This window comes from Streptomyces sp. 1-11, assembly GCF_007176755.1.
GTDB lineage: Bacteria > Actinomycetota > Actinomycetes > Streptomycetales > Streptomycetaceae > Streptomyces.
In genome coordinates this window covers 112,167-169,837 of record NZ_BJTV01000011.1, presented here as the reverse complement: position 1 = coordinate 169,837, position 57,671 = coordinate 112,167, and the positions used below count along the sequence as shown (strand labels likewise).

At 72.3% G+C, this 57,671-nt stretch carries 50 protein-coding genes and 1 tRNA gene (1 of these 51 only partly in view); 37 read left to right on the top strand and 14 right to left on the bottom strand.

The window, feature by feature from the left end; genetic code table 11:
* Positions 1–93 precede the first annotated feature (93 nt).
* From TNCT1_RS23610 to TNCT1_RS23600, 3 genes are read left to right on the top strand one after another with little or no spacing between them, the layout of a single operon-like run.
* The gene (locus tag TNCT1_RS23610; protein ID WP_143635432.1) at positions 94–405 is read left to right on the top strand and encodes a dsRBD fold-containing protein; all 312 of its coding nucleotides are present in this window, start codon (positions 94–96) and stop codon (positions 403–405) included.
* Positions 406–416: 11 nt separating this feature from the next.
* Complete coding sequence (locus TNCT1_RS23605) at positions 417–1,721, top strand: phosphoribosyltransferase family protein (protein WP_143635430.1); 1,305 nt, start codon at positions 417–419, stop codon at positions 1,719–1,721.
* Positions 1,722–1,730: 9 nt separating this feature from the next.
* Complete coding sequence (locus tag TNCT1_RS23600; protein WP_143635427.1) at positions 1,731–2,861, top strand: CapA family protein; 1,131 nt, start codon at positions 1,731–1,733, stop codon at positions 2,859–2,861.
* Positions 2,862–2,920: 59 nt separating this feature from the next.
* Here TNCT1_RS23600 and TNCT1_RS23595 read toward each other — a convergent pair.
* Positions 2,921–3,008: transfer RNA gene (locus TNCT1_RS23595), tRNA-Leu, on the bottom strand.
* 199 nt (positions 3,009–3,207) lie between these two features.
* On the opposite strand from TNCT1_RS23595, the gene TNCT1_RS23590 reads away from it, so the two are divergent.
* The 3 genes from TNCT1_RS23590 (at position 3,208) to TNCT1_RS23580 (ending at position 5,857) form a co-directional block, all read left to right on the top strand.
* Positions 3,208–4,533, top strand: coding sequence for a M20/M25/M40 family metallo-hydrolase (locus TNCT1_RS23590; protein ID WP_143635424.1), 1,326 nt, complete (start codon positions 3,208–3,210; stop codon positions 4,531–4,533).
* Between the two features lie 146 nt (positions 4,534–4,679).
* Complete coding sequence (gene chpH / locus TNCT1_RS23585; protein WP_143635421.1) at positions 4,680–4,913, top strand: chaplin ChpH; 234 nt, start codon at positions 4,680–4,682, stop codon at positions 4,911–4,913.
* A gap of 143 nt (positions 4,914–5,056) precedes the next feature.
* Entirely contained in the window at positions 5,057–5,857 is an 801-nt protein-coding gene (locus TNCT1_RS23580) for a chaplin (protein ID WP_143635419.1), read from the top strand.
* Between the two features lie 87 nt (positions 5,858–5,944).
* On the opposite strand, the gene TNCT1_RS23575 is transcribed toward TNCT1_RS23580, so the two are convergent.
* The gene (locus TNCT1_RS23575) at positions 5,945–6,133 is read right to left on the bottom strand and encodes a DUF5703 family protein (RefSeq protein WP_046732800.1); all 189 of its coding nucleotides are present in this window, start codon (positions 6,131–6,133) and stop codon (positions 5,945–5,947) included.
* A 47-nt stretch (positions 6,134–6,180) separates the two neighbouring features.
* Between TNCT1_RS23575 and TNCT1_RS23570 the strand changes: the two genes are divergently transcribed.
* Positions 6,181–6,918 carry a hypothetical protein gene (locus tag TNCT1_RS23570; protein ID WP_143635417.1) on the top strand — a complete coding sequence of 246 codons (738 nt, stop codon included), beginning with the start codon at positions 6,181–6,183 and terminating at the stop codon, positions 6,916–6,918.
* Positions 6,919–6,996: 78 nt separating this feature from the next.
* On the opposite strand, the gene TNCT1_RS23565 is transcribed toward TNCT1_RS23570, so the two are convergent.
* The gene (locus tag TNCT1_RS23565; RefSeq protein WP_174266419.1) at positions 6,997–9,327 is read right to left on the bottom strand and encodes a helix-hairpin-helix domain-containing protein; all 2,331 of its coding nucleotides are present in this window, start codon (positions 9,325–9,327) and stop codon (positions 6,997–6,999) included.
* On the bottom strand, positions 9,324–10,304 hold the full coding sequence (locus tag TNCT1_RS23560) for an aldo/keto reductase (RefSeq protein WP_143635414.1): 981 nt from the start codon (positions 10,302–10,304) through the stop codon (positions 9,324–9,326). Before TNCT1_RS23560 ends, TNCT1_RS23565 begins: the two co-directional genes overlap by 4 nt.
* A 197-nt stretch (positions 10,305–10,501) precedes the next feature.
* Here TNCT1_RS23560 and TNCT1_RS23555 point away from each other — a divergent pair, with 197 nt between their 5' ends.
* Positions 10,502–11,557, top strand: coding sequence for an LLM class F420-dependent oxidoreductase (locus tag TNCT1_RS23555; RefSeq protein ID WP_143635411.1), 1,056 nt, complete (start codon positions 10,502–10,504; stop codon positions 11,555–11,557).
* Positions 11,558–11,680: 123 nt separating this feature from the next.
* Here TNCT1_RS23555 and TNCT1_RS23550 read toward each other — a convergent pair whose 3' ends face one another.
* Positions 11,681–12,679, bottom strand: a complete 999-nt coding sequence (locus TNCT1_RS23550) for a magnesium and cobalt transport protein CorA (protein ID WP_174266418.1) — start codon at positions 12,677–12,679, stop codon at positions 11,681–11,683.
* 62 nt (positions 12,680–12,741) lie between these two features.
* Between TNCT1_RS23550 and TNCT1_RS23545 the strand changes: the two genes are divergently transcribed.
* The 4 genes from TNCT1_RS23545 (at position 12,742) to mshC (ending at position 16,230) form a co-directional block, all read left to right on the top strand.
* Positions 12,742–13,428: a histidine phosphatase family protein gene (locus TNCT1_RS23545; RefSeq protein WP_143635407.1), complete on the top strand. Its 687-nt coding sequence runs from the start codon at positions 12,742–12,744 to the stop codon at positions 13,426–13,428.
* Positions 13,429–13,519: 91 nt separating this feature from the next.
* The gene (locus TNCT1_RS23540; RefSeq protein WP_143635404.1) at positions 13,520–14,110 is read left to right on the top strand and encodes a DUF3090 domain-containing protein; all 591 of its coding nucleotides are present in this window, start codon (positions 13,520–13,522) and stop codon (positions 14,108–14,110) included.
* Positions 14,074–14,907, top strand: a complete 834-nt coding sequence (locus TNCT1_RS23535; protein WP_143635402.1) for an SCO1664 family protein — start codon at positions 14,074–14,076, stop codon at positions 14,905–14,907. Before TNCT1_RS23540 ends, TNCT1_RS23535 begins: the two co-directional genes overlap by 37 nt.
* Before the next feature lie 93 nt (positions 14,908–15,000).
* Positions 15,001–16,230, top strand: coding sequence for a cysteine--1-D-myo-inosityl 2-amino-2-deoxy-alpha-D-glucopyranoside ligase (mshC, locus tag TNCT1_RS23530; RefSeq protein WP_143635399.1), 1,230 nt, complete (start codon positions 15,001–15,003; stop codon positions 16,228–16,230).
* A 74-nt stretch (positions 16,231–16,304) separates the two neighbouring features.
* On the opposite strand, the gene TNCT1_RS23525 is transcribed toward mshC, so the two are convergent.
* The 5 genes from TNCT1_RS23525 to TNCT1_RS23505 all read right to left on the bottom strand — a co-directional run bounded on the left by TNCT1_RS23525 (position 16,305) and on the right by TNCT1_RS23505 (position 22,883).
* Positions 16,305–17,318 (bottom strand): PAC2 family protein, encoded by a 1,014-nt coding sequence (locus TNCT1_RS23525; RefSeq protein ID WP_143635396.1) that lies wholly within the window; start codon positions 17,316–17,318, stop codon positions 16,305–16,307.
* A 350-nt stretch (positions 17,319–17,668) separates the two neighbouring features.
* Positions 17,669–19,285 (bottom strand): glycerol-3-phosphate dehydrogenase/oxidase, encoded by a 1,617-nt coding sequence (locus TNCT1_RS23520; protein ID WP_143635394.1) that lies wholly within the window; start codon positions 19,283–19,285, stop codon positions 17,669–17,671.
* Between the two features lie 40 nt (positions 19,286–19,325).
* Positions 19,326–20,864 carry a glycerol kinase GlpK gene (glpK, locus tag TNCT1_RS23515; RefSeq protein ID WP_143635392.1) on the bottom strand — a complete coding sequence of 513 codons (1,539 nt, stop codon included), beginning with the start codon at positions 20,862–20,864 and terminating at the stop codon, positions 19,326–19,328.
* Between the two features lie 68 nt (positions 20,865–20,932).
* Positions 20,933–21,727 (bottom strand): MIP/aquaporin family protein, encoded by a 795-nt coding sequence (locus tag TNCT1_RS23510; protein WP_143635390.1) that lies wholly within the window; start codon positions 21,725–21,727, stop codon positions 20,933–20,935.
* A 391-nt stretch (positions 21,728–22,118) separates the two neighbouring features.
* On the bottom strand, positions 22,119–22,883 hold the full coding sequence (locus TNCT1_RS23505) for an IclR family transcriptional regulator (RefSeq protein ID WP_143635388.1): 765 nt from the start codon (positions 22,881–22,883) through the stop codon (positions 22,119–22,121).
* A 294-nt stretch (positions 22,884–23,177) separates the two neighbouring features.
* Here TNCT1_RS23505 and metH point away from each other — a divergent pair, with 294 nt between their 5' ends.
* The 3 genes from metH to TNCT1_RS23490 all read left to right on the top strand — a co-directional run bounded on the left by metH (position 23,178) and on the right by TNCT1_RS23490 (position 29,590).
* Positions 23,178–26,693, top strand: a complete 3,516-nt coding sequence (gene metH / locus TNCT1_RS23500) for a methionine synthase (protein WP_143635386.1) — start codon at positions 23,178–23,180, stop codon at positions 26,691–26,693.
* A 120-nt stretch (positions 26,694–26,813) separates the two neighbouring features.
* The gene (locus TNCT1_RS23495; RefSeq protein ID WP_143635384.1) at positions 26,814–27,515 is read left to right on the top strand and encodes an HAD family phosphatase; all 702 of its coding nucleotides are present in this window, start codon (positions 26,814–26,816) and stop codon (positions 27,513–27,515) included.
* 470 nt (positions 27,516–27,985) lie between these two features.
* Complete coding sequence (locus TNCT1_RS23490) at positions 27,986–29,590, top strand: ABC transporter substrate-binding protein (protein WP_143635382.1); 1,605 nt, start codon at positions 27,986–27,988, stop codon at positions 29,588–29,590.
* 90 nt (positions 29,591–29,680) lie between these two features.
* Here the strand turns inward: TNCT1_RS23490 and TNCT1_RS23485 are convergent, their stop codons facing one another.
* Positions 29,681–30,352 carry a response regulator transcription factor gene (locus tag TNCT1_RS23485; protein WP_143635380.1) on the bottom strand — a complete coding sequence of 224 codons (672 nt, stop codon included), beginning with the start codon at positions 30,350–30,352 and terminating at the stop codon, positions 29,681–29,683.
* A gap of 83 nt (positions 30,353–30,435) precedes the next feature.
* Entirely contained in the window at positions 30,436–31,422 is a 987-nt protein-coding gene (locus TNCT1_RS23480) for a PD-(D/E)XK nuclease family protein (RefSeq protein WP_143635378.1), read from the bottom strand.
* 549 nt (positions 31,423–31,971) lie between these two features.
* Here TNCT1_RS23480 and TNCT1_RS23470 point away from each other — a divergent pair.
* The 3 genes from TNCT1_RS23470 (at position 31,972) to TNCT1_RS23460 (ending at position 35,435) form a co-directional block, all read left to right on the top strand.
* Positions 31,972–33,657, top strand: a complete 1,686-nt coding sequence (locus TNCT1_RS23470) for a site-2 protease family protein (RefSeq protein ID WP_373920501.1) — start codon at positions 31,972–31,974, stop codon at positions 33,655–33,657.
* A 53-nt stretch (positions 33,658–33,710) separates the two neighbouring features.
* Positions 33,711–34,613: a tRNA (adenine-N1)-methyltransferase gene (locus TNCT1_RS23465; protein WP_143635374.1), complete on the top strand. Its 903-nt coding sequence runs from the start codon at positions 33,711–33,713 to the stop codon at positions 34,611–34,613.
* A gap of 240 nt (positions 34,614–34,853) precedes the next feature.
* Positions 34,854–35,435: a hypothetical protein gene (locus tag TNCT1_RS23460; RefSeq protein ID WP_143635372.1), complete on the top strand. Its 582-nt coding sequence runs from the start codon at positions 34,854–34,856 to the stop codon at positions 35,433–35,435.
* Between the two features lie 114 nt (positions 35,436–35,549).
* Here the strand turns inward: TNCT1_RS23460 and TNCT1_RS23455 are convergent, their stop codons facing one another.
* Positions 35,550–35,852 carry a ferredoxin gene (locus tag TNCT1_RS23455; RefSeq protein WP_143635370.1) on the bottom strand — a complete coding sequence of 101 codons (303 nt, stop codon included), beginning with the start codon at positions 35,850–35,852 and terminating at the stop codon, positions 35,550–35,552.
* 516 nt (positions 35,853–36,368) lie between these two features.
* Here TNCT1_RS23455 and arc point away from each other — a divergent pair.
* The 8 genes from arc (at position 36,369) to TNCT1_RS23410 (ending at position 47,632) form a co-directional block, all read left to right on the top strand.
* Positions 36,369–38,135: a proteasome ATPase gene (gene arc, locus TNCT1_RS23445; protein ID WP_143635368.1), complete on the top strand. Its 1,767-nt coding sequence runs from the start codon at positions 36,369–36,371 to the stop codon at positions 38,133–38,135.
* Positions 38,136–38,367: 232 nt separating this feature from the next.
* Positions 38,368–39,879: a depupylase/deamidase Dop gene (gene dop, locus TNCT1_RS23440; RefSeq protein ID WP_360666340.1), complete on the top strand. Its 1,512-nt coding sequence runs from the start codon at positions 38,368–38,370 to the stop codon at positions 39,877–39,879.
* Positions 39,880–40,078: 199 nt separating this feature from the next.
* Positions 40,079–40,297, top strand: coding sequence for a ubiquitin-like protein Pup (locus TNCT1_RS23435; protein WP_058079921.1), 219 nt, complete (start codon positions 40,079–40,081; stop codon positions 40,295–40,297).
* Positions 40,298–40,420: 123 nt separating this feature from the next.
* Complete coding sequence (locus TNCT1_RS23430; RefSeq protein ID WP_143635366.1) at positions 40,421–40,933, top strand: endonuclease VII domain-containing protein; 513 nt, start codon at positions 40,421–40,423, stop codon at positions 40,931–40,933.
* The gene (prcB, locus tag TNCT1_RS23425) at positions 40,885–41,730 is read left to right on the top strand and encodes a proteasome subunit beta (RefSeq protein ID WP_143635363.1); all 846 of its coding nucleotides are present in this window, start codon (positions 40,885–40,887) and stop codon (positions 41,728–41,730) included. The genes TNCT1_RS23430 and prcB overlap by 49 nt, the downstream gene beginning before the upstream one ends.
* Positions 41,731–41,790: 60 nt before the next feature.
* Complete coding sequence (gene prcA / locus TNCT1_RS23420; RefSeq protein ID WP_143635361.1) at positions 41,791–42,534, top strand: proteasome subunit alpha; 744 nt, start codon at positions 41,791–41,793, stop codon at positions 42,532–42,534.
* A gap of 238 nt (positions 42,535–42,772) precedes the next feature.
* Positions 42,773–43,321 carry a hypothetical protein gene (locus TNCT1_RS36405; RefSeq protein ID WP_235902851.1) on the top strand — a complete coding sequence of 183 codons (549 nt, stop codon included), beginning with the start codon at positions 42,773–42,775 and terminating at the stop codon, positions 43,319–43,321.
* Between the two features lie 9 nt (positions 43,322–43,330).
* The gene (locus tag TNCT1_RS23410; protein ID WP_143635359.1) at positions 43,331–47,632 is read left to right on the top strand and encodes a cation-translocating P-type ATPase; all 4,302 of its coding nucleotides are present in this window, start codon (positions 43,331–43,333) and stop codon (positions 47,630–47,632) included.
* Positions 47,633–47,659: 27 nt separating this feature from the next.
* On the opposite strand, the gene TNCT1_RS23405 is transcribed toward TNCT1_RS23410, so the two are convergent.
* Positions 47,660–48,676, bottom strand: a complete 1,017-nt coding sequence (locus tag TNCT1_RS23405; protein WP_143635357.1) for a LacI family DNA-binding transcriptional regulator — start codon at positions 48,674–48,676, stop codon at positions 47,660–47,662.
* Between the two features lie 141 nt (positions 48,677–48,817).
* On the opposite strand from TNCT1_RS23405, the gene TNCT1_RS23400 reads away from it, so the two are divergent.
* The 11 genes from TNCT1_RS23400 to TNCT1_RS23350 form a co-directional block, all read left to right on the top strand.
* Positions 48,818–50,077 (top strand): MFS transporter, encoded by a 1,260-nt coding sequence (locus tag TNCT1_RS23400; protein ID WP_143635355.1) that lies wholly within the window; start codon positions 48,818–48,820, stop codon positions 50,075–50,077.
* Positions 50,078–50,086: 9 nt separating this feature from the next.
* The gene (pafA, locus tag TNCT1_RS23395; protein ID WP_073899688.1) at positions 50,087–51,448 is read left to right on the top strand and encodes a Pup--protein ligase; all 1,362 of its coding nucleotides are present in this window, start codon (positions 50,087–50,089) and stop codon (positions 51,446–51,448) included.
* 144 nt (positions 51,449–51,592) lie between these two features.
* The gene (locus tag TNCT1_RS23390) at positions 51,593–52,612 is read left to right on the top strand and encodes an FKBP-type peptidyl-prolyl cis-trans isomerase (protein WP_143635353.1); all 1,020 of its coding nucleotides are present in this window, start codon (positions 51,593–51,595) and stop codon (positions 52,610–52,612) included.
* A gap of 94 nt (positions 52,613–52,706) precedes the next feature.
* Positions 52,707–53,087: an FKBP-type peptidyl-prolyl cis-trans isomerase gene (locus TNCT1_RS23385; protein WP_143635351.1), complete on the top strand. Its 381-nt coding sequence runs from the start codon at positions 52,707–52,709 to the stop codon at positions 53,085–53,087.
* Between the two features lie 162 nt (positions 53,088–53,249).
* Entirely contained in the window at positions 53,250–54,227 is a 978-nt protein-coding gene (locus TNCT1_RS23380) for a YafY family protein (protein ID WP_143635349.1), read from the top strand.
* Positions 54,228–54,246: 19 nt separating this feature from the next.
* The gene (locus TNCT1_RS23375) at positions 54,247–55,290 is read left to right on the top strand and encodes a YafY family protein (RefSeq protein WP_143635347.1); all 1,044 of its coding nucleotides are present in this window, start codon (positions 54,247–54,249) and stop codon (positions 55,288–55,290) included.
* Between the two features lie 62 nt (positions 55,291–55,352).
* Positions 55,353–55,613: a hypothetical protein gene (locus TNCT1_RS23370; RefSeq protein ID WP_143635679.1), complete on the top strand. Its 261-nt coding sequence runs from the start codon at positions 55,353–55,355 to the stop codon at positions 55,611–55,613.
* Between the two features lie 20 nt (positions 55,614–55,633).
* Positions 55,634–55,828, top strand: a complete 195-nt coding sequence (locus tag TNCT1_RS23365) for a hypothetical protein (RefSeq protein ID WP_143635345.1) — start codon at positions 55,634–55,636, stop codon at positions 55,826–55,828.
* Positions 55,829–56,057: 229 nt separating this feature from the next.
* Entirely contained in the window at positions 56,058–56,345 is a 288-nt protein-coding gene (gene tatA / locus TNCT1_RS23360) for a Sec-independent protein translocase subunit TatA (RefSeq protein WP_143635343.1), read from the top strand.
* 48 nt (positions 56,346–56,393) lie between these two features.
* A complete protein-coding gene (gene tatC / locus TNCT1_RS23355) occupies positions 56,394–57,338 on the top strand; it encodes a twin-arginine translocase subunit TatC (RefSeq protein WP_174266416.1) in 945 nt (314 codons plus the stop codon).
* Between the two features lie 128 nt (positions 57,339–57,466).
* Positions 57,467–57,671, top strand: the beginning of a protein-coding gene (locus tag TNCT1_RS23350) for an RNA helicase (protein WP_143635341.1). Its footprint extends 2,648 nt past the window's final position; the window shows 205 of its 2,853 coding nt (coding positions 1–205); the start codon lies at positions 57,467–57,469; its stop codon lies beyond the right edge, outside the window.

The following is a 57,671-nucleotide window of genomic DNA, read 5'->3' as shown; positions in this document are numbered from 1 at the left end:
GTGCGGCGCACGCCCGGCCGGTGCACAGTGGAAGGGGCGACGCGCGCCGGCGCGCCCCGTTCGGCCTCGCAGCGCAGTGAGGAGAGGCGGACGATGACCCGACCCCTGAGCAGCCGTCCTCCGTCCGTCAAGGAATGGCGGCTGAACCTGTACCTGTCCGAACACGACCCGGACACCACCGCCCGGATCGTCCTGGACACCGGAGACAACGTCCTGGAGAGCCACGCCGAGGCCCGCCGCAACCCGTACGACACGGCGGTGCCCGACATCGGCGACGAACTCGCCGCCGGACGCGCGCTGATCGCCATGGGCCGGCTGCTGGTGCGAGCGGCCACCGGCGACATGAAGGAGATGGGCGCGATGGACCGGGAGACCCCGGCGCCGCTCTGGCTGTCCCGCGAATGAGGGAGCCCACCGTGCTCTTCACCGACCGCACCGAGGCGGGACGGCGGCTGGGCGCCCGCCTCGAATACCTCAGAGGCCAGGACGTCGTGGTGCTGGCCCTGCCCCGGGGCGGCGTCCCGGTCGGCGCGCAGGTCGCCGAGGCCCTCGACGCACCGCTGGACGTCTGCATGGTCCGCAAACTGGGCGTGCCAACCCAGCCCGAACTGGGCATGGGCGCGATCGGCGAGGACGGCGTCCGCGTCGTCAACCAGGAGGTGCTGCACGCCGGCGGGGTCTCCCCGGACGAACTGGACCAGGTCGAGACGCACGAGCGCGCCGTCCTGGCCCAGCGGGCCGCCCGCTACCGCGGCGACCGCCGGCCCGCCGGCGTCGCCGGCCGCACCGTGGTGGTCGTCGACGACGGCGTCGCCACCGGCTCCACCGCGCGGGTCGCCTGCCGGATCGCCCGGGCCCGCGGCGCCGCCCGCATCGTCCTCGCGGTCCCCGTCGCACCCCAGGACTTCCCGCACCGGCTCGCCGGGGACGCCGACGACCTGGTCTGTCTCGCCACCCCGGCGCACTTCTACGCGATCGGCCAGTTCTACGGCGACTTCACCCAGGTCCCCGACGACGAGGTCACCGCCTGGCTGCGGCAGGCGGCCCACCATCACGAGCGCTTCGCCGGCCCCGGACCCGAGGACCGGGAGGCGGAGATCGCCGCCGGAGCCGTCCGGCTGCGCGGACGACTCACCCTGCCCGCGGGCGCCACGGGCGTCGTCGCGTTCGCCCACGGCAGCGGCAGCGGCCGGCACAGCCCCCGCAACCGGTTCGTCGCCGGCGGACTGAACCGGGCCGGACTCGGCACCCTGCTCTTCGACCTGCTCACCGAGGACGAGGAGGGGGACCGGGCCAACGTCTTCGACATCGGACTGCTGGCCGCCCGGCTCCACGACGTCACCCGGTGGCTGCGCGAGGAACCCGACACCGAAGGACTCGCGGTGGGCTACTTCGGCGCCAGCACCGGCGCGGCCGCCGCCCTGTGGGCCGCCGCCGAACCGTCGGCACGCCCCGCCGCCGTCGTCTCCCGCGGCGGCCGCCCCGACCTCGCCGGGCCCCGGCTGCCCGAGGTGACCGCGCCCACCCTGCTCATCGTGGGCGGCGCCGACCGGGAGGTGCTGCGGCTCAACCGGGCGGCACAGGCCGCGCTGACCTGCGAGAGCCGGCTCGAGGTCGTGCCCGGCGCCACCCATCTCTTCGAGGAGCCCGGCACGCTGGAGAGGGTGACCGAACTGGCCCGCGACTGGTTCACCGACCACATGGCGCCCGCGCGCGTCTAGGCCGCGATGATGCGCGAGGGCACCGTCACCCTGTTCCTCGCCGGAGACGTCATGCTCGGCCGGGGCGTCGACCAGATCCTCCCGCACCCCGGCGACCCCGCCCTGCGCGAGGACTACGTGCGCGACGCCCGGGACTACGTGGCCCTCGCCGAGTCCGCCAACGGCCCGATACCCCGCCCGGTCGACCCGGCCTGGCCCTGGGGCGAGGCACTGCCCTGCCTGGACCGGGCCGCGCCCGACGTGCGGGTGGTCAATCTGGAGACCGCCGTCACCCAGGACGGAGACTTCGCCCCCGGCAAGGCCGTCCACTACCGGATGAACCCGGCCAACCTGCCCTGCCTCAGCGCGATCCGCCCCGACGTCTGCGCACTCGCCAACAACCATGTGCTCGACTTCGGGCCGCCCGGCCTGGCGGAGACACTGGACAGCCTGGCCGGCGCCGGACTGCGCACCGCCGGAGCGGGCACCGACGCGGTCGCCGCCTGGCGGCCCGCCGCAGTGCCCCTCCGGACCGGCGGACGCCTCCTCGTCTTCTCCTTCGGGATGCCCTCCAGCGGCATACCGCACGACTGGGCCGCCACCGCCGACCGCTCCGGAGTCGCCCTGATCCCCGCGCCGACCCCGGCCGGCGCGGCCGCCTTCGCCGACTGCCTGCGGCAGCTCCGGCGGCCCGCCGACCTCGTCCTCGTCTCCGTCCACTGGGGCCCCAACTGGGGATACGGCGTCCCCGCCGGCGAGGTCCGCTTCGCGCACGCCCTGATCGACGCCGGAGTGGACGTCGTCCACGGCCACTCCTCCCACCACCCCCGCGCCCTGGAGCTCTACCGGGGCCGGCTCGTCCTGTACGGCTGCGGCGACCTCGTCGACGACTACGAGGGCATCAGCGGCTACGAGAACTACCGGGACGACCTGCGCCTGCTCTACCTGGTGACCCTGGAGACGGACACCGGCCGGCTGTCCCGCCTGCGGATGGTGCCCCTGCGGGCCCGCCGGATGCGCCTGGAACCCGCCCCGGCCGAGGACACCGCCTGGCTGCGGGGCGTGCTCGACAAGTGCGGCCGCGATCTCGGCACCCGCGTCGAGCGGAGCGGCGACGGCACCCTCACCGCACGGCCCCTGCGCGCCACCGCGCCCCGCTGAGGCCCGCCCGGTTCCCGGACCGGGACACACGAAAGGCCCCTGCCGAGCAGGGGCCTCACTGGTGTCCGAGGGGGGACTTGAACCCCCACGCCCGATAAAGGGCACTAGCACCTCAAGCTAGCGCGTCTGCCATTCCGCCACCCGGACAAGGTGTCTGTCGTGCGGGGATTTCCCCGCGGCGACGAAGGAAACACTACCAGGCTTTCCGGGGTGGCCGATCACACCCCGTCCCCCCGGCCCGCCCGGCGTGAACGGCGCGTGACGGGCCGGGCCCGGTCTTGGGCGCGGGGCGGGACCGGGGAGAGGATGGACGGGACCACCAGCATGGACAGTGGGAGGAATCAGCGTGAGCGAGACGGACACGACCAGGGGCGTCACCGGCGAGGACGAGGTCGTGGACCTCTGCCGCGAGCTGATCCGGTTCGACACCAGCAACTACGGCGACCACTCCGGGCCCGGCGAGCGGGCGGCCGCCGAGTACGTGGCCGAGAAGCTCGCCGAGGTCGGGCTGGAGCCGGAGATCTTCGAGTCCCACCCCGGCCGCGCCTCCACCGTGGCCCGCATCGAGGGCGAGGACCCCTCCCGGCCCGCGCTGCTCATCCACGGCCACCTCGACGTCGTGCCGGCCAACGCCCAGGACTGGACCCACGACCCGTTCTCCGGCGAGGTCGCCGACGGGTGCGTGTGGGGGCGCGGGGCCGTCGACATGAAGGACATGGACGCGATGACCCTCGCGGTCGTGCGCGACCGGCTCCGGAGCGGCCGCCGGCCCCCGCGCGACATCGTGGTCGCCTTCCTCGCCGACGAGGAGGCGGGCGGCACGTACGGCGCGCGCCACCTGGTCGACCACCACCCCGGCCTGTTCGAGGGCGTGGCCGAGGCGATCAGCGAGGTGGGCGGCTTCTCGTTCACGGTGAACGACCAGCGGCGGCTCTACCTGATCCAGACGGCCGAGAAGGGCATGCACTGGATGAAGCTGACCGTGGCCGGCACCGCCGGGCACGGGTCGATGATCCACCGGGACAACGCCATCACCGAGCTGTCCGAGGCGGTCGCCCGGGTCGGCCGGCACCGGTTCCCGGTCCGGGTCACCAAGACCACCCGGGCCTTCCTGGACGAGCTGGGCGACGCGCTCGGCACCGAGCTGGACCCGGAGGACATGGAGGCCACCCTCGCCAAGCTCGGCGGCATCGCCAAGCTCATCGGCGCGACCCTCAGCAACACCGCCAACCCCACCCAGCTCGGCGCCGGCTACAAGGTCAACGTCATCCCCGGCGAGGCCACCGCGCACATCGACGGACGGTTCCTGCCGGGGTACGAGGAGGAGTTCCTCGGCGACCTCGACCGGCTCCTCGGCCCGAACGTCCGCCGCGAGGACGTGCACTCCGACAAGGCGGTCGAGACCACCTTCGACGGCGCGCTGGTCGAGGCCATGCAGTCCGCGCTGCTCGCCGAGGACCCGACCGCCAAGGCGATCCCCTACATGCTCTCCGGCGGCACCGACGCCAAGTCCTTCGACGACCTCGGCATCCGCGGCTTCGGCTTCGCGCCGCTGAAGCTGCCGCCGGAGCTGGACTTCGCCGGCATGTTCCACGGCGTCGACGAGCGGGTTCCGGTGGACGGCCTGAAGTTCGGGGTGCGGGTGCTCGACCGCTTCATCGACGCGTCGTGACGTCCTGAGCCGAGGTATTCGGGCGACTGTGCGAGATCGACTGAGAAGAGTGAATGCGACGATAAGCTCGTAGCCCCATTAATTCCCCCTCGTTACAGGTGATGTGATTCCGCACCTTGGAATCGCATTGCCTACTAGGAGGAATAATGATCAAGAAGGTCGTCGCTGCCGCGGCCGCCACCGGTGGTCTGGTTCTCGCGGGGGCGGGCCTCGCCGTCGCCGACTCGGGTGCCCAGGGTGCCGCCGCGCACTCGCCGGGCGTCGTTTCCGGCAACGTCATCCAGGTGCCCGTGCATGTTCCGGTGAACGTCTGCGGCGACACGGTCGACGTGATCGGGCTCCTGAACCCCACCTTCGGCAACGCCTGCGTCAACGACTGACGCCGGCTCCTCGAGGGGCGTCTTTTACGAACCGTCGGCCCCGGAACGCGCGTCACGCGCTCCGGGGCCGACCGGTCTTCCTCCGCGCTTTTCCCATGGCGCGGACGGTTCACAGACATACGAAGGCAGGGGGGAATTCCGTCATGCGACAAAGCACCCGCAAGGGTCTGATGACCATGGCCGCGGCCACCGGTGTGATCGCCGCCGCGAGCGGCTACGCGCACGCCGACGCCGGCGCGGCCGGCTCCGCCACCGGGTCGCCCGGTGTGCTGTCCGGCAACACCGTGCAGGCTCCGGTGCACGTCCCGGTGAACGTCTGCGGCAACACCGTGAACGTCGTCGGGCTCCTCGATCCCGCCGCGGGCAACGCCTGCGCGAACCACGGCGGCAGCGGCTCGGGCGGTCACGGCGGCTCCCACGCGAGCGGCCGCACCCACGGCTCGCCCGGCGTCGGCTCCGGCAACACCGTCCAGGTACCGGTCGACGTCCCGGTGAACGTGTGCGGCAACAGCGTGGACGTCGTGGGCGCCGGCAACGCCGCCCAGGGCAACGACTGCGCCAACGGCGGCGCGCACCACGGGCACCACGGGCATCATGGGCACCACAACCCGCCCGGCACCCCCGGGCACCCGTGCGAGCCGGGCCACCCCGGCCATCCCGGTGAGCCGGGCCACCCCGGCACGCCCCGCACCCCGGGCCACCCGGGTAAGCCCGGGACTCCCGGCCACCCGGGTAAGCCCGCCACGCCGCCCGCCGACAGCGGCCGGACTCCGCACGGCTCAACCCAGGTCAGGGCGCAGGGCGGCGACTCGGCGCGGTCCGTGGGCGGCGGTCAGCTCGCCCACACGGGAAGCGAGGTGCCGCTCGGGCTCGCCCTGCCGGCCGGCGCGGGCGCGCTGCTCGCCGGCGCCGTGCTGTACCGCAAGGCCCGGGCCTCCGCCTAGGCGGCCGGCGTCGCAGTCCGGCCCCGGGAACCGGAGCGGGCCCCGCCGTCCATGGCGGGGCCCGCTCCGTCGTTCACGGGTCCCGCCTCACCACGTGGCCCGCACCTGGCGGATGATCCGTCGGCGCAACCGCACCCTGCGGCTGCCGTCGCGCATCAGGCTCAGTCGGTCCAACTCCCAGTGTCCGTACTCGGCATGGTCCGTCAGCAGACGCGTCGCCTCCTTGCGGGACACCCCGCGAGGCACGTACACGTCGACAAATTCGTATTCCGGCATCGCATCTATTGTGCGGGCTGGTGCCCGGTACGGATAGCGTCTGCACTATGTCTGATGCTGCGCAGCCCACCGCTGCCGAGGTACGCGCCGCCGTCGAGGCGGTCAAGACCGCGCTCGACCGTCACCTGGCTGCGGTAGAACGCCGGACAGGGGAGGACGACCAGGCCGTCTACGAGGCCTTCAACGAGCTGGCCGCGGCCGCCGAGACGTACGACGAACTGCTCTACGACCGCTACGACGAGGTGACCCCCTTCGAGATCCCCGGTGCGGAGGACTCACTGCCGCCCTACGCCGGCCCCGGGGAACCGAGCGCCGTCAGCGTGCTGATCCGCCGCGACTACTCCGTGGCGGAGCCCCAGCGGCTGCTGGCCCAGGCCCAGCGGGTCGAGGCGGCGGAGTACGAGGGCGTCGAGGGCCTGAACGACGACGCCGCCACCGTCCCCCGGGCGCTCGGCGTCCTCTTCGGCGAGTTCGAACCGGACGAGATCGCCTCCCGGCACAAGGAGTTCGGCCTGGAGGAGGGCGACTCCACGCTCTGGGTCACCGCCGCCGACGAGCCGGCCGAACCCGGTGAGTGGCTGGAGGCCCCGTTCGACGAGGTCGATCCGGAGCGGGTGCTGTGCCGGTTCGACGTCAGCGCGGTGTTCGACGAGGACGAGGACGCGGACCACGAGGACGACGGGATCGACGAGGACGCCCTCGACGAACTGGACGCGGACGACGAACTGGACGGCGACGACGAGCTGGACGGCGACGATCTGGAGCCGCTGGACGCCGAGCGGTGACCCGCCCGGCGGTGCCGCAGGGCCCACGGCCCGCACGGCACCGCCGGCTTCCGCCGGGCGCCCGCCGCGCCCGGCGGGTCAGCCCGCCGCCGGGACCTGGGAGCGCAGCAGCGTCTGCAGACGGGTCGTGCGGGGCTTGGCGGGGACCTCCGCGACGGCCCTCGGCAGCGCCTGCTCCACACCGTGCACCACCGACAGATGGCGCTCGGCCCGGCTGAAGGCCGTGTACACCCACGGTCTGGTGAGCATCTGCGCGGCGTCCCCGGGCAGCACCGCCACCGCGGCCGGCCAGCGGCCGCCTACCGCCTGGTGGGCGGTCAGCGCCCAGCCGTGCCGCACCGACTGCTCCACCCGCTCCCGGGGCACGACGACGGTCTCGCCCGCGCACTCCAGACGCAGCCCGCCGGCATCCGCGCCCACCACCCGGCCCGGCACCGTACGGCCCGGGGCGGGGGAGTAGGCGACCCGGTCGCCGGGGTCGAAGCCGCCGAAACGGCCCGGACCGGGGTTGAGGCGTTCCTTCAGCGCGGTGTTCAGCACCCGGGTGCCGGCGGCGCCGCCGTGGCCCGGGGTGATCACCACCGTCTCCTCGGACGGCACCCCGATCGCCCGCGGCACCGAGTCGGCGACCAGTTGCACCGTCCGGTGCACGGCCTCGCCCGCGTCGCGCACCGGAACGATGACGACCTCCTTGCCCGGCGCCGCCACCTGGTTCAGCTCGCCGGCCCCGACGCCCGAGACCAGCTCGCCCAGCGGGCCCGGGTCGGGCACGCGGGAGGCGACCTGCGGGCAGGCGCGGGCGGCCAGCAGATCGGCGAAGACCCGGCCGGGCCCCGCCGACCACAGCACCGCGGGGTCGCCGCTGAGCACCAGCCTGGCCCCGTCGGGCAGCGACTCCACCAGCATCGCGCCGCTCTCCACGTCGAGTTGCGGCGCGTCCAGCACGATCAGGAGATCCAGGTCGAGCGCGCCCTCCGCGTCCCGGCCGGGCCCCTCGGCCCCGGAGAGCACACCGGCGACCGTGCCGACGGCCGGGGCGCCTTCCGGACCGCCGAGCAGGGCGGCCAGGCGCCGGCGGCCGCCCGGGGTGTGGCAGATGGCGAAGGCCCGCAGCCCCGCGGCCCGGGCCGCGCCGAGCAACGCGGCCGGTTCGGCGCGGGCCGCCTCGCCGCCGGTGTGCAGCACCAGGGCGTGCCCGCCGACCGCACGGGCCAGCTCGGCCGCCGCGCCGGACGCCGCCTCGGCGACGACCGCCTGCCAGGGCCCGGCGGCCTCCTTGGGCAGCGAGTTGACCAGCCGGGCCAGGCCGTCGGCGAGGCTCTCCTCGGCGAGCGCGTACCGCTCCAGACCGGCGAGGACCCGGACCGGGCGCTCCTCCTCCTCGCCGTCCTCCTCCTGCGGGCCCGGGGCGCCCGGCTCCTCAAGGGCGTCCTGGAAGACCAGCGCCTCCGCCTCGGCGACCGTGCTCTGCACCGCCGCGTCCGGGTCCGGCACGCCGCGCTGCGCCAGGGCCGCGGTGAGCGCCGGCAGTTCCAGCGCGGTGTGCCCGGCCAGCGCCGCCTGCTCCAGCAGCCACACGGTCACCGCGCGGCCCCGCCGCTCGTCGTCCGGACGGCACTCCGCGCCCAGCAGCGCCCGCGCGAACCCGTCGGCCTGCTCCGGGCGCACCCCGCCGATCCGCAGCAACTGCCAGGGGTCCTCGCGCAGCACGTCGTCGGCGCCCTCGCCGAGTCCCGCGGCCACCTGGGCGGCCAGGGCCTCGGGCGCCCCGCCCTCGGCGAGCACCCGCCGCACCGCCTCGACGGTCCCGGGCGCGGGAGCGGGGGCGGCGGGCGCCGCGGCCGGGACGGGCTGCGGCCGCCGCACCGGCTCGGGAGCGGGCCGGCGCGGAGCCGGCGCGGGCTCGGCGAAGACCGTGGCGGCCGGCTGCGCGCCGCCTTCCACGGCCCGGACCGCGGCGAGCAGGTCGGCCGCCTTGCCGCTCAGCTTGGTGCCGCTGGCGATGGGCGCCGTCCGCTCGGCCTTGCGCCGCTCGATCCGCTCCCGCTCCACCCGCTGCGCGGCCAGCTCGGCCGCCGCCTCGGACAACTCGGACGCACTCGCGTCCCCGGCGGGCTGGGCACTCGCGTCTCCGGCGGGCTCCGCCTCCGCGTCCCCGGCGGGCTGGGCACTCGCGTCTCCGGCGGGCTCGGCACTCGCGTCCGGCGTGGGCTCGGCGCCCGTGCCCCTGTCGGGCTCGGCCCCCATGCCCCCGGTGATATCCGCCCCCACGCCCCCGGCGGGCTCCGGGTCTGTCGGGCCGTCGTCGGCCGCCGTGCCCCGTTCCGGGGTTCGCGTCGTGTCCGGGCTCTCCGGGGTGTCCGGGTCCTTCGGCCCGGTGCCCTCCGTGGTCTCCGGCTCCGTGCTCACAGCGTGCTCCAGTCGTGATCGGGATAGCGGTGCACGGGCGCCGACACATCGTCCAGCGCCCGGCAGATCTCGTCAGGAAGACTAAGCGCCTCCACTGACAGTGCCGCCGTGAGCTGCTGGGCGTTGCGCGCGCCGACCACCGGCGCGGCCACCCCGGGCCGGTCCCGGACCCAGGCGAGCGCCACCTGGAGCGGCGTCACCGCGAGCCCGTCCGCGGCCGTCGTCACGGCGTCCACGATGTGGGAGGCGGCGTCGTCGAGGTACGGCTCGACGAACGGCGCGAGATGCTCGGAGGCGCCGCGCGAGTCCGCCGGGGTGGTGTGCCGGTACTTCCCGGTGAGCACACCGCGGCCCAGCGGTGAGGAGGGCAGCAGGCCGATGCCCAGGTCGAGCGCGGCGGGCAGCACCTCGCGCTCGGCGCCGCGCTGGAGCAGCGAGTACTCGAGCTGCGTGCCGGCCAGCCGGGTCCGGCCCGGCGCCGCGAGCTGCCAGGTGGCCGCCTTGGCGAGCTGCCAGCCGCAGAAGTTGGCGACGCCCACGTACCGCGCCCGGCCGCTGCTCACCGCCAGGTCCAGGGCCTGGAGGGTCTCCTCCAGCGGGGTGCCGGGATCGTAGACGTGGATCTGCCACAGGTCGACGTGGTCGGTGCCGAGGCGGGCCAGGGAGGCGTCGAGGGCGGCGAGCAGATGGCCGCGGGAGCCGTCGACGCGGCGGTCCGGGTCGGCGACGCTGCCCGCCTTGGTGGAGATCACCAGGTCCCGGCGCGGCACCAGGCCGTCCATGAGCCGCCCGAGCAGGTACTCAGCCTCACCGTCGGCGTACACGTCCGCGGTGTCGACGAGGGTGCCGCCCGCCTCCCAGAACGTCTTCAGCATGTCCGCGGCGTCGTGCTCGTCGGTGTCCCGGCCCCAGGTGAGGGTGCCGAGCCCGATCCGGGACACGCGCAGGCCGGTACGGCCGAGATGCCTCTGCTCCATGAGCGCGAGATTACTGGCCGGAACTGGCCCCGTGGGTGCCTGTGGACAACCGGATCCGCCCCGGCGGGCGCCCGGATTCCCGGGCCGCCGCGCGGCTCGGGCCCGCGGCGCGCGGCGGGCGGGGGCTGTGCGCGGACGGCCCCGGCTCGCTAAGGTCGCAGCCAACGGACGTTACTCATGGGTAAGGGGATTCGGCCATGCAGCTCGGGATCAACCTCGGCTACTGGGGTGCCGGGATGGACGCGGACAATCTGGCCGTCGCGCAGGAGGCCGAGCGGCTGGGCTACGCCGTGTGCTGGGCCGCCGAGGCGTACGGCTCGGACGCGGCCACGGTGCTCAGCTGGGTCGCCGCCCAGACCGAGCGCATCGACGTCGGCTCGGCGATCTTCCAGATCCCGGCCCGGCAGCCCGCCATGACCGCGATGACCGCGGCGACCCTGGACTCGCTGTCCGAGGGCCGCTTCCGGCTCGGCCTCGGCGTCTCCGGACCGCAGGTCTCCGAGGGCTGGTACGGCGTCAGGTTCGACAAGCCGCTCTCCCGTACGCGCGAGTACGTGGAGATCGTGCGCAGGGCGATGACCCGCGAACGGCTCTCGTTCGAGGGCGAGCACTGGACGCTGCCGCTGCCCGGCGGCCCGGGCAAGCCGATCAAGCTGACCGTGCACCCGCAGCGCGAGCACATCCCGCTGTACATCGCCGCCATCGGCCCGAAGAACCTGGAGCAGACCGGCGAGATCGCCGACGGCGCCCTGCTGATCTTCCCGTCCGCCGACCACCTCGAGGACACCACGATCACGCACCTGCGCGCCGGACGGGAGAAGGCCGGCAAGACCCTCGACGGGTTCGACATCTGCCCGACCCTGCCGCTGGCCGTCGGCGACGACAAGGACGTGTCCCGGCTCGCCGACACCTTCCGGCCCTACACCGCGCTGTACGTCGGCGGCATGGGCAGTGCGAAGCAGAACTTCTACAACCGGCTCGCCCAGCGCATGGGATACGAGCAGGAGGCCGCCGAGATCCAGGAGAAGTACCTGTCCGGCGACAAGCAGGGCGCCGCGGCCGCGGTCCCGCAGGACCTGATCGACAAGACGACGCTGCTGGGCTCGGTGGACCGCATCGCCGACCGGATGAAGGCCTACGCCGCCGCCGGCGTCACCACCCTCTCGCTGGCCCCCGCCGGCTTCACGCTCGACGAGCGGATCGCCTCCCTGCGGGCCGGCAGCGAGGCACTGGAGCGCGCCGGGCTCGGCTAGGGCCTGTAGCGGGGGTGTTCAGCGGCCGTGGTGGGGGCTCGGGGGTCCTCCCCGCCACGGCCGTCACGCGGAACAACGCGCCGGACGCCCGCTGGTTACGACCCCCGGCGCCCCTTCTTCCGCTCACAGCCAGCCGCGCCGCTTGAACTGCCGGTACAGCAGCAGCTCCAGCACGGCCATCAACGCGATCACCGCCGGGTACGACCACAGCCAGTGCAGCTCGGGCATGTGGTCGAAGTTCATCCCGTACACGCCCGCGATCATCGTCGGCACCGCCGCCATCGCCGCCCAGGCGGAGATCTTCCGCATGTCGTCGTTCTGCCGCACGCTCGTCTGCGCCAGGTGCGCCGAGAGGATGTCCGACACCAGCCGGTCCAGGCCCTCCACGGACTCGTTCACGCGCGTGAGGTGGTCGCTCACGTCCCGGAAGAAGGGCCGCGCCTTGTCGTCCACGAACGGCACCCCGCCACCGCCGAGCGGCCCGGTGCCGGCCAGCCGGGTCAGCGGCACCGCGAGCGGCCCGGTCGCCCGGCGGAACTCGAGGACCTGCCGCTTGAACGCGTAGATCCGCGACGCGGTGTGCCGCGAACCGCCGCTCACCGGCTCGAAGACCTCCGCCTCCAGTTCCTCCAGGTCGGTCTGCAGCTCCGTCGCCACCTCCAGGTAGTGGTCGACGACGGCGTCGGAGATCGCGTACAGCACCGAGGTGGGGCCCTTGCCGAGTATCTCCGGCTCGTCCTCCAGCCGGTGCCGCACGGCCGCCAGCGGCGCCCCCACGCCGTGCCGGACCGTCACCACGAAGCCGTCGCCGACGAACACCATGACCTCCCCGGCCGAGACGGTGTCGCCCTTCGGCTCGTACACCACCGGCTTGAGGACCATGAAGAGCGAGTCGTCGTACACCTCGAGCTTGGGCCGCTGATGGGCCTTGAGGGCGTCCTCCACCGCCAGCGGGTGCAGCCCGAACTCCCGGGTGACCAGGTCGAACTCCCGTTCCGACGGCTCGTGCAGCCCGATCCACACGAAACCGCCCGCCGCCCGCGCCTCGTCCAGCGCGTCGGAAAGGTCCTCGGGGCCCTCGGTGCGGTGCCCGTGCCGGTACACCGCGCAGTCCACGATCACGGAGCGCACTCTCCCTTCGCCCGTTCACCGGTGCATGTACTGATGCGCTTACCCTGGGCCGCATGCCCACGCTGATCCTCGTCAGGCACGGACGGTCAACCGCGAACACCTCGGGTGTGCTCGCCGGCTGGACGCCGGGCGTCGCCCTCGACGAGCGCGGCGCCGCCCAGGCCGCCGCGCTTCCCGGACGGCTGGCGGGACTGCCGCTCGCCGAGGTCGTCGCGAGCCCCCTGCAACGATGCCAGGAAACCGTACAGCCCCTGCTCGACGCCCGGCCCGGGCTGCGCGCCCACACCGAGGAACGCATCGGGGAGTGCCACTACGGCGACTGGTCCGGCCGCAAGCTCGCCGAGCTGAAGGACGAGCCGCTGATGGAGGTCGTCCAGGCGCACCCGTCCGCCGCCGCCTTCCCGGGCGGCGAGTCCATGCGGGCCATGCAGACCCGCGCCGCCGAGGCCGTGCGCGAGTGGAACGCGCGCGTGGAGCGCGACCACGGCGCCGACGCCGTCTACCTCATGTGCTCGCACGGCGACATCATCAAGTCGCTCGTCGCCGACGCCCTCGGACTCCATCTCGACCTCTTCCAGCGGATCTCCGTCGAACCGTGTTCCGTCACCGCGATCCGCTACACCCGCCTCAGACCGTTCCTCGTCCGGCTCGGCGACACCGGGGACTTCGCCTCGCTCGCCCCGCGCGAGGAACCCGGAGAGGGCGACGCACCGGTCGGTGGCGGTGCGGGCGCACCGTGATCGTCGCCCGCAGTAGGGTGAAGCGGTCCATCCCGTAGAACCCGCCACGGCCCGCACCACAGCAGCCCCCGATCGCACATGGAGACAGGACGTGTCCCGTCAGGTGTTCCTCTTCGACCCGCCGGACCGCTTCGTCGCGGGCACGGTGGGGATGCCCGGACGCCGTACGTTCTTCCTCCAGGCCACCGCAGGCCCCCGGGTGACCAGCGTGGCCCTGGAGAAGACCCAGGTCGCCGCGCTCGCCGAGCGCATGGACGAACTGCTGGACGAGGTCGTACGGCGCAGCGGCGGCAGCGCCGCCGTGCCCGCGGTGGCGCCCACCGAGATCACCGACACCGGCCCGCTGGACACCCCCGTGGAGGAGGAGTTCCGGGTCGGCACCATGGCCCTGGCCTGGGACGGCGAGGAACAGCGCATGATCGTCGAGGCGCAGGCCCTGGTGGAGCTGGACGCCGACACCGAGGAGGATCTCGCCGAGGCCGAGGAGCGGCTGCTCCAGGACGAGGAGAACGGGCCCCCGATGCTGCGGGTCCGGCTGACCGGCGCGCAGGCCAGGGCCTTCGCCAAGCGCGCCCTCGACGTCGTCAACGCCGGGCGGCCGCCGTGCCCGCTGTGCAGCCTCCCGCTCGACCCGGAAGGACACGTATGTCCGCGCCAGAACGGATACCGCCGCGGGGCGTGACGGCCGCTGACGAAGGCGCCGCCGAGCTGCTCGCGCGCGGAGAGCTGTCCGTACGCGGACGCATCCGCGAGGCGTCCAACGCGGCGCTGTTCTGCACGGTCGCGCTCGACGGCCGCGAGGCCGCCTGCGTGTACAAGCCGGTGGCCGGGGAGCGCCCGCTGTGGGACTTCCCCGACGGCACCCTGGCAGGCCGCGAGGTGGCCGCCTACGAGGTCTCCGAGGCCACCGGCTGGGGCCTGGTCCCGCCGACCGTGCTGCGCGACGGCCCCTACGGCGAGGGCATGTGCCAGCTCTGGATCGAGGCCGTCGCCGACGCGGAACTGCTCGCCCTGGTGGACGCCGAGGAACCGGAACCCGGCTGGAAGGCGATCGGCCTCGCCGACGTCGGCGAGGGCCGTACCGCGCTGCTCGTCCACGCCGACGACCAGCGGCTGCGCCGCATGGCCGTGCTCGACGCCGTGATCAACAACGCCGACCGCAAGGGCGGCCACCTGCTGCCCACCGGGGCCGGCCGGCTCTACGGCATCGACCACGGCGTGACCTTCAACACCGAGGACAAGCTGCGCACCCTGCTGTGGGGCTGGGCCGGGGAACCGCTCACGGCCGAGGCCGTGGCGGTGCTCGGGGAACTGCGCGGGTCGCTCGCCGCCGGCGGCGAACTGGCCGCGCGGCTGGCCCCGCTGATCACCCCGGCCGAGATCGACGCGACGCGCGCGCGGGTCGACGCGCTGCTCGGCACCGGCCTCCACCCGGAGCCCGGCGGGGAGTGGCCGGCGATCCCCTGGCCGCCCGTGTGAGCACATCACGGCGCGAACCGCAAGGACGCACAACCGGCCATCCGGTCCGATCCCGTTCGTATCCGCAGCTCGCCGCCGGTTAGGCTCATGTACATGCATGCCTGGCCCGCTTCCGAGGTCCCCGCCCTGCCTGGTCAGGGCCGCGACCTGAGGATCCACGACACCGCGACCGGCGGCCTCGTCACCCTCGACCCCGGTCCCGTCGCCCGTATCTACGTCTGCGGCATCACGCCGTACGACGCGACCCACATGGGTCACGCGGCGACCTACAACGCGTTCGACCTCGTGCAGCGCGTGTGGCTCGACACCAAGCGGCAGGTCCACTACGTCCAGAACGTCACCGACGTCGACGATCCGCTGCTGGAGCGCGCGGACCGGGACGGCGTCGACTGGGTCGCCCTCGCCGAGAAGGAGACGGCCCTCTTCCGCGAGGACATGACCGCCCTGCGGATGCTCCCGCCGAAGCACTACATAGGCGCCGTCGAGGCCATACCCGGCATCGTGCCGCTCGTGGAGCGGCTGCGGGAACTCGGCGCGGCCTACGAACTCGACGGCGACATCTACTTCTCCGTCGAGTCCGACCCGCACTTCGGGCAGGTCTCGAACCTGGACGCGGCCGCCATGCGGCTGCTGTCCGCCGAGCGCGGCGGCGACCCGGACCGGCCGGGCAAGAAGAACCCGCTGGACCCGATGCTGTGGTTGGCCGCCCGCGACGGCGAGCCGAGCTGGGACGGCGGCACCCTCGGCCGCGGCCGCCCGGGCTGGCACATCGAGTGCGTCGCCATCGCCCTCGACCACCTCGGCATGGGCTTCGACGTCCAGGGCGGCGGCTCCGACCTGGCCTTCCCGCACCACGAGATGGGCGCCTCGCACGCCCAGGTGCTCACCGGCGAGTTCCCCATGGCCCAGGCGTACGTGCACGCCGGGATGGTCGCCCTGCACGGCGAGAAGATGTCCAAGTCCAAGGGCAACCTGGTCTTCGTCTCCCGGCTGCGCCGCGACGGCGTCGACCCGGCCGCCGTCCGGCTGGCCCTGCTCGCCCACCACTACCGCTCCGACTGGGAGTGGACCGACCAGGTGCTGCGGGACGCGGTGGACCGGCTCGGCCGCTGGCGGGCCGCCGTCTCCCGGCCCGACGGCCCGTCCGCCGACGCGCTCGTCGAGGAGATCCGCGAGGCCCTCGCCGCCGACCTCGACGCGCCCGCCGCGCTCGCCGCGGTCGACCGCTGGACCGAACTCCAGCAGCAGGAGGGCGGCACCGACACCGGCGCCCCCGGCCTGGTCACCCGGGCCGTGGACGCGCTGCTCGGCGTGGCCCTGTGACCTACCCGCCCGGGCCGGGCGCGGACCCGGCCTGACGGCGAAGGGGCGGTACGCGAGTCGCGTACCGCCCCTTCTCAGTCCTCGGAGCCGCCTTCGTCGTCGGCCTCGGCGCCGTCGGGAGTGTCCGTGTCCGGCTTGGCCGGCTTCGGCGGCCGGGCCCGCCCGCCCGGCGTGTCCCGGGGCGTGTCGCGGCGGAACGAGCCGCCCTCGCCGCCGTCCGCCGTGGCGTGCCCTCCCGCCGCAGGGCCGACGTCCCGGCGCCGCAGGTACCGCTCGAACTCGCGGGCGATCGCCTCGCCGGACGCCTCCGGCAGCTCGGCGGTGTCCCGGGCCTCCTCCAGCGTCTGCACGTACTCGGCGACCTCGCTGTCCTCGGCGGCGAGCTGGTCCACGCCCACCTGCCAGGCGCGCGCGTCCTCCGGCAGCTCGCCCTGCGGGATCCGCAGGTCCAGCAGGTCCTCCAGCCGGTTGAGCAGGGCCAGCGTGGCCTTGGGGTTGGGCGGCTGGGACACGTAGTGCGGCACCGCCGCCCACAGCGACACCGCCGGCACGCCCGCGTGCGTGCACGCCTCCTGCAGGACGCCGACGATGCCCGTCGGGCCCTCGTACTTGGTCTCCTCCAGGTCCATGCGGCGGGCCAGGTCGGGGTCCGAGGTGACCCCGCTGACCGGCACCGGCCGCGTGTGCGGGGTGTCGCCGAGCAGGGCGCCCAGGACGACCACCAGCTCCACGCCCAGCTCGTGCGCGAAGCCGAGCAGCTCGTTGCAGAACGACCGCCAGCGCATGGACGGTTCGATGCCCCGGACCAGCACCAGGTCGCGCGGCTTGTCCCCGCCGACCCGCACCACCGACAGCCGGGTCGTCGGCCATGTGATCTTGCGCACCCCGCCGTCCATGAACACCGTGGGGCGGTTCACCTGGAAGTCGTAGTAGTCCTCGGCGTCCAGCGCCGCGAACACCTCGCCCTTCCACTCGCGTTCCAGGTGCGCGACCGCCGTGGAGGCGGCGTCACCGGCATCGTTCCAGCCCTCGAACGCGGCCACCATGACTGGGTCGATCAGCTCGGGAACCCCCTCCAGCTCGATCACCCAGTGCCTCCTTCCGACGTGCTCTCGCCTGACCACCCAACCTTACGGCGTCCGGCGGGAGCGCCCGCGACCCCCTTGACCGGGGGCTGCCCGGATCACTGCCCCGTTCGCCACGCCGGAACACCCGGCGGAGCGGGCCGCGCCGACCGCCCCCGGCCGGGCCGCGGCGGCCCGCCCAGGCAGGCGGGAGGGGCGGCCGGGCAGGCGGGAGGGGCGGCCGGGCAGGCGGGAGGGGCGGCCCCACGGTTGTGGAGCCGCCCCTCCCGCCCCCGCGGCCCCGGTGCGGCGGGGCCCGGACCGGCAGCGGCGGCCGGCCCTGGTCAGGGGAGGGGGCCGGCCGCCGCCCGGGCCTACTTCTTGTCGAGCACGTCCTGGACCCTGGCGCGGACCTCGTCCGTGGCGAGGCCGCGGATGGTCAGCGTGGTGCGGCGGCGCAGCACGTCGTCCGGCGTCTCGGCCCACTCGTGGTCCCGGGCCCAGACGACCTGCGCCCAGATCTCCGGGGCGTCCGGGTGGACGCGCTCGGCCAGCTCCGGGTGCTCGTTGGCCAGCCGGGCGATGTCGAAGGCCAGGGAGCCGTAGTGGGTCGACAGGTGCCTGGCGGTGTCGGCGGCCATGCGCGGGCCGGGTGCCGGGTTGTCCACCAGCAGGCGGTGGGCGACCGCGCGCGGGTTGGCCACGCCGGGCAGCGGCAGCTTCTTCGGCAGCGAGGAGATCGGCTCGAAGTCGTCGCCGAGCGGGTGGCCCGGCAGCTGCTCCAGCTTCTGCATCACCGTGCGGCCGATGTGGCGGAACGTCGTCCACTTGCCGCCCGCGACGGACAGCATGCCGCCCCTGCCCTCGGTCACCACGGTCTCGCGCTTGGCCTTGGCGGTGTCGCCGGGCCCGCCCGGCAGCACCCGCAGACCGGCGAAGGAGTAGGTCATCAGGTCGCGCTGGAGCTGCTGGTCCCGGACGGAGAACGCGGCCTCGTCCAGGATCTGGGCTATGTCCTTCTCGGTGACCGAGACGTCCGCCGGGTCGCCCTCGTACTCCTCGTCGGTGGTGCCCAGCAGCAGCATGTCCTCCCAGGGGAGGGCGAAGGTGATGCGGTACTTGTCGATCGGGGTGGCCAGCGCCGCCTTCCAGGGGGCGGTGCGCTTGAGCACCAGGTGCGCGCCCTTGGAGAGGCGGATCGAGGGCGCCGCGTTCGCGTCCTCCATCCGGCGCAGGTGGTCGACCCAGGGGCCGGTCGCGTTGAGCACCAGCCGGGCGTTGACCCCGAACTCGGTGCCCGACATCCGGTCCCTGAGGTCCGCGCCGGTGACCCGGCCCCGGGTGAAGCGCAGGCCGGTGACCTCGGCGTGGTTGAGCACGACCGCGCCCGCCTCGACGGCCGCGCGGACCGTCATCAGCGCCATGCGCGCGTCGTTCATCTGGTCGTCGCCGTACACGGCCACGGCCTTGAGGTTGTCGGTGCGCAGCTCGGGCACGTCCTGCGCGGCCCGGGCGGGGGAGAGCAGGTGGCCGACGCCGTCGCCGAACGCGGAGAGCGCGGAGTAGGCGAAGACGCCCGCGCCGAGCTTCGCCGCGCCGTGCGGGCCGCCCTTGTACACGGGGAGGTAGAACGTGAGCGGGTTCGCCAGGTGGGGGGCCACCTGGCGGGAGACCGCGCGGCGCTCGAAGTGGTTCTCCGCCACCAGCTTCACCGCGCCGGTCTGCAGGTAGCGCAGACCGCCGTGGAGCAGCTTGGAGGAGGCGGAGGACGTGGCACCGGCGAAGTCGCCGGCGTCGACCAGAGCCACCCTGAGCCCGGACTGCGCGGCGTGCCAGGCGGTGGAGATGCCCAGGATGCCGCCGCCGATCACAAGAAGGTCGTACGACGCCTTGGCGAGTTGCTCCCTGGTCTCGGCGCGGCTCGGGTTGGAGCCGGAGGCCGGGTGCGTTCCCAGGGCAGGCACGGACTGCAGGGTGGACTGACTGGTCATGTCGGGTACTTACTCCTCGTCAGAGCTGTCGGGGGTCAGCTCAGCTCTCGTCCTCGATCCAGCCCATGGTCCGGTCGACGGCCTTGAGCCAGTTCTTGTACTCACGGTCGCGGGTGTCCGCGTCCATCTGGGGGGTCCACTCGGCGGCCCGGCGCCAGTTGGCGCGCAGCTCGTCGGTGCTGGACCAGAAGCCGACGGCGAGACCGGCGGCGTAGGCGGCGCCGAGGCAGGTGGTCTCGGCGACCATCGGGCGCACCACCGGTGCGTCCAGGACGTCGGCCAGGGTCTGCATCAGCAGGTTGTTGGAGGTCATGCCGCCGTCGACCTTGAGGGTCACCAGCTCGTCGCCGGAGTCCTTGGTCATGGCGTCCGCGATCTCCCGCGTCTGCCAGGCGGTGGCCTCCAGGACCGCGCGGGCGAGGTGCGCCTTGGTGACGTACCGGGTCAGGCCGGCGATCACACCGCGGGCGTCGGAACGCCAGTGCGGGGCGAACAGGCCGGAGAAGGCCGGCACGAAGTAGGCGCCGCCGTTGTCCTCGACCGAGAGCGCGAGCGTCTCGATCTCGGCCGCGGTGGAGATCAGGCCCATCTGGTCGCGCATCCACTGCACCAGGGAGCCGGTGACGGCGATCGAGCCCTCGAGGGCGTAGACCGTCGGCTGCTCGCCGATCTTGTAGCCGACGGTGGTCAGCAGACCGGCGTAGGAGTTGATGATCTTGTCACCGGTGTTCATCACCATGAAGGTGCCGGTGCCGTAGGTGGACTTGGTCTCGCCCTCGGAGAAGCAGGTCTGGCCGAACAGGGCCGCCTGCTGGTCGCCGAGCGCGGAGGCGACGGGGATGCCGCCCAGCAGGTCGCCCAGCTTGCCGCCGGTGATCTCGCCGTAGACCTCGGCGGAGGAGCGGATCTCCGGCAGCATCGCCAGCGGGACGCCGATGGACTCGGCGATCTTCGCGTCCCACTGCATGGTGTGCAGGTTCATCAGCAGGGTGCGGGAGGCGTTGGTGACGTCGGTGACGTGCTTGCCGCCGTTGACGCCGCCGGTCAGGTTCCAGATGACCCAGCTGTCCATGGTGCCGAAGAGGATGTCGCCGGCCTCGGCGCGCTCCTGGAGGCCGTCGACGTGGTCGAGCAGCCAGCGGGCCTTGGGCCCGGCGAAGTACGAGGCCAGCGGCAGGCCCGTCTCGCGGCGGAAGCGGTCCTGGCCGACGTTGCGGGCCAGCTCCCGGCACAGGGCGTCGGTGCGGGTGTCCTGCCAGACGATGGCGTTGTGGACGGGCTCACCGGTGTTCTTGTCCCACAGCACGGTGGTCTCGCGCTGGTTGGTGATGCCGATGGCCTTGATGTCGTCACGGGTGATGCCGGCCTTCTCGATGGCCCCGGCGACGACTTCCTGGACGTTGGTCCAGATCTCGTTGGCGTTGTGCTCGACCCAGCCCGGCTTGGGGAAGATCTGCTCGTGCTCCTTCTGGTCGACGGAGACGATCCGGCCGTCCTTGTCGAAGACGATGCAGCGTGAGGAGGTGGTGCCCTGGTCGATCGCGGCGATGAACGGGCCTGCGGTGTGGGCGTCGGTCACTGTGTGCTCCTGAAAGATCCGTGGAGATGGGGCTTTACGTACGGCGCGTGCGCGGAGGCTCGTGCTTCCTATACGAAGGCGACGTTGTAGATGCCTGCGGCGATGGCGCCGCCGATCAGCGGACCGACCACCGGGACCCAGGCGTAGCTCCAGTCGGAACCGCCCTTGTTGGGCAGGGGCAGCAGGGCGTGGACGATGCGGGGGCCGAGGTCACGGGCGGGGTTGATCGCGTAGCCCGTGGGGCCGCCGAGGGAGAGGCCGACGGAGACGACGACGAGCGCGGTGATCAGGGCGCCCAGGGTGCCCAGGCCGTTGCCCTTGTCGTTCAGGCCCTGAGTGAGGACGGCGAGCACCAGCACCAGGGTGCCGATGATCTCCGTGAGGAGGTTCTGGACCGCGTTGCGGATCTCCGGACCGGTGGAGAAGACGCCCAGGACCGGACCGGCGCCCTTCTCCTGCGCCTCGACGGCCTTGGTCGTCGTGGCCTGCGCCCCCGGACCGCCGACGATCTCCTTGTCGGTGAGGTGGGCGTGGAACTGGCCGTAGTAGGCCGCCCAGACCAGGGCCGCGCCGATCATGGCGCCGAGCAGCTGACCGCCCCAGTACACGGGCAGGGTGCTGAAGTCCTTGTCCTTGATCGCGAGCGCGAGCGTCACGGCCGGGTTCAGATGGGCGCCGGAGAGCGGCGCCGAGGTGTAGACGGCCGTCAGAACGGCGAAACCCCACCCGAAGGTGATGGCGAGCCAGCCGGCGTTACGGGCCTTGGAGGCCTTCAGCGTGACGGCGGCGCACACGCCACCGCCGAGCAGGATGAGTATGGCGGTACCGATGGTCTCGCCGATGAAGATGTCGGAGCTGGACACCCGCGACTCCTTTGTCCTTCGTCCAGGGAAACCGAACCCCGGGTCCCTCCGGGGGTTCTGGCGCCCTCGGGGGTGAGAGCGATGCCGGCCCTTGGCGTTGTCACACTCTAGCGCGTATTGCCGTCAGGTGTTCGACAATGCCGACCGATGGACGGGAGTCTTGCTTCGGCGTCACGCGTGCGTCAAGGGTTCTGTTATCGAAAACAGGATCGTTATTGATCGATGCCGGTTATCGCTCTTCCTGCACTGACGTACCTACTCACCCGATATGTCCACTTCAGGGTAGGGCGATAACCGGGACGCCGCCTCGCGTCCCGGTCGTCAGGGATGGCACGGGCCCCGCGGGCCCCGACGGGCCCGCGGCCCGGCAGCGGACCGCCCCGAGGGGGGGTCAGAAACGCGCCGCGCCCAGGTCCCGCGACACCGCGCGGGCGCAGTCGCGCACCGCGGCGATCAGCTCGGGACGCACCTCGCCGTCCCGGCACAGCCGCTCCACCGCGCCCGCGATGCCGACCGCGCCCACCGGCATCCGGCGCCGGTCGTGGATCGGCGCGGCGATCGACGCCACGCCCTCCCAGGTCTCCTCCACGTCCGCCGCATAGCCACGCGCGCGCGTGAGGTCCAGCAGGTGCTCGAAGTCGGCCGCCTCGCACACCGTGCGGTCCGTGAACGGCTTGCGGTCGGCCTCGAGGGCCTCGCTGTGCGCCACCGGGTCGTACGCGGAGAGCACCTTGCCCAGCGCCGTGGAGTGCAGCGGCTGCATCGCCCCGATCTCCAGCACCTGCCGGCTGTCGTCCGGCCGGAAGACGTGGTGCACGATCAGCACGCCCTGCTGGTGCAGGACGCCCAGGTACACGCTCTCCCCGCTGGAGCGGGCCAGGTCGTCGGTCCACACCAGGGCCCGCGCCCGCAGCTCGTGCACGTCCAGATAGGTCGTGCCCAGGCGCAGCAGCTCGGCGCCGAGCTGGTAGCGGCCGGAGACGCCGTCCTGCTCGACGAACCCCTCCTGCTGGAGGGTGCGCAGGATGCCGTGGGCGGTGCCCTTGGCGAGGCCGAGTGACGAGGCGATGTCCGAGAGGCCGAGCCGCCGCTCGCCGCCCGCGAGCAGCCGCAGCATCGCCGCCGCCCGTTCGAGCGACTGGATGTTCCGTGCCATCGCCGTCCTGCCCTCCGTCCCTTTCGACCACTGCCGAACAGTGCACAACACCCCGTTCGGCAATGTCGAACACTACCGGTCCATGTCGACCGACCGCCAATAGTCCGACGACACCTGTTACATCCCGCGCGGCCCGCCGGTGACGATCCGGCCATCCGGCACGCCCCGCGTCCGTCTCGTGGACGCCGGTGCCCATCCAAGCCCACCGGCAGTTACGCTGACGCCGTGCCCTGCCCCGGTTACCGCCGGGGAAGGCGCATAGCCGACAGCCGTCGCACCTCAGGGAGCCCCTTCATGGCCTCGTCGCCAACGACCCCTTCCGCCGACAGCCGGACCCGTGTGTCCGCGCTCCGAGAGGCGCTCGCCACCCGTGTGGTGGTCGCCGACGGAGCGATGGGCACGATGCTCCAGGCCCAGGAGCCCACCCTCGAGGACTTCCAGCAGCTCGAGGGCTGCAACGAGATCCTCAACCTCACCCGCCCCGACATCGTCCGCTCCGTCCACGAGGCGTACTTCGCCGTGGGCGTCGACTGCGTCGAGACCAACACCTTCGGGGCCAACCACTCCGCCCTCGGCGAGTACGACATCCCCGAGCGCGTGCACGAACTGTCCGAGGCCGGCGCCCGCGTCGCCCGCGAGAGCGCCGACGCGTTCACCGCCCGGGACGGCCGGCCCCGCTGGGTCCTCGGCTCCATGGGCCCCGGCACCAAGCTGCCCACCCTCGGCCACGCCCCCTACACCACCCTGCGCGACGCCTACCAGCGCAACGCCGAGGGCCTGGTCACCGGCGGCGCCGACGCGCTGCTCATCGAGACCACCCAGGACCTGCTGCAGACCAAGGCCGCCGTGCTCGGCGCCCGCCGCGGCCTGGAAGCCCTCGGCCTCGACCTGCCGGTGATCGTGTCCGTCACCGTCGAGACCACCGGCACCATGCTCCTCGGCTCCGAGATCGGCGCCGCCCTCACCGCGCTCGAACCGCTCGGCATCGACATGATCGGCCTGAACTGCGCCACCGGCCCGGCCGAGATGAGCGAGCACCTGCGCTACCTCGCCCGCAACGCCCGCATCCCGCTGTCCTGCATGCCCAACGCGGGCCTGCCGGTGCTCGGCAAGGACGGCGCCCACTACCCGCTGAGCGCGCCCGAGCTGGCCGACGCCCAGGAGACCTTCGTCCGCGAGTACGGCCTCTCGCTCGTCGGCGGCTGCTGCGGCACCACCCCCGAACACCTGCGCCAGGTCGTCGAACGCGTCCAGGGCATCACCCCGGGCGCCCGCGACCCGCACCCCGAGGCCGGCGCCGCCTCCCTCTACCAGAGCGTGCCCTTCCGCCAGGACACCTCCTACCTCGCCATCGGCGAGCGCACCAACGCCAACGGGTCCAAGAAGTTCCGCGAGGCCATGCTCGCGGGCCGCTGGGACGACTGCGTGGAGATGGCCCGCGACCAGATCCGCGAGGGCGCGCACATGCTGGACCTGTGCGTCGACTACGTCGGCCGCGACGGCGTCGCCGACATGGAGGAACTCGCCGGCCGCTTCGCCACCGCCTCCACCCTGCCGATCGTCCTCGACTCCACCGAGGTCGACGTCATCGAGGCGGGCCTGGAGAAGCTCGGCGGCCGCGCCGTGATCAACTCCGTGAACTACGAGGACGGCGCCGGGCCCGGCTCCCGCTTCGCCAAGGTCACCGCACTGGCCCGGGAGCACGGCGCCGCGCTGATCGCGCTGACCATCGACGAGGAGGGCCAGGCCCGCACCCCGGAGAAGAAGGTCGAGATCGCCGAACGGCTCATCGACGACCTCACCGGGAACTGGGGCATCCGTGAGGAGGACATCCTCATCGACACCCTGACCTTCACCATCTGCACCGGCCAGGAGGAGTCCCGCAAGGACGGCATCGCCACCATCGAGGCCATCCGCGAACTCAAGCGCCGCCACCCGGCCGTCCAGACCACCCTGGGCCTGTCCAACATCTCCTTCGGCCTGAACCCGGCCGCCCGCATCCTGCTGAACTCCGTCTTCCTCGACGAGTGCGTCAAGGCCGGACTCGACTCGGCGATCGTGCACGCCTCCAAGATCCTGCCCATCGCCCGCTTCAGCGAGGAGGAGGTCACCACCGCCCTCGACCTCATCCACGACCGCCGCGCCGAGGGCTACGACCCGCTGCAGAAGCTGATGCAGCTCTTCGAGGGCGCCACCGCCAAGTCCCTGAAGGCCGGCAAGGCCGAGGAACTCGCCGCGCTGCCCCTGGAGGAGCGCCTCAAGCGCCGCATCATCGACGGCGAGCGCAACGGCCTCGAAGCCGACCTCGACGAGGCCCTGCGGGACCGGCCCGCCCTGGACATCGTCAACGACACCCTGCTGGACGGCATGAAGGTCGTCGGCGAACTGTTCGGCTCCGGCCAGATGCAGCTCCCCTTCGTGCTCCAGTCCGCCGAGGTCATGAAGACGGCCGTCGCCCACCTCGAACCGCACATGGAGAAGTCGGACGCCGAGGGCAAGGGCACCATCGTGCTGGCCACCGTGCGCGGGGACGTCCACGACATCGGCAAGAACCTCGTCGACATCATCCTGTCCAACAACGGCTACAACGTCGTCAACCTGGGCATCAAGCAGCCCGTCTCCGCGATCCTGGACGCCGCCGAGGAACACCGCGCCGACGTCATCGGCATGTCGGGCCTCCTGGTCAAGTCCACCGTGATCATGAAGGAGAACCTGGAGGAGCTGAACCAGCGCGGCCTCGCCGCCCGCTTCCCGGTCATCCTCGGCGGCGCCGCCCTCACCCGCGCCTACGTCGAGCAGGACCTGCACGAGATCTACGACGGCGAGGTCCGCTACGCCCGCGACGCCTTCGAGGGCCTGCGCCTGATGGACGCCCTCATCGGCGTCAAGCGGGGCGTGCCCGGAGCCAAGCTGCCCGAACTCAGGCAGCGCCGGGTCCGCGCCACGGCCGCCGTGGAGGCCGAGGAGCGCCCGGAGGAGGGGCACGTCCGCTCCGACGTCGCCACCGACAACCCCGTGCCCACCCCGCCGTTCTGGGACACCCGCGTCATCAAGGGCATCCAGCTCAAGGAGTACGCGACCTGGCTCGACGAGGGCGCGCTGTTCAAGGGCCAGTGGGGCCTTAAGCAGGCCCGCACCGGCGACGGCCCGACCTACGAGGAACTCGCCGAGACCGAGGGCCGCCCCCGCCTGCGCGGCCTGCTCGACCGGCTCCAGACGGAGAACCTGCTGGAGGCGGCCGTGGTCTACGGCTACTTCCCCTGCGTCTCCAAGGACGACGACCTGATCATCCTCGACGAGCGGGGCAACGAACGCACCCGCTTCACCTTCCCGCGCCAGCGCCGCGGCCGCCGCCTGTGCCTCGCCGACTTCTTCCGCCCGGAGGAGTCCGGCGAGACCGACGTCGTCGGCTTCCAGGTCGTCACCGTCGGCTCCCGGATCGGCGAGCAGACCGCCAGGCTCTTCGAGGCCAACGCCTACCGCGACTACCTCGAACTGCACGGACTGTCCGTACAGCTCGCCGAGGCCCTCGCCGAGTACTGGCACGCCCGGGTGCGTGCCGAACTCGGCTTCGCCGGCGAGGACCCCGCCGCCATGGAGGACATGTTCGCCCTGAAGTACCGGGGCGCCCGCTTCTCCCTCGGCTACGGCGCCTGCCCCGACCTGGAGGACCGCGCCAAGATCGCGGACCTGCTGCGGCCCGAGCGGATCGGCGTCCACCTGTCCGAGGAGTTCCAGCTCCACCCCGAGCAGTCCACCGACGCCATCGTGATCCACCACCCGGAGGCCAAGTACTTCAACGCCCGCTGACTTTCCCCGCCCGAAGCGCCGGACGAGGCGCTCGGGACGCCGGCGTCGTACACTGGTCGGTCCACCGCAGGCCGGTTCCCGCACGGGAACCGGCCTGGCCGTCCCCAAGGAGGTGCGCCCGTGACCAGTACGGTCCCAGCGCTCGGAACCCGCACGGCCGAAGGCTCCGCCCTGCAGGCGGTGCTCCTCGACATGGACGGCACCCTGGTGGACACCGAGGGATTCTGGTGGGACGTCGAGGTGGAGGTCTTCGCCGCCCTCGGCCACGTCCTCGACGAGTCCTGGCGGCACGTCGTCGTCGGCGGCCCCATGACCCGCAGCGCCGGCTTCCTCATCGAGGCCACCGGCGCCGCCATCACCCTCGCCGAAGTCTCGGTGCTGCTCAACGAAGGCTTCGAGACCCGCATCGGACAGGCCCTGCCACTGATGCCCGGCGCCGCCCGGCTGCTCGCCGAACTCCACGAGCACGGCATCCCCACCGCCCTGGTCTCCGCCTCCCACCGGCGCATCATCGACCGCGTGCTGGACGTGCTGGGCCCCCACCACTTCGGCCTGTCCATCGCCGGCGACGAGGTCTCGCGCACCAAGCCCTACCCCGACCCCTACCTGCTGGCCGCCGCCGGCCTCGGCGTCGACCCGGCCCGCTGCGCGGTCGTCGAGGACACCGTCACCGGGGTCACCGCCGCCGAGGCCGCCGGCTGCCAGGTGGTCGCCGTCCCCTCCATCGCCCCCATCGCCCCGGCCGAACGGCGCACCGTCGTGTCCTCCCTCGAAGAGGTGGACCTGGCATTCCTGCGCGGCCTGATGACGCAAATGCGCTGACCGTTCACCGGCGCCGTCACCGGACCCGGATCCCGCCGGACTCCGCCGTACTGCCAAGCCGACAGAGACTGTTGGACAGATTTCCGGGAAAGTACACCAGGAGTGGAATACCGGCGGGTCACCCGGCTGAATTCCGGTGACCGCCGACCGGGCCCGACGCTGTGACGTTCCCCACGCGCGGGGTCCTCGACAACGTTGCCCAAGTGTGCAGACCGCCCCGATCCGGGACGTGACGGCACGTCCTTGTGTCCCGATTGGGGGGACGCTGCACTAATCCTGCCGCTGTCGGGTTTTCGGTGTGTCCACACCCGGTTTCACTCCGTGATGGACGCTCAACTCACGCGCCTGTGAACCCCCGTGCGGGCGCGGACTAATCTCGTCGCGGAAACATCGAAGCAACCCCCGTGGCTCGCCGCACCACCCCTGCATGCCGAGTACATGGACTCGAACAGCTCTGGAGAAACTCCCGCATGAACCGCAAGACTTTGGTGCTGCCGGCAGTGGCCGGCCTGCTGACGCCGGTTCTCGCCGCGTGCGGCGGATCCGACAGCGGGAGCAAGAGCGGGGACGCCATCGTGGTCGGCACCACGGACCGCTTCGAGGCCACCAGCGACGCCCCGGCGCCCCTCGACCCCGCCTACGCCTACGACGTCGGCACCTGGAACATCCTGCGCCAGACGGTGCAGACCCTGATGACCCAGCCCAAGGGCGAGGGCAACCCCGTCCCCGAGGCCGCCGAGAGCTGCTCCTTCACCGACAGCGGCAACGAGCGCTACGCCTGCAAGCTGCGCGAGGGCCTGAAGTTCTCCGACGGCGACAAGGTCACGGCCGCCGACGTCAAGTACTCCATCGAGCGCGCCCTGCGCATCAACGCGGACAGCGGTGTCGCCACCCTGCTCAACACGATCGACACGGTCGAGACCCAGGGCGACCGCGAGGTGATCTTCCACCTCAAGACGGCCGACGCCACCTTCCCGTACAAGCTGTCCACCCCGGTCGCGGCCATCGTCAACCCGAAGGACTACGCCAAGGACAAGCTGCGCGACGGCTTCGAGGTCGACGGCTCCGGCCCCTACACCCTCAAGGCCGACGTCAAGGACAACGCGATCGTCACCGCCACCTTCACCAAGAACCCTTCCTACAAGGGCAGCGTGACGGTGAACAACGACCAGGTCCAGATGCGCTCCTTCGACGACGCCGACGCCATGGGCCAGGCCATCGAAAAGGGCGACATCGACATGATGACCCGCACCATGTCGCCGTCCCAGATCGACAAGCTCGACTCCGGCTCCGAGGCCAACGTCGACCTCGTCGACATGCCGGGCCTCGAGATCCGCTACCTCGCCTTCAACACCAATGCCGCCACCGTGAAGGACAAGGCCGTCCGCCAGGCCATGGCCCACGTCATCAACCGCGGCGAACTCGTCTCCAAGGTCTACGGCACCCAGGCCGAGCCGCTGTACTCGCTGGTCCCGGCCACCCTCACCGGCCACTCCAACTCGTTCTTCAACAAGTACGGCGACCCCAGCGCCGCCAAGGCCAAGAGCCTGCTCGAGAAGGCCGGCATCACCACCCCGGTGAAGCTGACGATGCACTACACCACCGACCACTACGGCTCGGCCACCAAGCAGGAGTTCGAGATCCTGCAGAAGCAGCTCAACGACAGCGGCCTGTTCGACGTGAGCATCCAGGGCCACCCCTGGAAGACCTTCCGGCCCGCCGAGCAGAAGGGCCAGTACGACGTCTACGGCATGGGCTGGTTCCCCGACTTCCCCGACGCCGACAACTTCGTCGCGCCCTTCCTCGACAAGGGCAACTTCCTCGGCTCGCCCTACTCCAACAGCACCATCCAGCGCACCCTGATCCCCGAGTCCCGGCGCGAGGCCGACCGCCTCAACGCGGTCAAGACCCTCACCGAGATCCAGGACACCGTCGCCGAAGACGTCCCCGTGCTCCCGCTGTGGCAGGGCAAGCAGTACGTCGCCGCCCGCGACAACATCACGGGTGTCTCCTACGCCCTCAACTCCGTCGCCTCGCTCCAGCTCTGGGAGCTCGGCCGCGGCGTGAGCGGCTGACACCCCACCCCGCACAACACCGAGGGCGCCCCTTCCCGCACGGGAGGGGGCGCCCTCTGCGTCGTACCGGCGTGCCGCCGCGGACCCGGCTCAGCTCGCGCCCGGCCGCACCAGCCCGCTCTCGTAGGCGTACACCGCCGCCTGCACCCGGTCACGCAGCCCCAGCTTGGTCAGCACATGCCCGACGTGCGTCTTCACCGTCGTCTCGCTCACGAACAGGTCCGCGGCGATCTCCGCGTTGGACAGCCCGCGCGCCACCAGCTTCAGCACCTCCACCTCGCGGTCGGTGAGCGTGTGCAGCGTGTCCGGCACGGACTCCTCGCCGGACGGCAGGTGCGTGGCGTACTTGTCCAGCAGACGGCGCGTGACGCTCGGCGCCAGCATCGCCTCCCCGGCGGCCACCACCCGGATCGCCTGCACCAGCTCGTTGGCGGGCGCGTCCTTCAGCAGGAACCCGCTGGCCCCGGCACGCAACGCCTCCACCACGTACTCGTCCAGGTCGAACGTGGTCAGCACCAGCACCTTCGCCGGGCCGTCCCGCCCCGGACCGGAGATCTGCCGGGTGGCCTCCACACCGTCCATCCGCGGCATCCGGATGTCCATCAGCACCACATCCGGCTGCAGGGCCCGTACCTGATCGAGGGCCTGCAGACCGTCACCGGCCTCGCCGACGACCGCGATGTCCTGCTCGGCCTCCAGGATCATCCGGAAACCGGTGCGCAGCAGGGGCTGGTCGTCGACCAGTAGGACGCGGATGGCCACGTGACACTCCTTCGCTAGTCCGCACCCATTCTGCCCTGCCCCCTCCCGGCCGCCCGCGGCACCCTGCACGCGGCCGCCGGCCGCTACTCGCCGCCCGCGGCGGGCCGCACCGGCAGCGGATAGGGCGGGGGAGTGCCGCCGAACTCCGGGCAGTGCGACCGGTGATCGCACCAGCCGCACAGCTTCGTCGGCCGGGCCCGCCACTCGCCGGTCTCCGTCGCCCGCCGGATCGCCTCCCACAGCGCCAGCAGCTTGCGCTCCACCCGCTCCAGGTCGGCCAGGACCGGATCGTAGGTCAGCACGTCACCGCTGCCGAGATACACGAGCTGCAGCCGGCGCGGGACGACCCGCTTCAGCCGCCACACCACCAGCGCGTAGAACTTCATCTGGAACAGCGCGCCCTCGGCGTACTCCGGCCGCGGCGCCTTCCCCGTCTTGTAGTCCACGATCCGCACCTCGCCGGTGGGCGCCACGTCGACACGGTCGATGATCCCCCGCAGCCGCAGCCCCGACTCCAGCTCGGCCTCCACGAACAGCTCCCGCTCGGCCGGCTCCAGCCGGACGGGGTCCTCCAGCGTGAACCACCGCTCCACCAGCCGCTCGGCCTCACCCAGCCAGCGAGCCAGCCGCTCGCCCTCCGGGTCCTCGGCGAACAGCTCCCCGACCTCCGGCCGGCTCTCCCGCAACCGGTCCCACTGCCCCGGGATCAGCGACTTCGCCCGGGGCGCCGTCCGCTCCGCGGCGGGCGCGTCGAACAGCCGCTCCAGCACGGCGTGCACCAGCGTCCCCCGCGTCGCCGCCTCGCTCGGCTTCTCCGGCAGCCGGTCGATCACCCGGAACCGGTACAGCAGCGGGCACTGCATGAAGTCACTGGCCCGCGACGGCGACAACGAGGACGGCGCCACGGCCGCGCGCGCACCGGCGGACCCGGCCGCACCGCCGCCGGACACCGCCGCCTCCCCGGCGGCCTGCGGGGGAACGGCCACGGCCGCCCCCGGCGCGCCCGCCGCCGGATCCGTCTCCCCGGCCGGACCCGGCAGGGCCCCCGCGTCCTCGATGCTGCTGTCCATGACCCCAGACCATACGGCCCGGCACTGACAGCGACCCAGCCACGGCCCGCGTTAGGCCGCGCGACAGCGGGGCAAACACAAGGGGTGCCGGGGCGGAACGGACCACCGGGGCCGCATACCATCGACCCGAGACCTTCCGGCCCCTGGCCCGGGAGACGCTTCGAACGAGGGGACAGCGTGGACGTGAGCGGCGGGAGCGGGCAGCCGCGGTCCGGCAACGACGAGCCGGCCGAGCACCCCGCGGGTCCTACGGCCCCGGCGACCGGATCCACCGGCCACCACCGCGGACCGGAGCCCCACGACGCCCCCGAACCCACCACCGCCCCACGGCCCGACCCGGGCGACCACGACGCCCCTGAACCCACCGGCACCCCGCGGCCCGACCCGGGCGGCCACGACGGCCGGTTGTCCGAGTCCTCCGACTTCGACGGCCGGCCTGGGACGGGCGGGCACGACGGCCGGCCCGAGTCGACCGGCCCCAGCGACCGGCCCGGGACGGGCGGCCACGGCGACGGGCCCGAGTCGTCCGGCCACGACGGCCGGTCTGAGATGGGAGGCCACGACGGCCGACCCGAGACGACTGGCCGCGGCGACCGGCCCGGGACGGGCGGGCACGACGGCCGGCCCGAGTCGACCGGCCCCAGCGACCGGCCCGGGACGGGCGGCCACGGCGACGGGCCCGAGTCCTCCGACCACGGCGACCGATCCGGGACGGGCGACCACGACGTCCGGCCCGAGTCGTCTGGCCAGGGCGACCGGCCTGATACGACCGGCCACGGCGATCAGCCTGACACGACCGGCCACGGCGACCAGCCCGATACGACCGGCCACGACGACCGTGCCTACGCGGGCCACCGGCACGAGCGGGGCGGCGCGCACGAGCACCCCGGCGCCGACGAGCACCCCCGCACGGACACCCGGCGGGACACCGGGGCCGCGCCTCCGGGACCGCCCGGAACCGGACACACCGCCGGCCCCGCCCGCCCCGAGCAGGACGCCCCCGGCACCGGCGCCCACCCCACCGAACACCGCACCCTCGCCCACTCCGGCATCGCCAAGGGCGAACCCCCGGCGCGACGGCCCAAGGAACCCGGCGGCGGACTGCTCATGGGCCGCCCCTTCGGCGTCCCCGTCTACGTCGCACCCAGCTGGTTCCTCGTGGCCGCCCTGATCACCTGGGTCTTCGGCGGCCAGCTCGACCGGGTCCTGCCCGAACTCGGAGCCGCTCGCTACCTGGTCTCCCTCTTCTTCGCCGTCGCCTTCTACGCCTCCGTCCTCGTCCACGAACTGGCCCACACGGTCGCCGCGCTCCGCTTCAAACTGCCCGTGCGCCGCATCCAGCTCCAGTTCTTCGGCGGCGTCTCCGAGATCGAGAAGGAGGCCGAGACCCCAGGACGCGAATTCGTCCTCGCCTTCGTCGGCCCCCTGCTCTCCCTCGTCCTGGCCGGCCTGTTCTACCTGGCCATGAAACCCGTGCGGCCGGACAGCGTCCCCGGCGTCCTGCTCGCCGGCCTGATGATCTCCAACCTCATCGTCGCCGCCTTCAACCTGCTGCCCGGCCTGCCCCTCGACGGCGGCCGCATGCTCCGCGCCGTCGTCTGGAAGATCACCGGCAAACCCATGAGCGGCACCGTCGCCGCCGCCTGGGTCGGCCGCGCCCTCGCCATCTCCGTCCTCGTCGGCCTGCCGGTGCTCAACCAGTCCGGAGCCTTCGGCGGCGGCAACCGGGACGTGGGCGGCATGGACACCGTCACCGACGCCCTGCTCGCCGCCATCCTCGCCGCGATCATCTGGACCGGCGCCGGCAACAGCCTGCGCATGGCCCGCCTGCGCGAACACCTCCCCGAACTCAAGGCCCGCGCCCTCACCCGGCGAGCCGTCCCCGTCGAGACCGACACCCCCCTGTCCGAGGCACTCCGCCGCGCCAACGCCGCGGGCGCCCGCGCGCTCGTCGTCGTCGACGCCGAGGGCAACCCCCTCTCCCTCGTCCGCGAGGCCGCCATCGTCGGCGTACCCGAACACCGCCGCCCCTGGGTCGCCGTCAGCGGCCTCGCCCAGGACCTCACCGACGGCATGCGGGTCTCCGCCGAGCTGGCCGGAGAGGAACTCCTCGACACCCTCCGGGCCACCCCCGCCACCGAATACCTCGTCGTCGAGGAGACCGGCGAGATCTACGGCGTCCTGTCCGCCGCCGACGTCGAGCGCGCCTTCGTCAAGGCCATGGCCCGCCCCTGACCGCCCGCCCTCCCGTGGTCGGCGGCCCCCGCAAACGCCGGTAGGCTGGTCACATGTCCGAACCGACCGGTGCCGCCCGCAGGCGCGGGCCCTTCAAGGTCGGGGACCAGGTTCAGCTGACCGACCCCAAGGGCCGCCACTACACGTTCACGCTCGAAGCCGGGAAGAACTTCCACACCCACAAGGGCTCCTTCCCGCACGACGAACTGATCGGCGCTCCCGAAGGCAGTGTTGTCCGCACCACCGGCAACGTCGCCTACCTCGCGCTGCGCCCCCTGCTCCCCGACTACGTCCTGTCCATGCCCCGCGGGGCAGCCGTCGTCTACCCCAAGGACGCGGGGCACATCCTCGCCTTCGCCGACATCTTCCCCGGCGCCCGCGTCGTCGAGGCCGGCGTCGGCTCCGGCTCGCTCAGCAGCTTCCTGCTGCGCGCCATCGGCGACCAGGGCATGCTGCACTCCTACGAGCGCCGCGAGGACTTCGCCGAGATCGCCCGGGCGAACGTCGAGCGCTACTTCGGCGGCCCGCACCCCGCCTGGCAGCTCACGGTCGGAGACCTCCAGGACAACCTGTCCGACACCGACGTCGACCGCGTCATCCTCGACATGCTCGCCCCCTGGGAGTGCCTGGAGGCCGTCTCCAAGGCACTCGTGCCCGGCGGCATCGTCTGCTGCTACGTGGCCACCACCACCCAGCTCGCCCGGACCGTCGAGTCCATCCGGGAGATCGGCTGCTTCAACGAGCCGACCTCCTGGGAGACCATGATCCGCAACTGGCACATCGAGGGCCTGGCCGTCCGCCCGGACCACCGCATGATCGGCCACACCGGCTTCCTGCTCACCGCCCGCCGCCTCGCCGACGGAGTCGAGCCGCCCATGCGCCGCCGCCGCCCCGCCAAGGGCGCCTACGGCGAGGACTACGCGGGCCCCAACGCCGACGGCGGCACCGGCCGCTGACCGGCCCCTCCAGGCCCGCCCAACGCCGAGGCGCCGTGGCCCAGTTCCCCACCGCAACCGGGAACCCGGCCACGGCGCCCACGCGTTGACACGGCACCAGGCGGCACACGGGGCCCCACGCGCGCGTACTGCTCGCCTGCGAGAACCCAGTACCGACCCCCCCGTTCCCCCGCACTGTGACGTGTGGCACCATGCTGGCCACCCCCCCCACCGGCACAGCCCTCACAGGAGACACTCCTAGTGCAGCCATCCGCCGTTCCGGAGCTCGCCCACACGCACACCCGGCCCGTCCACTGGGTCGCCACCGCCGCCGCGATCGCCGGCGTCGTCGCCCTGTCCTCCGCCCTGCAGCCGGGATCGGCCACCGCCGCCCAGCCCGCCCCCGGCACCGAGGCCGGAACCGCCCCCGCGGCCGCCGCCCCGCCCAGCACCACCGGCGTGCACTTCCCGCTCGACTGCGGACCCGTCAAAGCACTGGTGGTCAAGAAAGCGACCGGCGACCTCGACGGCGACGGCACCCCCGAAACCGTCGCGGTCGTCCACTGCGACGCCCCCATGGGCACACCGCCCGACGGCGTCTACGTCCTCACCCGGGGCGCCGCCGGCGCCCCCGCCCGCGTCGTCGCCACCCTCGTCGACCCCAAGGACCGGCACACCGTCACCGACTTCGCCCTCGACGCCGGCACCGTCACCGCCACCCTGCTCGGCTACTCCACGGCCGACGTACCCAGTTGCTGCCCCGACCTGAAGACCCCCACGAGCTGGCACTGGAACGGAAAGGCCTTCATCCGCTCCACGCCCACCCCGGCCCACAGCGTGTGACGCGTTCCGGCCGGACCCCGCACCCGCGCACCCGGCCCGAACACGCAGCACGCGCGCGACCCGCCCGAAGACGGCCCACGCGCGCGCACACCACAGCCGGTCACCGGCCGGACCTCACTCCGCGTCCGGACCGTACACCTCGACCTTGTCCAGAACCCGGCGCACATGGATGCACTCCCCGGGACACTCCTTCGCCGAGTCCACCACGTCCGTGAGCAGCGGCAGCGGCACCGGCACGGTCGCACCCTCCGCCTGCAGCAGCTCGTCGTCCGCGCCCTTCACATAGGCCAGGCCGTCGATGTCCAGCTCGAACACCTCCGGCGCGTACTGGGCGCAGATCCCGTCGCCGGTACACAGGGCCTGGTCGATCCAGACCTCCAGCGCCTCGCCGCCCGCGGCCTCCTGCTGCACGGTCACCTCTCCTGCCGTCGAATCGCCGGCCGGCGCCCCGGCACCACGGCCAGCGACGTCCGCACCAGCGGCTGTTGAACAACCCCGACCCTACCCCCGCCCGCATACCCTCCCGATTCCACGGGTATCGGGTTTCCCTCGGCACCCCCTCGGGTACGAGCGCCCGACCGGGCACGGGAGCCCCGGAACGGAGCGAACAGATCCAGCCACCCCGCCGATGACACCGACCGACCACACCGTCGCTCTGCGTGATGACCGCGCGAGTGCCCCGAAACGTGCCCGCGAACCGGCCGACCGGCCCGGAACGGACAACTCCGGCCACACACGCCGGGTATTGACCGCCACCGACCAGGAACAAGCGGCTTCCGCATCACGTTCAGTGGGTATCCCCTCCGTGCGAGAGGGAGCGCACCGGGTGACCGACGACACACCTTGACAGTCTTTGTGATCTAGGGGTTTCAATCGACACCCACCCAGGTAGGGTCTGGAAGCGTCCAGCTCCCCTTGGAGGAGGTGAGGACCGTGGCAGCCCACGACGACGACATGAACCGCGGCATCCGCCCGGGACGAGGGTCCGACGACCCCGCCGGACAGATCGCCTACCTTGAGCAGGAGATCGCCGTCCTGCGACGCAAGCTCGCCGACTCTCCGCGGCACACGAGAATTCTCGAAGAGCGGATCGTCGAACTGCAGACCAACCTGGCCGGCGTCTCCGCCCAGAACGAGCGCCTGGCCAACACACTCCGCGAGGCCCGCGACCAGATCGTGGCCCTCAAGGAGGAAGTCGACCGGCTCGCCCAGCCGCCCGCCGGCTTCGGAGTCTTCCTGCAGGCCAACGAGGACGGCACCGCCGACATCTTCACCGGAGGCCGCAAACTCCGCGTGAACGTCAGCCCCAGCGTCGAACTCGACGACCTCAGGCGCGGCCAGGAAGTCATGCTCAACGAGGCGCTCAACGTGGTCGACGCCATGGAGTTCGAGCGCGTCGGCGACATCGTCACCCTCAAGGAGATCCTCGAGGACGGCGAGCGCGCCCTCGTCCTGGGGCACACCGACGAAGAACGAGTGGTCCGGCTCGCCGAACCCCTCCTCGACGTCACCATCCGCCCCGGCGACGCACTCCTGCTCGAACCCCGCTCCGGCTACGTCTACGAGGTCGTCCCCAAGAGCGAGGTCGAGGAACTCGTCCTCGAAGAGGTCCCCGACATCGGCTACGAGCAGATCGGTGGCCTCGGCAACCAGATCGAGGCCATCCGCGACGCCGTCGAGCTGCCCTACCTCTACCCCGACCTCTTCAAGGAGCACGAGCTGCGCCCGCCCAAGGGCGTCCTGCTCTACGGACCGCCCGGATGCGGCAAGACGCTCATCGCCAAGGCCGTCGCCAACTCGCTCGCCAAAAAGGTGGCCGAGGTCACCGGACAGGCCGCCGGCAAGAGCTTCTTCCTCAACATCAAGGGCCCCGAGCTCCTCAACAAGTACGTCGGCGAGACCGAGCGGCAGATCCGCCTCGTCTTCCAGCGAGCCCGCGAGAAGGCCAGCGAGGGCACCCCCGTCATCGTCTTCTTCGACGAGATGGAATCCCTCTTCCGCACCCGCGGCTCCGGCGTCAGCTCCGACGTGGAGAACACCATCGTCCCGCAGCTCCTCGCCGAGATCGACGGCGTGGAAGGCCTGCAGAACGTGGTCGTCATCGGCGCCTCCAACCGCGAGGACATGATCGACCCCGCCATCCTGCGTCCCGGCCGCCTCGACGTGAAGATCAAGATCGAGCGGCCCGACGCGGAGGCCGCCAAGGACATCTTCGGCAAGTACCTCACCGAGCGCCTCCCGCTCCACGCGGACGACCTCGGCGAGCACGAGGGCGACAAGGCCACCACCGTCCAGAGCATGATCCAGACGGCGGTCGAGCACATGTACGCCGAATCCGAGGAGAACCGCTTCCTGGAAGTCACCTACGCCAACGGAGACAAGGAAGTCCTCTATTTCAAGGACTTCAACTCCGGCGCCATGATCGAGAACATCGTCGGCCGCGCCAAGAAAATGGCGATCAAGGACTTCCTGGACAAGAACCAGAAGGGCCTCCGCGTCTCCCACATCCTCCAGGCCTGCGTGGACGAGTTCAAGGAGAACGAGGACCTGCCCAACACCACCAACCCGGACGACTGGGCCCGCATCTCCGGAAAGAAGGGCGAACGGATCGTCTACATCCGCACCCTCATCACCGGAAAGCAGGGCGCCGACACCGGACGCTCCATCGACACAGTGGCGAACACCGGTCAGTACCTGTAGGACAAGGGCGGCTGCGGGTGCCCACCACGGGTACCCGCAGCCGACTGCTTTTCCGGCCACGACCGGAGCAGCCAATGACGCAAATGATCTCCCCACCAGCGCAAAGGCGTTCTAGGCTCTTTCCTACCGCCGAGTCGCACAATGCGGGGACGGGCACCGCACACGCACCGGAGCGCCGGCGGTACGCGAGCGCCACCCACGACCGAGGGTGCCGCCGGGCAAGGAGGGCCGCATGACCGTACGGCGAGTAATGGGCATCGAGACGGAGTACGGCATCTCCGTCCCCGGCCACCCCAACGCCAATGCCATGCTCACCTCATCCCAGATCGTCAACGCCTACGCCGCGGCGATGCACCGGGCCCGCCGGGCCCGCTGGGACTTCGAGGAGGAAAACCCGCTGCGGGACGCCCGAGGCTTCGACCTCGCCCGCGAGGCCGCCGACGCCAGCCAGCTCACCGACGAGGACATCGGCCTCGCCAACGTCATCCTCACCAACGGTGCGCGCCTCTACGTCGACCACGCCCACCCCGAATACAGCGCCCCCGAAGTCACCAACCCCCGCGACGCCGTCCTCTGGGACAAGGCCGGCGAACGCATCATGGCCGAGGCCGCCGAACGCGCCGCACAGCTCCCCGGCGCCCAGCCCATCCACCTCTACAAGAACAACACCGACAACAAGGGCGCCTCCTACGGCACGCACGAGAACTACCTGATGAAGCGGGAAACCCCGTTCTCGGACATCGTGCGCCACCTGACGCCCTTCTTCGTCTCCCGCCAGGTGGTCACCGGCGCCGGCCGCGTCGGCATCGGCCAGGACGGCCACGAACACGGCTTCCAGCTCAGCCAGCGCGCCGACTACTTCGAGGTCGAGGTCGGCCTGGAGACCACGCTGAAGCGGCCCATCATCAACACCCGCGACGAACCGCACGCCGACGCGGAGAAGTACCGCCGCCTGCACGTCATCATCGGCGACGCCAACCTCTCCGAGATCTCGACCTACCTCAAACTGGGCACGACCTCCCTGGTCCTGTCCATGATCGAGGACGGCTTCATCGCGGTCGACCTGGCCGTCGACCAGCCCGTACGGACCCTCCACCAGGTCTCCCACGACCCCGGCCTGCAGCGCCTCATCACCCTCCGCAGCGGCCGCACACTCACCGCGGTACAGCTCCAGATGGAGTACTACGAACTGTCCCGCAAGTACGTCGAGGAACGCTTCGGCGCCGACGCCGACGACCAGACCAAGGACGTCCTCTCCCGCTGGGAGGACACCCTCAACCGGCTCGAGAACGACCCGATGAGCCTGGCCGGCGAACTCGACTGGGTCGCCAAGCGCGAACTCATGGAGGGCTACCGCCGCCGCGACGGCCTCGACTGGGACGCCGCCAAGCTGCACCTCCTCGACCTCCAGTACGCCGACGTGCGCGCCGAGAAGGGGCTGTACAACCGCCTGGCGGCCCGCGGCCGCATGAAGCGCCTCCTGGACGAGGCCGAGGTCGAGCGGGCCCGCACGACGCCTCCTGAGGACACCCGCGCCTACTTCCGCGGCCGCTGCCTGGAGCAGTACGCCGACGACGTGGCCGCGGCGAGCTGGGACTCGGTCATCTTCGACCTGCCCGGCCGGGACTCGCTGCAGCGCGTCCCAACCCTCGAACCGCTTCGCGGAACGCGAAATCACGTCAAGGAGCTGCTGGACCGCTGCCGCACGGCGGAAGACCTGGTCAGGGTGTTGTCGGGCGGCTGAGCGTGACCAGCGGGGTACTCGGACCGGTCCGGGCGGCCGGGGTGGAAACCCCGCCGTCCGGGAATCATCGAGATGGCCCCCGCACGTTGTCGAAACTGCGGGGCCGATGTCGGACCCGGCTTGTAGGGTCTGATCATCACCGATCGGCAGGAATGCCGACCCGTCGACCATGTCGGGCGAACTGAGCGGGGTGAGGGATATGGCAACCAAGGACACCGGCGGCGGCCAGCAGAAGGCTACGCGCTCCACCGAGGAGGTCGAGGAGCAGGCGCAGGACGCGCAGGGCTCCGAGGACCTCAAGGAACGGCACGAGAAGCTGAGCGACGACGTGGACTCCGTCCTGGACGAGATCGACGACGTCCTCGAGGAGAACGCAGAGGATTTCGTGCGCTCCTTCGTTCAAAAGGGTGGGCAGTAAGCGCAAATCGCCTTCGAATCGAAGGTGACGGGGGAGTCGGGGTTGGAGAGCGGAGAAAGCGCGAAGCGTTGCTCGCGGTGCAAGCGAGACAAACCGCGGGCAACGTTCGCGCGGAACAAGGCGATGCGTGACGGGCTGCAGGCCTACTGCAGAGCGTGCGCCGCCGAGTACCACCAAGAGCGCCAGGTAGCCAAAGGGCGCAATGTCCGGCCGAGGGTCGCTGTGCCGCCAGGGCACAAGTTCTGCCGTACGTGCGGGGAGATCAAGCCCCACGGCGAGTGGACCCGGAATCGCAGCGCCTCGGACGGCTTGGCGACCCTCTGCAAGGCGTGTAAGGCCGCGAAGGGGAGAACGCAGTACCTGAAGCGCAACTACGGCCTCACCGAGGCCGAGCGTGACGCGATGATCGCCTCCCAGCGAGGTCTGTGTGCGATTTGCCTGGAAGCCCCGCCCGCACATGTGGATCACTGCCATGAGACGGGTAGGGTCCGTGGCGTACTGTGCTTCAGCTGCAATGCCGCACTGGGGCAGTTCAAGGATCAGCCCGAGGTCATAAGGCGGGCTGCTGCATACGTGGAAGGAAACGCGTGGAAGCCAACACTCGTAGCACCGGGCGTCTACCAGCTGCCTTCCTGACGCCAGGATCCTCCTCCTTCATGGACTTCCTCTCCGATCACCAGCCCGAGCTGCTGCCCGGCAAGCGGCAGCTCCCGCCCACCCAGGGTGTGATCGAGGCGCCGCACGGGACGACGATCGTGGCCGTGACCTTCCCCGGTGGTGTCGTGCTCGCCGGTGACCGCAGGGCCACCATGGGCAATGTGATCGCCCAGCGGGACATCGAGAAGGTGTTCCCGGCGGACGAGTACTCGGCCGTCGGCATCGCCGGCACCGCCGGTCTCGCCGTGGAGATGGTGAAGCTCTTCCAGCTCGAGCTGGAGCACTTCGAGAAGGTCGAGGGCGCGCAGCTGTCGCTGGAGGGCAAGGCGAACCGGCTGTCGACGATGATCCGTTCCAACCTCGGCATGGCGATGCAGGGGCTGGCCGTGGTGCCGCTGTTCGCCGGGTACGACCTGGACCGGGAGCGTGGGCGGATCTTCTCGTACGACGTGACGGGCGGGCGTTCCGAGGAGCACAACTTCGCGGCGACGGGTTCGGGCTCGATCTTCGCGCGTGGTGCGATGAAGAAGCTGTTCCGGGACGACCTGTCGGAGGAGCAGGCCACGACGCTGGTGGTGCAGGCTCTGTACGACGCGGCCGACGACGACTCGGCGACCGGTGGTCCCGATGTCGCCCGCCGGATCTATCCGATCATCACCGTGATCACCGAGGACGGTTTCCGCCGGCTCACCGAGGACGAGGCTTCGGAGCTGTCGCGTGCGGTGCTCCAGCGGCGGCTGGAGGAGCCGGACGGTCCGAAGGCCGCTCTGCTCTGAGCGTGGCCGGGCTGTTTTCGAGGTGATCCAGTGACCATGACAGAAAGGGACGGATAACCGGTGTCGACGCCGTTCTATGTCTCACCCCAGCAGGCGATGGCCGACCGGGCGGAGTACGCCCGCAAGGGGATCGCGCGTGGCCGCAGTCTGGTGGTCATGCAGTATGCCGATGGCATCGTGTTCGTCGGCGAGAACCCGTCCCGTGCGCTGCACAAGTTCAGCGAGATCTACGACCGGATCGGTTTCGCGGCCGCCGGCAAGTACAACGAGTACGAGAACCTGCGGATCGGCGGTGTGCGGTACGCGGATCTGCGTGGGTACACCTATGACCGGGACGACGTGACGGCCCGGGGTCTGGCGAACGTGTACGCGCAGACGCTGGGCACGATCTTCTCTTCGGCGGCGGAGAAGCCGTACGAGGTGGAGCTGGTCGTGGCCGAGGTCGGGGCGACGCCGGAGGGGGATCAGATCTACCGGCTGCCGCATGACGGTTCGATCGTGGACGAGCACGGCTCGGTCGCGGTGGGCGGCAACGCGGAGCAGATCAGTGGTTTCCTGGATCAGCGTCATCGTGACGGCATGTCGTTGGCGGAGGCGCTGAAGCTGGCCGTGCAGGCGCTGTCGCGTGACACCAATGGCAGTGAGCGGGAGATTCCGGCGGAGCGGCTCGAGGTGGCGGTGCTGGACCGTACGCGGCCGCAGCAGCGCAAGTTCAAGCGGATCGTGGGCCGTCAGCTGGGGCGTCTGCTGGAGGCGGACGGTGCGGCCACGGAGGCGGAGAGCTCTGTGGAGGACGAGGAGTAGTCCGTCCGGGGCGGTTTCGCCGCGCCCCTTTCCCTGTCGTTTCCCTGTCGCGCCCCGGCCGTTCCGGCCGGGGCGCGGTGCGTTGTGGGGCGGGCCGGGTGTCGTTCCGGGTGCGGTGCGCGCCGGGGGACCGGAACCTGGAGGTGTGGGCGTCGTTTCGCCCGTTTTCCTGTGGGATGACGGTCTCGGCCGGGGCACTCGGAGGGGCACGGCGGGACTGTGCGGAGGTGGAGGAGTCATGGCGGAGCAGAGGTCGTCCTCGGTTCTCACCGCACCGGTGCGGGGTGCGGCCTCGGTGCTGGGGCGGTTGCCCGGTGCCGGGATGGTGAGCAGGGCCGCGGAGGGCGCGCTGAACAAGGTGGGCGCGGTGTCGCCGAGGAGCCGTCGGCTGGCGGTGTATACGGGGGCCGGGGTGCTGGGGGTGGCCGGGGTGGTGGAGTGGCCGGTGGCGTTGACGGGTGCCGCGGTGGCGTGGCTGACGCAGCCGCGGCCCGGTGGTGTGGTCGCCGGGCAGGTGGCGGCGGGGGCGGGGCGGGGGCTCGGTGAGCCGGTGGAGGACGGTGAGCCGCTGGAGCGTGCGGATGTGGCGGATGTGCCGGAGGAGCCGGTGCCGGTCGAGCCGGACGACGAGGCGATGGCGTGGGCGGCGACGCACCGGACGGCGCCCGCCGGGGAGCGGGCGGGGCAGCCGCACGGGGAGGCCGCGGGGTCTGGGGGTCCGGCTGGTCACGCTCTGCACGGTGGGCCGCTCGGGCCCACGGCGCGGCCGGACCGTACGACGCGCTGAGGGAGTGCGATGACGTTCTCCTTGCTGACGGTTCCGGCGGCCGCGGCCCGGCTGGTGCCGGCGGCGCCGCGGTTGCTGGCGCGGGTGGCCGTTCCGGCGGTGGGTGTGGCGGCGGGGGCGGTGGCGGGGACGGCGCGTGCGGGGGTGCGGGGCGCGGATGCGGCGGTGCGGGTGGCCCGGGTGGCGGGGAACGCGCTGCCGGGTGGTGCGGGGCGGTGGCGTGCGGGGGCGCGGCAGCATGTGGCGTTGCGGCCGGTGGACGACGAGGCGGCGCGGCGTGGGCTGGCGCGGTTGGGGCGGCGGGTGGCCGCGGTGGTGGCGGAGCATCCCGATGTGCTGCTGGCCTACTGGGACGAGGGGCTGGCGCGTCTGGTGGTGAGGGTGTCGGAGGAGGAGTTGTCGGATCGGGTGCTGGACCATGTGGCGGATGTGGCGGCGCGGCACGGTCTGGAGCTGGGTGGTGATCCGGAGGAGTTGTCGCATCCGGCGGATCCGGTGGCGGTGCGGGTGGCGGCGGCGGCGCTCGCGGCGGATGTGGTGGGTGCGGGTGCGGCGTTCGCGGCGTATGCGTGGCGGTTGCCGCCGTCGCCGCGGACGGTGACGGCGGCGGTGACGTTCGTGCGGGAGAACCCGCGGGTGCGTGCGGTGCTGCGGCGCCGGCTGGGCGGGCCGGGGATGGATCTGGTGCTGGCGGGTGCGAACGCGGTGGCGCACGGGGCGGGGCAGACTCCGGCTTCGCTGGTGCTGGACGGGGCGTTGCGGGTGTGTCAGCTGGCGGAGGCGGTGGCCGGGATCGCGGCGTTCGACGCGGTGCATGACGAGTTGTGCGCTCCGGAGCGGGTGAGTGTGGGGGGCGGGGCGTGGGAGCGGCCGGAGTTGCGGTCGACTCCGGCGCAGGAGTACGCGGCTCACGCGGCGGCGGGGAGTGTGATCGGCGCGCTGGTGACGTTGTTGCTGAAGCATGACGTGGGTGAGGCGGCGGAGGCGGTGCTGGCGGGTTCGCCGAAGGCGGCGCGGTACGGTCCGGCGGCTTTTCACGCGGTGCTGGGTGGTGCGCTGGCGCGGGTGGGAGTGCTGGTGCGGGCGCCGGAGCGGTTGCGGCAGTTGGAGCTGGCGGGGACGGTGGTGCTGCATCCGAGTGCGCTGCGGGCGGCGGACGGGTCGGCGGACGCGTGGACGGAGCCGGTGCTGGACGCGGCGCGGCGGGCGGGGCTGCGGGTCGTGGTGGTGGACGATCCGGTGCTGGAGGATTTCGCGGGTCTGGCGGATGTGGTGGTGGACGCGCGGCGGCCGCTGGATGACGTGGTGTGTGAGATGCGGGGTGACGAGGGGGCGGTGATCACGGTCGCCCGGCTGGGTTCGGCGGACGAGGGCGGGGTGCTGGCGGGGTTGTGTGCCAGTGATCTGGCGGTGGCTCTGGTGGACGGGGACGGGGCGGTGGTGTGGGGTGCGGATGTGCTGGCCCGGCAGGGGCTGCCGGATGTGTGGCGGCTGCTGAGGGCGGTTCCGGTGGCGCGTGCGGTGGGCGGGCGGTCGCAGACGCTGGCGCGGTCGGGGGCTGCGTTGTCGGGGCTGCTGGTGGCGGTGGGGGAGTCGCGGCGGGTGCGTGGGCGGTTTGCGTTGCTGCCGGGGGTGCGGCATGTGCCGGTGGACGCGGCGGCGGCGGGGGCGCTGTTGTCGGGGGTGCGGTCGGGTTTGGCGGTGGCGGTGGCGTCGGCTCCGCATCCGCGTCCGCGGGTGCACTGGCATGAGCTGGGCGCTGAGGAGGCGCGGGAGCGGCTGGGTCGGGAGCCGGCCGCTGAGGTGGGCGGGGCGGGCCGGGTGGTGGCCGGGGTGCGTGGTGCCGCGGGCGCGGTGGCCGGGCATCCGGCGGTGGCTCCGTTGCGTTGGGGGGTGCGGCTGGGCCGGGCGGTCAGTGGTGAGCTGCATGATCCGTTGACTCCGGTGCTGGCGGTGGGTTCGGCGGCGTCGGCGATTTTGGGTTCGGTGGTGGACGCTCTGCTGGTGGTGGGTGCGCTGGATCTGAACGCGCTGGTGGGTGGGGTGCAGCGGTTGCGTGCGGAGCGGGCTCTGTCGGGGCTGCTGGCGGATCAGAAGCGCAAGGCGCGGGTGGCGCCGGCGCGGGAGGAGGCGCCGGCGGGTGGTACGCGCACGGTGGACGCGGGTGGTCTGCGGCCGGGTGATGTGATCGAGCTGGCCGGGGACGACGTGGTGCCGGCGGATGCCCGGTTGTTGTGGGAGGAGGGTCTGGAGGTCGACGAGTCGGCGTTGACGGGGGAGTCGCTGCCGGTGCAGAAGCAGACGGACCGGACGCCGCATGCCGTGGTGGCGGACCGGCGGTGCATGGTGTTCGAGGGGACGACGGTGGTGGCGGGGCAGGGCCGTGCGGTGGTGGTGGACACCGGTGACCGTACGGAGGCGGCGCGGGCGGTTCATCTGGCGGCTCGGACGCCGCCGGCGGGTGGGGTGCAGGCGAGGCTGCAGGAGCTGACGCGCCGGGCGCTGCCGTGGACGCTGGGGGGCGGGGCGGCGGTGTCGGGGCTGGCGTTGCTGCGGGGGACGCCGGTGCGGGACGCGGTGAGCGGTGGGGTGGCGGTGGCCGTGGCGGCGGTGCCGGAGGGGTTGCCGCTGGTGGCGACGGTGGCGCAGTTGGCGGCGGCGCGGCGGCTGAGCCGTGGCGGGGTGCTGGTGCGGACGCCGCGCACGCTGGAGGCGCTGGGGCGGATGGACACGGTGTGTTTCGACAAGACGGGCACGTTGACGGAGAACCGGCTGCGGCTGGTGCGGGTGTGGGACGCGGGTGGCCTGGTGCGGGGCGCGGGCGAGGGGGCGGCGGAGGAGACGGTGCGGGCGGCGGCGCGTGCGTGTCCGCGGTCGAACGGCGGTTCGCAGCGGGTGGTGCACGCGACGGACGAGGCGGTGCTGGACGCGGCCGGGGACGATCCGGGGTGGACGCAGTTGGAGGGGCTGCCGTTCGAGGCCGCTCGCGGGTATGCGGCGGCGGTCGGCCGGACGGCCGACGGTGTCCGGGTGCTGGTGGTGAAGGGTGCTCCGGAGACGGTGCTGCCGGCCTGCCGGGATCTGCCGTCGCACGCGTGGGACGGGGCGCATGTGCTGGCGGGTGACGGGCTGCGGGTGCTGGCGGTGGCCGGGCGCCGGCTGGTGGAGGGCGAGGGGGCGGCCGGGGCGTTGGAGGGGGCGCTGCGGGAGCTGGATTTCACGGGTCTGCTGGCGTTCTCGGACGTGCCGCGGGAGACGTCGACGGCGTTGGTGCGGGGTCTGTACGAGGCGGGTGTGCGGCCGGTGATGCTGACCGGGGACCATCCGCAGACGGCGCGGGCGATCGCCCGGGAGCTGGGGTGGCCGGAGGAGCCGGTGGTGGTGACGGGGGAGGAGCTGGGTGCGGCGGACCGTTCGGGGCGGGCGCGGATGCTGCGGGACGCGGGTGTGGTGGCGCGGGTGGCGCCGGAGCAGAAGCTGCAGGTGGTGGAGGCGCTGCGGGATGCGGGCCGGGTGGTGGGGATGGTGGGCGACGGTGCGAACGACGCGGCGGCGATCCGTGCGGCGGACATCGGTGTGGGCATCAATGCCCGGGGTTCGGCGGCGGCGCGCAACGCCGCGGACATCGTGCTGACGGACGACGATCTGACGGTGCTGATCGACGCGGTGGTCGAGGGGCGTGCGCTGTGGCACAGCGTGGCGGACGCGATCGCGATCCTGATAGGCGGCAATGCGGGTGAGGTGGGTTTCGGTCTGCTGGGCACGCTGGTGTCGGGCCGGGCGCCGTTGTCGACGCGGCAGATGCTGCTGGTGAACCTGTTCACGGATCTGTTCCCGGCGATGGCGGTGGCGGTGACGCCGAAGGCCGGGGCGGAGGGGGCGGGGCGGCCGCGGTCGCCGGAGGACGTGACGGGCGGTGTGCTGGGGGAGCCGTTGATCCGGCAGATCCGGCACCGGGCGCTGACGACGTGTCTGGGTGCGGTGACGGCGTGGCTGATCGGTCGTTTCACGCCGGGTACGGCGCGCCGGTCGAGCACGATGGCGTTGTGCGGGGTGGTCGGCACCCAGCTCGCGCAGACGTTGCTGGACCGCCGGGACAGTCCGCTGGTGCGGGTGACGTCGCTGGGTTCGGCGGTGGCGCTGGTCGCGCTGATCCAGGTGCCCGGGGTGAGCCGGGCGGTGGGCTGCACTCCGCTGGGGCCGGTGGGGTGGGCCGGTGTGGTGGCGGGGATCGCGGTGGCGCTGGCGGGGCAGCGGGTGCTGCCGCGGCTGGAGGAGACGGTGGGCCGTCTGCTGCCGGACGCCGTCTAGGGCCCGGCGGGAATCGTCGGACAGACCCTAGGCGGGCGGTGCGGGGGCCGTGGAGCCGCGTACGACGAGTTCGACGGGGATGTCGTCCCGGGCGGGTTCGCGGCCGTCGAGGACGGCGAGGAGGGCTTCCATGCCGCGTTGCCCGAACAGTTCGGCGTCGAGGCGGACGGTGGTGAGTTCGGGGTCGAGGGCGGTGGCGAGGGCGAGGTCGTCCAGGCCGGTGACGGACACGTCGTCGGGGACGCGCAGGCCGAGGCGGCGCAGGGCCTTGTAGGCGCCGGCGGCCAGTTTGTCGTCGTCGCAGACGACGGCGGTGGGGCGGGGGCCGGGGGCGGCCATGGCCGCCTCGGTGGCGGTGCGGGCGCCGTCGATGGAGATGGGCGCCGCGGCCGTGCGCAGTTCCGTGCCGGGTGCGGCGGCGAGGCGGGCGGCGAGTTCCCTGGCGCGCGCCTCGAAGGTCCAGGAGGGGACGTCGGCGGCGAGGTGCAGGAAGCGGCGGTGGCCGAGGGCGAGCAGGTGCGCGGCGACCTGCCGTACGCCGTCGGCGATGTCGAGGTTGACGGTGGCGGCGCCGGGGCTGCCGCCGGGGTCGCTGTCGAGCATGACGAGGGGGAGCTGGTCGCCGCGGATGGCGGTGAGGGCGTCGGCGGCCATGGAGGAGGCGATGACGCCGTCCAGGGCGGACTGTGCGGAGGCGAAGGGGTCGCGGGCGGGGCCGATGCCCTCGGGGGAGGGGTACAGCACGACGCCGAAGCCGTGCCGGGCGGCGACGCGGGCGGCGCCGGTGTAGACGCCGGCGAAGAACTCGGTGGTGAGGGCGGGGACGACGAGCAGGACGGTGCGGGTGCGGCCCAGGCGGAGGTTGCGGGCGGCGAGGTTGGGCCGGTAACCGAGGTCGCGGGCGGCCTCCCGGACCCGGTCGGCGGTGGCCTCGGAGACCCGGCCGCGCCATTTGTCGCCGAGCACGAGGGAGACGGCCGCCTGGGAGACGCCGGCCGCCTGTGCGACGTCACGGCTGGTCGGGCGGGTGCTGCTGCGTGCCACCGCGGGGGTGCTCCTGTTCTGGCGGCCGTGTGCCCGTCGGGCTTGGCGGCCCGCCGGTCCACGTCCGGTCGTGTGGACGGGTGAACAGCGCACATGGTACGTATGACGGGCGGGGTTATACGTAACACTTGGAGGCGGGACATGGCCGCGGGATACCTGGAGATCCTCAGGGCGAGACACGCGGCCCGGCTGCTGGCCGGCACCCTGGTGGGCCGGCTGCCCAACGCGACGGCCGCCATCGCGCTGGTGCTGTTCGTCCGCGCCGAGGGCGGCACGTACGGCCTGGCGGGCGCCCTCGCGGCCGTCTACGGCGTCGCCAACGCCGTCGGCCAGCCGGTGCTGGGCCGCCTGGTGGACCTGTACGGCCAGCCGCGCGTCCAGCTCCCCGCTGCGGTGGCGTCGGCGCTGGCGATGACCGTCTTCGCGTTCAGCGGCACCGCGACGCTGCCGCTCGCCTGCGCCGCCGTGGCCGCGGCCGGCCTGTTCACCCCGCCGCTGGAGGGCGGCCTGCGGGCCCTGTGGCCCTCGGTGCTGCGCCGCGAGGAGCAGGTGCACACCGCGTACGCCATGGACGCCGTCGCCCAGGAGGTCATGTTCACCGTGGGCCCCCTGCTGGTCACGCTGTGCGTGTCGCTGTGGTCGGAGCGGGCCGCGCTGCTGGTGCTCAACGTCCTCGGCGTCCTCGGCGCCCTCTGCGTCGTCCTCTCGCCGCCCTCGCGCGCGTGGCGCTCGGCGCCGCGCGAGGCGCACTGGCTGGGCGCCCTGCGCTCGCCCGGCCTGCTCGTGCTGCTCGGCGCGTTCCTGTTCGTCGGCATCGCCCTCGGTTCCATCACCGTGGCCTCGGTGCCGTACGCCGACGAGCACGGCGGCGACGCGGTGTACGGCTGGCTGATGGCCGCTCTCGGCCTCGGCGCGCTCATCGGGGGCACCGTGTACGGCGCGCGCGCCTGGAGCGGCCCGCCCGAGCGGCGACTGCGGGTGCTGGTCGCCCTTCTGGCGGTCTGTTACCTGCCGCTGACGCTGATGCCGGGCGCCGCCGCCATGGTGCTGCTCAGCATGGTCTCCGGGGTGTTCCTCGCCCCCTGCATCGCCTGCGCCTTCATCATCGTCGACCGGCACGCGCCGAGCGGCACCGTCACCGAGGCGTTCTCCTGGCTCGTCACGACGTTCACCGTGGGCGCGTCGGTGGGAACGGGCCTGGCGGGCCCGGTGGTCCAGGCCGGCGGCGCGCTGTGGGGATACGCCGTTCCCGGCGCCGCGGGGGCCGTGTCCCTGCTGGTCCTGCTCGCCACCGGGCGGGTCCTCGCAGCTCCCGTGCGGAGCGGGGTTGTTGCGGCTTCATCGGAAAATGATCCAAATCGTGCTGCCGAACCCCGTTTCAGCTCGGGGGATCGGGCGTAATGTTCAGTCATGGACCGCCGCATTTTCGGGCTGGAGAACGAGTACGGCGTCACGTGCACGTTCAGGGGACAGCGCCGCCTGTCTCCTGACGAGGTGGCGCGGTACCTCTTCCGCCGTGTCGTGTCATGGGGCCGCAGCAGCAATGTCTTTCTGCGAAACGGCGCCCGGCTCTATCTCGACGTGGGTTCGCATCCGGAATACGCCACACCCGAATGCGACAACGTGACCGAACTGGTCACCCACGACAAGGCCGGAGAGCGCATTCTCGAAGGACTCCTGGTGGACGCGGAACGACGCCTGCACGAGGAGGGAATCGCGGGCGACGTCTACCTCTTCAAGAACAACACCGACTCGGCGGGCAACTCCTACGGCTGCCACGAGAACTATCTGGTGGCCCGGCACGGGGAGTTCTCCCGGCTCGCGGACATCCTCATCCCCTTCCTGGTGACCAGGCAGCTGCTGTGCGGCGCGGGCAAGGTCCTGCAGACCCCGCGCGGCGCGGTGTACTGCGTCAGCCAGCGCGCCGAGCACATCTGGGAGGGCGTCTCCTCGGCGACGACCCGCTCCCGGCCCATCATCAACACCCGCGACGAACCGCACGCGGACGCGGAGCGCTACCGCCGGCTGCACGTCATCGTCGGCGACTCGAACATGTCCGAGACGACCATGCTGCTCAAGGTCGGCGCCACCGACCTGGTGCTGCGCATGATCGAGGCGGGCACCGTGATGCGCGACCTCACCCTGGAGAACCCGATCCGGGCGATCCGCGAGGTCAGCCACGACATCACCGGCCGGCGCAAGGTGCGCCTGGCCAGCGGCCGGGAGGCCTCCGCGCTGGAGGTGCAGCGCGAGTACTTCGACAAGGCCGTCGACTTCTGCGACCGCCGCGGCATCCGCACCGGCACCGTCGCGCAGGTCCTGGAGCTGTGGGGCCGCACCCTCGACGCGATCGAGACCGAGGAACTTGACCGCATCGGCACCGAGATCGACTGGGTCATGAAGTACAAGCTCATCGAGCGGTACCGGGCCAAGCACAACATGACCATGTCGCACCCGCGGGTCGCCCAGATAGACCTCGCCTATCACGACATCCACCGTCGCCGGGGCCTGTACTACCTGCTGGAGAAAAAGGGCCAAGCCGCCAGGATCTGCAACGATTTGAAGATCTTCGAGGGCAAGTCGGTGCCCCCGCAGACCACTCGGGCCCGCCTGCGCGGCGACTTCATCCGCCGGGCACAGGAACAGCGCCGGGACTTCACGGTCGACTGGGTCCACCTCAAGCTCAACGACCAGGCACAGCGCACCGTGTTGTGCAAGGACCCATTCCGTTCGGTGGACGACCGGGTGGAGAAGCTCATCGCCGGAATGTGACACCCGCACGCGAGTCAAGCGTCACCGCGCAGAAATGCCGGAACGCCACACGGGCGCCGTACGTTTCCCGTACGGCGCCCGCCTCGCGTCGTAGAGTTGCGCGCACGCCAATCCGCAAGACCGATCGATTACGAGGCCCTCCCCGTGCGCCGACGCTCACTCCTCCTCGCCGCCGTACCCGCAGGACTGGTCACGCTCGCCGGGTGCGGCGACGGCAAGTCCGAGTCCAGCAAGGCAGGCGCGTCACCGACACCGACACCGTCGGGCTCGGCGTCCTCCGTGCCCCCGCCCAAGATCGTGGAGGGGCCGCTGCCGGCGATCACGGCGGGCACCGGGTTCGGTGAGAAGCCGACCGTCGCCAAGGGGCCGGGCGACCCGTCGAAGGACCTCGCCGTCAAGACGGTCATCGCGGGCAGCGGCCGCACGGTCGCCGAGAACGACTTCGTCCAGGCGAACTACCTGGGCCAGATCTGGAGCACGGCGAAGGTCTTCGACAACTCCTACGACCGCCACCGGCCGCTGGTCATGCAGCTCTCCCAGGGCAGCCTCATCGACGGCTGGCGGTACGCCCTGCAGGGCAAGAAGACCGGCAGCCGGGTGCTGATCGCCGTCCCGCCCACCTGGGGCTACGGCACGTCGGGCAACGCGCAGGCGGGCATCAAGGGCACCGACACCCTGGTCTTCGTCATCGACCTGATCGACTCCTTCAACTCCAAGAGCTCCGCCCACGGCAAGCCCGTCCCGCAGAACGACGCCGCGCTGCCCACGGTCGGCACCAACACCGACGGCAAGGCGCCCGATATCAAGCCGGCCAAGCAGGACACCCCGCCGGAGAAGCTGGCCACCGCCTACGTCCTGGAGGGCGACGGCCCCGAGGTCAAGGCGGACCAGGCGGTGCTGTGCCAGTTCAAGGGCGTGGTCTGGGGCAGCGACAAGGCGTTCCAGCAGACGTACGACTCCGGGCGGCTCAGCCAGTTCTCGCTGGAGCAGATGCAGCAGGTCGTCAAGGGGCTGTCGCAGGGACTGACCGGCAAGAAGGTGGGCAGCCGGGTCCTGGTCGTCGTACCGCCGGATCTGGGCTACGGCGACACCCCGCCGAGCGGCAGCGGCATCAAGAAGGGCGCCACGCTGGTCTTCTCGGTGGACATCCTCGCCGCCATGTGACCGGTCCCCGCACCGGGCGCGCTGGCGGGCGGCAGACCTGCGGGGATGACAGACTGTCCATGTTTCGTGTCGTACACAAGCAGGAGCTTTTGACGTGAGCATCGAGAAGCCCGAGATCGACTTCCCGGGCGGCGAGCCCCCGGCCGACCTGGAGATCAAGGACATCTGGGAAGGGGACGGCGAGGTCGCCGCGGCGGGCGACATCGTCAAGGTCCACTACGTGGGCGTCGCGTTCTCCTCCGGCGAGGAGTTCGACGCCTCCTGGAACCGCGGCACCCCGCTGGACTTCCAGCTCGGCGTCGGCCAGGTCATCCAGGGCTGGGACAAGGGCGTGCAGGGCATGAAGGTCGGCGGCCGCCGCCAGCTGACCATCCCCGCGCACCTCGCGTACGGCGACCGCGGCGCCGGCGGCCGGATCGCCCCGGGCGAGACGCTGATCTTCGTCTGCGACCTCGTGGGCGTCGCCAAGCGCTGACCGGACCCGGTCGCAGAAGGGCCCGTGCGCTCCGCACGGGCCCTTCTCGCGTGACCGCCCCTGTTCAGAGACGGCTCCGCATCCCGATCCGGCTTTTGCCCCGACCCTCCGGGACGGTACGGTCAACGGTCGGAAGCACATGAGGGAAGGCGAAGGGCGTCGATGGCCATTGCCAAGGCAGAGCGGCTGATGAACCTCGCGCTGTGCCTGCTCGGCACACGCCGGCCGCTCAGCAAGCGCGAGCTGCGCGACTCCATCGAGGCGTACGTCGAGGCCGCGAGGCCGGAGCGGGGCGCGGCGGGCAGCGACGACTCCTTCAACCGCATGTTCGAGCGGGACAAGGACGACCTGCGCGAGCTGGGCCTGGTCATCGAGACCGTGGAGAACCTCGACGGCGAGGTGGGCTACCTCGCCCGCCGCGACAGCAACCGCCTGCCGCCCATCACCCTGGACGCCGAGGAGGCCGCCGCCCTGGGCCTGGCCGCCAAGGTCTGGCAGCAGGCCCGGCTGGCCGGCGCGGCCAGCGGCGCCCTGCAGAAGCTGCGCGCCGCCGGGCTCCCCGAGGACGTCGACCCCTACGAGGCGCACGGCGCCCTGGAGCCGCGCATCCCCGTGCACGAGGCGGCCTTCGAGCCGCTGATGCTGGCCTGCCGCGACCGCCGCCCGGTCGTCTTCGACTACCGCAAGGCCTCCGCCGCCCGCCCCGAGCCCCGGCATGTCGAGCCGTGGGCGCTGGAGTGCTGGCGCGGCCACTGGTACCTGGCCGGCTTCGACCGGGACCGGGGCGCCGAACGCGTCTTCCGGCTGTCCCGGATCACCGGCCGGGTGCGCTCCCGCGGCACCGGCTTCACCGCGCCCGTGCCCGACGTGGTCACCGTGCGCGAGACCGTCGCGAGCTGGGCCGGCGAGATCGCCGACCGCTCGGCGCTGATCCGGCTGCGCTCCGGCTCCGGCTACCCGCTTCGGGCGAAGGCCACCGCGGTGCGGGAACTCGGCGACGGCTGGGACGAGTTGGAGATTCCGTACGGGCACGGGCTGGACGCCTGGCTGGTGGAGTTCGGGCCGGACGCGGTGGTCGTGGAGCCGGCCGAGCTGCGCGCTGACGTGGTCGACCGGCTGCGTGCCGTGGCCAAGGGCTGAGGGGGAGCGGAGCACAACCATGGCAGGCAAACCGGTCAGGCCCGTGAACGCCATCGACCAGACCCGGCGGATGCTCTCCCTGGTCACCTACCTCAGGGAGCGCCCCGGCGCCCGGATCGCCGACGTGGCGCGCGCCTTCGGCATCACCGAGGACGAGCTGGTCTCCGACCTCGACCTGCTGCCCATGTGCGGCACCAGCTTCCGCGGCGGCGACCTGCTGGACATCGACACCGACGGCGAGCGCATCTGGTGGCACAACCCGGCCGCGCTCGGCGAGGAGGCGGCCGAGCCGCTGCGGCTCGCCGCCGACGAGGCCACGGCGCTGCTGGTGGCGGCCCGCGCCGTGTCCACGCTGCCCGGCCTGCGCGAGAGCGACCGGCAGGCGCTGCTGCGGGCGACGGCCAAGGTGGAGACGGCGGCCGGCGAGGCGGCCGGCGCCAGCGCCCGGCTCTCGGTGACCTTCGAGTCCGAGGGCGGGGTCTTCGCCGACGTCGACCGGGCGATCTCCGAGCGCCGCCGGCTGTGGATCCGCTACTACTCGCCCGCGCGCGACGAGATCACCGAGCGGGAGATCGACCCCATCCGCCTGGTCAGCGTCGGCCACACCTACGTCGAGGCCTGGTGCCGCCGCTCCGAGGCGCGCCGCACCTTCCGGCTGGACCGGGTCGCCGAGATCAGGATCCTGGACGAGCCGTCCGCGCCGCCCGAGATGGAACTGCGGGACCTGTCCGAGGCGCTGGTGCAACCCGCCGCCGAGGACCCGGAAGTGGTCATCGAGGTCGGCCCCGGCGGCCGCTGGGTGGCCGAGTACTACCCGCACGACAGCGCCGATGAGCTTCCCGACGGCGGGCTGCGTATCACTCTGCGCACCCCCGATCCGGCCTCGCTGAGACGGCTGGCCCTGCGCCTGGGCCGCGACGGCCGGATCGTCTCGCCGCCCGAGCTGGCCGACAGCGCCCGCCGGGCGGCCCGCGAGGCGCTGGCGGCGTACGACACGCACACCCCGCCGGTGCGCGGCGGCGGTGCCGACCGGCGTGACGACAGGCAGGAGCTGAAGCGTTGAGCGAGCCTTTGGTGTCCGGTGCGGGCCGAGCCACGAGGGAAGCGGGGGAGGCCGGCGCCCAGATGACCGTGGCGTCCGCGTTCGCCGGCATGAGACGGGCCGTGCCGGTGGTGTTCCGGGCCGGCTGCCCGGACTGCCGGGGCCGCTTCGAGCTCGCCGCGGGCGCCCTGCGCCTGGCCATAGGCGCCACCAGCCGGACCACCTTCTACTCCTTCACCTGTCCCGACTGCGGCGCCTCGGTGCGCAAGCCCGCGGGGGAGCGGATCGTGGAACTGCTCACCGGCGGCGGCGTCCGCACCCTGCGGCTGCACTCCGCGGTGTAGGACCGTCTAAGGTCGAGGTCATGTTCTGGCCGATGTTCGCGGTAGCCGTGGGATTCGTGTCACTCGCCGTGCTGGGGGTGCTCGCCGTGCGGGTCTTCCTGGCGGCCCGGCGCCTCGGACAGCAGGTCGCCGACTCCGCGCGCCGCATCAACCGGGCCGCCGAGGACCTGGAGCGCGCGGCGGTGAGCGCGGCCCGCGCCGTGGACACGTTGTGAGTTCCGCACCCTTGTACGGTGTGGGCCGCTTCGCCCTGTCATGGCCCGGGTCGGGCCAGGTACGCTGCTGGTCGCGGCCCGGTGAGCGAGGCACGGTCCGCGGCAGAGAAATACGCAAGGGGATTGTTCCGCGTTCACTCCCGGGCGTTACGATCGCTGCCAGCACGATGGTCAGACCCGTGTCCGACCGGTCGGACACCCACCCGCCTCGGTGAGAAGGTGAAGAACTATGTTCCGCAACGGACTTGAGCCGTGGCACCTGCTGCTCCTCGTACTGGTGATCGTCCTCGTCTTCGGATCCAAGAAGCTTCCCGACATGGCCCGCTCGCTCGGCAAGTCCGCGCGCATCCTCAAGAGCGAGGCCAAGGCGATGAAGGACGACGGCAAGCAGTCCGACGCCGGCACCGCCCAGTCCACCGAGGACCCCGCTGCGGCGCAGCGCACGATCCAGGCCGCCCCCGGTGACGTGACCAGCTCCCGGCCGGTCAACGAGCCCACGGACACGACCAAGCGCTGACGCGAGGACCGGGGGCGTCCGGTCCGCTGCACGAGATGAGGATGTGGGTTGCTCAAGTCCGCCCGCAAGAAGGAGAGGGATCCCGAGGGGCGGATGCCGCTCGCGGATCACTTGCGTGAGCTGCGCAACCGGCTCGCGAAGGGTGTCCTGGCGATCGTCGTCGTCACGATCGTGGCGGCGTTCTTCTACAGGGACATCATCAACTTCGTCACCGAGCCGGTGCTCGACGAGATCGGTTGCCACCAGTCCTTCGGTGAGCTGGCCGCGGCCAAGAACGTCCACTGCGCGCACATCACCGTCAGCGGCCTGCTGGCGCCGTTCACCCTGGCGCTGAAGGTCGCCCTGATGGCCGGCGTCGTGTTCGCGTCGCCGATCTGGCTCTACCAGCTGTGGGCGTTCGTCGCGCCGGGCCTGCACCGCAACGAGAAGAAGTACGCCTACGCGTTCGTCGGTTTCGGCTTCCCCCTGTTCCTCGGCGGCGGCTACCTCGCGTTCAACGTGCTGCCGACCACCGCCCGGGTGATGATCGACCTCACGCCGTCCGGCGCCGAGAACCTGCTGCCGCTGGACGACCTGCTGGACCTGGTCACCCGCATGATCGTCGTCTTCGGCCTCGCCTTCGAGATGCCGTTGCTGCTGGTCATGCTCAACCTCACCGGTGTCCTGTCCGGCCGGCGCATGCTGGGCTGGTGGCGGGGCATGGTCGTCGGCATCACCGCCTTCGCGGCCGTGGCCACGCCCAGCCCCGACCCGATGACGATGCTGGCGCTGGCGGCGCCGATCTGGGGGCTGTACTTCATCGCCGTGGCGATCGCGCTGATCAACGACTCGCGGCGGGCCCGCCGCGAGGCCGCGGGACCCGGCGACGACGAGGCGTCCGAGCTGGATCTCACCCCCGAGGACATCGGCGAGGTCGAGCCCGTCCCGGCCGCCCGGGCGCTGCCCGAGCAGACGAGCACGGAGCGGGTCAACGGCTACGACGACGTGACCTGACCCCTGCGCCACGACACCGCCGGTGCCCCCGTCCCCGAGGACGGGGGCACCGGCCGTTGCAGGGCGGGGGCGCCGGCCGTCGCGTGCCCGGTGCGGGATCCGGTGCCGCTCAGCGCACGATCGGGATAATGATCGTCCTGTTGTCAGTGGAGCCCGGTACGCTCGAAAGCACGATGACAGAGGACCTCTCACCGGCCGAGCGGTACGCGGCAGCCCGCAGGCGGGCAGCCGAGCAGGCCACCGCGCTCGCGTCCTTCCGCGAGATGTACGACTTCGGCCTCGACCCCTTCCAGATCGAGGCCTGCCAGGCGCTCGAGGCGGGGAAGGGCGTGC

Bases quoted from the DNA above. Each gene is read 5' to 3' on its own strand.
- TNCT1_RS23555 (WP_143635411.1), top strand. From the start codon at position 10,502: ATGCAGCTCGGGATCAACCTCGGCTACTGGGGTGCCGGGATGGACGCG.
- TNCT1_RS23435 (WP_058079921.1), top strand. From the start codon at position 40,079: ATGGCAACCAAGGACACCGGCGGCGGCCAGCAGAAGGCTACGCGCTCC.
- TNCT1_RS23580 (WP_143635419.1), top strand. From the start codon at position 5,057: ATGCGACAAAGCACCCGCAAGGGTCTGATGACCATGGCCGCGGCCACC.
- dop (WP_360666340.1), top strand. From the start codon at position 38,368: ATGACCGTACGGCGAGTAATGGGCATCGAGACGGAGTACGGCATCTCC.
- TNCT1_RS23545 (WP_143635407.1), top strand. From the start codon at position 12,742: ATGCCCACGCTGATCCTCGTCAGGCACGGACGGTCAACCGCGAACACC.
- TNCT1_RS23520 (WP_143635394.1), bottom strand. From the start codon at position 19,285: ATGACCAGTCAGTCCACCCTGCAGTCCGTGCCTGCCCTGGGAACGCAC.
- TNCT1_RS23560 (WP_143635414.1), bottom strand. From the start codon at position 10,304: ATGGAGCAGAGGCATCTCGGCCGTACCGGCCTGCGCGTGTCCCGGATC.
- mshC (WP_143635399.1), top strand. From the start codon at position 15,001: ATGCATGCCTGGCCCGCTTCCGAGGTCCCCGCCCTGCCTGGTCAGGGC.
- TNCT1_RS23410 (WP_143635359.1), top strand. From the start codon at position 43,331: ATGACGTTCTCCTTGCTGACGGTTCCGGCGGCCGCGGCCCGGCTGGTG.
- TNCT1_RS23470 (WP_373920501.1), top strand. From the start codon at position 31,972: ATGGGAGGCCACGACGGCCGACCCGAGACGACTGGCCGCGGCGACCGG.
- TNCT1_RS23480 (WP_143635378.1), bottom strand. From the start codon at position 31,422: ATGGACAGCAGCATCGAGGACGCGGGGGCCCTGCCGGGTCCGGCCGGG.
- pafA (WP_073899688.1), top strand. From the start codon at position 50,087: ATGGACCGCCGCATTTTCGGGCTGGAGAACGAGTACGGCGTCACGTGC.
- TNCT1_RS23600 (WP_143635427.1), top strand. From the start codon at position 1,731: ATGCGCGAGGGCACCGTCACCCTGTTCCTCGCCGGAGACGTCATGCTC.
- TNCT1_RS23535 (WP_143635402.1), top strand. From the start codon at position 14,074: ATGTCCGCGCCAGAACGGATACCGCCGCGGGGCGTGACGGCCGCTGAC.
- TNCT1_RS23575 (WP_046732800.1), bottom strand. From the start codon at position 6,133: ATGCCGGAATACGAATTTGTCGACGTGTACGTGCCTCGCGGGGTGTCC.
- TNCT1_RS23370 (WP_143635679.1), top strand. From the start codon at position 55,353: ATGACCGTGGCGTCCGCGTTCGCCGGCATGAGACGGGCCGTGCCGGTG.
- chpH (WP_143635421.1), top strand. From the start codon at position 4,680: ATGATCAAGAAGGTCGTCGCTGCCGCGGCCGCCACCGGTGGTCTGGTT.
- metH (WP_143635386.1), top strand. From the start codon at position 23,178: ATGGCCTCGTCGCCAACGACCCCTTCCGCCGACAGCCGGACCCGTGTG.
- TNCT1_RS23505 (WP_143635388.1), bottom strand. From the start codon at position 22,883: ATGGCACGGAACATCCAGTCGCTCGAACGGGCGGCGGCGATGCTGCGG.
- TNCT1_RS23610 (WP_143635432.1), top strand. From the start codon at position 94: ATGACCCGACCCCTGAGCAGCCGTCCTCCGTCCGTCAAGGAATGGCGG.
- TNCT1_RS23490 (WP_143635382.1), top strand. From the start codon at position 27,986: ATGAACCGCAAGACTTTGGTGCTGCCGGCAGTGGCCGGCCTGCTGACG.
- TNCT1_RS23365 (WP_143635345.1), top strand. From the start codon at position 55,634: ATGTTCTGGCCGATGTTCGCGGTAGCCGTGGGATTCGTGTCACTCGCC.
- TNCT1_RS23430 (WP_143635366.1), top strand. From the start codon at position 40,421: ATGCGTGACGGGCTGCAGGCCTACTGCAGAGCGTGCGCCGCCGAGTAC.
- TNCT1_RS36405 (WP_235902851.1), top strand. From the start codon at position 42,773: ATGGCGGAGCAGAGGTCGTCCTCGGTTCTCACCGCACCGGTGCGGGGT.
- TNCT1_RS23375 (WP_143635347.1), top strand. From the start codon at position 54,247: ATGGCAGGCAAACCGGTCAGGCCCGTGAACGCCATCGACCAGACCCGG.
- TNCT1_RS23465 (WP_143635374.1), top strand. From the start codon at position 33,711: ATGTCCGAACCGACCGGTGCCGCCCGCAGGCGCGGGCCCTTCAAGGTC.
- tatA (WP_143635343.1), top strand. From the start codon at position 56,058: ATGTTCCGCAACGGACTTGAGCCGTGGCACCTGCTGCTCCTCGTACTG.
- TNCT1_RS23380 (WP_143635349.1), top strand. From the start codon at position 53,250: ATGGCCATTGCCAAGGCAGAGCGGCTGATGAACCTCGCGCTGTGCCTG.
- TNCT1_RS23400 (WP_143635355.1), top strand. From the start codon at position 48,818: ATGGCCGCGGGATACCTGGAGATCCTCAGGGCGAGACACGCGGCCCGG.
- TNCT1_RS23570 (WP_143635417.1), top strand. From the start codon at position 6,181: ATGTCTGATGCTGCGCAGCCCACCGCTGCCGAGGTACGCGCCGCCGTC.